This is a genomic window from Pseudoalteromonas sp. NEC-BIFX-2020_015, from assembly GCF_012952265.1.
Classification (GTDB): domain Bacteria; phylum Pseudomonadota; class Gammaproteobacteria; order Enterobacterales; family Alteromonadaceae; genus Pseudoalteromonas; species Pseudoalteromonas neustonica.
This window is the reverse complement of the sequence record NZ_JABCJL010000001.1, coordinates 288358-346028: the sequence shown is the minus strand read 5'-3', so window position 1 is coordinate 346028 and position 57671 is coordinate 288358. Positions and strand designations below refer to the sequence as shown.

Genomic DNA, 57671 nt, shown 5'->3' with positions numbered 1-57671 from the left:
CATGCTTGTTTTACCCGTATGAGCGATTTTAGCTTCTACCTCAACTATTTGACCAACAAGAATAGGGCGGCGAAATTTAACACCGGCCACTGACACCGTAACGCAGTAGTGGCCACTCCAACCAGCGGCACATGCATACCCAGCTTGGTCAATCCATTTCATGACAACACCACCGTGGACTTTTCCTCCAAAGTTAACATCGGTGGGCTCAGCTAAAAAACGAAACACTACATTAGACGACGGCATACATATTACTCTTTACTATTAGACGGTTATTATTGAGCATAGCGCAAAAAAGGGGCCGAAGCCCCCTGCAATTTAGGATTAGTTCAAAATTTAAAATAATTTACATATTGGGGTAGTTTGGCCCACCAGCACCTTCAGGGGTTACCCATGTAATATTTTGGCTTGGATCTTTAATATCGCAGGTTTTACAATGCACACAATTTTGTGAATTGATCACAAATTCATCTTTACCGTTAACCTGTTGTACTTCATAAACCCCCGCAGGACAATAGCGCTGTGCTGGTTCGTCAAATTTTACAAGGTTTACGTCAATAGGGATGGCGCTGTTTTTTAGTTGTAAATGACACGGCTGAGATTCTTCATGGTTAGTGTTTGATAAAAACACAGATGACAACTTATCAAAGCTAAGTACAGCATCAGGTTTTGGGTAGTCAATTTTATCTGCTTGGTTTTTATCAACTAATGTGCAGTGATCTGGTGTGTTATCTTTAAAAGTAAACGGTAAGCCGCCACCAAACATATTTTGATCAAGGGTGTTATAAGCTCCTCCTATAAACTTACCGAGTTTATGCATTGCAGGACCAAAGTTGCGAGATTGGTGCAACTCTTTATAGGCCCAGCTTTGCTTAAAGGCTTGTGCATACTCAGTAAGATCAGAGTGCGCCTGTGCGTTACACAAGGCTTTAAAAATAACCTCAGCTGCAATCATGCCTGATTTCATTGCAGTATGATTACCTTTGATTTTTGCAAAGTTTAAGGTGCCAGCATCACAGCCAACAAGTAAACCACCAGGGAAATGCATTTTAGGTAAAGAATGCAGGCCACCTTTTGCAATTGCGCGAGCACCATAAGAAATTCGCTCACCACCTTGGAGAATATCTTTAAAAACAGGATGATGTTTCATACGTTGAAATTCATCAAACGGGCTTAAATGTGGATTTGAATAATTTAAATCAACAATCAGCCCCACTACAACTTGGTTGTTTTCACTGTGGTACATAAATGCACCGCCATTCGTATCCCCAGCGAGCGGCCAACCAGTTCCGTGAACAACGTTACCTTGCTTGTGTTTGGCAGGATCTATTTGCCAAATTTCTTTAAAGCCCAAACCATAATGTTGTGGTGATGCATCGGCATCAAGGGCAAATTGATTGATTAATTGTTTGCCTAAATGGCCACGGCAGCCCTCGGCAAATACAGTGTACTTTGCACGAAGCTCCATACCCGGCATAAAACCATCTTTTTCGTTGCCGTCTTTATCAAGGCCCATATCGCCAGTAACAATACCTTTTACAGTATCGTCTTCTATTATTAATGAATGAGCGCTAAACCCTGGAAAAACCTCAACTCCTAAGTTCTCAGCTTGTTCAGCGAGCCAACGACACACATTGCCCATAGAGACAATATAGTTACCCGTGTTATGAAAACTTTTTGGGGTCGCAAAATGAGGGATGGCAGTTGCTTTATTGTCATTATTAAACCAATAAATCTCATCATTGGTTACTTTAGTTGTAACGGGAGCGTCAAGGTCTTGCCAATTAGGCAGCAACTCATCTAATGCAGTGGTCTCAAATATTGCACCAGATAAAATATGGGCACCCACTTCTGAGCCTTTTTCAACTACGCAAATCGTACACTCTTGTTGTTTTTCTTGTGCTTGTTGCGCTAATCGGATTGCGGTAGCTAAGCCAGCAGGCCCAGCGCCGACAATAACGACATCAAATTCCATGGTTTCGCGTTCGACCATATTAACCTCTTTTGTGTGACGGACCTGTGCCTTTACGATGGCAATTTCATACTTGCAAATGAAACGTTACAGGTTAGGAATAGTTTAAGGTTATTTTAGGTTGACGTTTACGTCAACAGGAAGTAGTCTGAATTCATAAAATAAATAGGTTGACGTACACGTTACCTTGTAGGTTTAAATTAAAATGGAGTTCCTATGAAAGTTCTCGTACCAATAAAAAGAGTGATTGACTACAACGTGAAAGCACGTGTCAAAGCAGATAATAGCGACGTTGATCTTACTAATGTAAAAATGGCGATGAACCCATTTTGTGAAATAGCAATTGAAGAAGCAATTCGTTTAAAAGAAGCGGGTATAGCAACCGAGGTTGTTGCAGTTACAATTGGTGCTAAAGCATCGCAAGAGCAATTACGTACAGCGCTTGCTTTAGGAGCTGATAAAGCGATTCATATTGAAACGGATGAAAAATTAGAATCTCTGCATGTGGCTAAATTATTAGCTAGAATTGTTGAGCAAGAAGCGCCAGAGCTGGTTATTTTAGGTAAACAGTCTATTGATTCAGATAACAATCAAACAGGACAAATGCTTGCTGCGTTAACAGGGCGCGGGCAGGGTACTTTTGCATCTAAAGTAGATGTAGCCAATGGCACAGTAAATGTAACCCGTGAGGTCGATGGTGGTTTGCAAACTGTCGCACTTAAATTACCCACTGTAGTGACGACTGATTTACGCCTTAATGAACCTCGTTATGCTTCATTACCGAATATTATGAAAGCAAAACGTAAGCCGCTAGATGTCATTGCAGCTGATAGCTTAGGTGTAGATTTAACACCGCGTATTAGCGTTGTTGAAGTACATGAACCAGCAAAGCGAAGTGGTGGCATCATTGTTGACGACGTTGCTCAGTTAGTTGATTTATTAAAAACACAAGCGAAGGTGATTTAAATGAAAACATTAGTTATTGCGGATCATGACAATGGTGTTTTAAAGCCTGAAACGTCAAAAACGATTAATGCGGCCTTAAAGCTTGGTTTTGCTGTTGATGTACTCATCGCGGGTGAAAATTTAGCACCGATGAGTGAAGAGGTTGCCAGCATTGCGGGTGTAAACGGCGTATTAGTTGCCGATAACAGTGAATATGCTCATCAATTAGCAGAAAATATCGCTGATTTAGTGCTATCACTTGCACCGGAGTATTCACACCTTGTAGCGAGTGCAACAACAACGGGTAAAAACTTTATGCCACGTGTTGCTGCCTTATTAGATGTAGCGCAAATTTCAGAAATCATTGACGTAGTTGATGGCGACACATTTAAACGCCCAATTTATGCAGGTAATGCAATTGCGACAGTTAAATCATTAGATAGTAAAAAAGTGATTACGGTTCGTGCGAGCAGCTTTGATTTACAAGGCGAGCAAACAGCTGCCGATATTACGGCTATTGACGCGGTATTTAGCAGTCAATCGAGCTCTTTTGTTAGTGTTGAACAAACCGAATCTGAACGTCCAGAGTTAACGGCTGCGCAAGTGGTTATATCAGGTGGGCGTGGCATGCAAAACGGTGAGAACTTCTCATTACTACATGGTATTGCTGATAAGCTTGGTGCTGCCATTGGCGCATCGCGTGCTGCGGTTGACGCGGGCTTTGTACCCAATGATATGCAAGTAGGTCAAACGGGTAAAATTGTTGCGCCTAACTTATATATTGCAGTGGGTATCAGCGGCGCAATTCAGCACTTAGCAGGCATGAAAGATTCAAAAGTGATTGTTGCAATCAATAAAGATCCAGATGCACCGATTTTCCAAGTGGCAGATTACGGCCTAGTTGCTGACTTATTTGATGTGCTACCAGAGCTAGAAAGCGCGCTATAATAACTCTGATTGTTAAAAGCTGTTGTGACTATTTTCATGCTCGCACAGCTTTTTTATTTTGCTTACCTGAATTCACCTCAAAACACATTTTAAAATATCTTTTCATTGCTTTTCAGCTCAAAAACCATAGATCACACTTCATTTTTTTATTGATTAATTTTACTTATCCTAACGCTAAAAATAACTCGTTGGTCAGAAAGTTAAAAAACCTTTATAAATCACTCGTAGCTTAGGCTAAAGCACCCATCCTGTTAAGTTAGCGTGTTATTTATAACCCTCACTTAGCAGTATGGGTGTTTCTATTTAAGCGTATACCTAAACCAACCCTGTGCAACGCTTTGTCTGCCTCTAGAGGTGGCTTGGGTATATACGCATTTACTTTATTTTGACTTATTTTTAGGAAAAGTCGTGTTTAAAACCTTAATCGTGGTTGATAACAACGAGCAAACCCTTGCTCACTCATTTGAAAACGTAATTACCTTCAATACCTATTTACGTGACTACCCAAAGCTTAATGAGCCAAAAACACGCATTATTAACTTGTGTGACTCGAGCCAATACTTGAGCAAAGGCTATTATTGTTCATTACTTGCAGAGGCCCGTAAACATCAAGTATTACCGAGTGTGAAAACCATCAATGCCTTACGAAGTGGCCAAGCTTTAATGCTTAATTTAGGCCAAATTGACGGTACGTTCTATTTTGGTAATGCTGTAAATGAACTGCAAAGTAAAGCGGCAAAAGCGGTATTTAAACAATACCCAGCACCGATCTTATTTGTTGATCACGCAGGGTTATTACAACAAGGTTCTTTAGCGTCACTTAATAGTGAGCAGCACCAAGAGTTTGTCGCCAAGCTAAACGAATTTACACAAACGCAGTGGCGTATTAGTGATACGCAGAAACGCCACCGTTGGGGAATGGCAATTTTGGTTGATCACAACGAAAAAGTGCCGCCAAGTGATAAAGACGCCATTGCGCGCTTTATAAAAGCAGCCGCTAAGCATGGTATTCATGCTCAAGCGCTAAGCTTTGAAGAGATTGATAACATTGCACAGTTTGATGCGCTATTTATTCGTCAAACGACCGCGATTGATCACCCAACTTACCGTCTTGCAAGTAAAGCGCAAAGTTTAGGGCTCGTAGTGATTGATGATGCAGATTCGATTTTGCGTTGTTGTAATAAGGTATATTTACATGATGCGTTTAACTATCAAAAAGTACCAAGTTTAAAAACCATGGTAGTGGCTGATCAAACAGACGAAACAATTACACAATTAGAAGCGACATTTACTTACCCGTTAGTACTGAAAATGCCAGAAGGGTCATTTTCGAAAGGTGTTTATAAAGTTGCTGATCAAACTGAGCTGAAAGTTAAGCTAACGGAACTTTTTGAATTTAGCGCATTAGTGCTTGCACAAGAGTATATGTACACAGAATACGATTGGCGAGTGGGCGTATTAAACGGACGCGCTATTTATGCCTGTCGCTATTTAATGGCGCGTAATCATTGGCAAATTTATAACCATGATGCAAAACGGTTTTTCTCGGGTGGGTTTGAAACACTGCCAACTTTTGAGTTACCAAAAGCAGTATTAGACGCCGCTTTAAAAGCGTGTAAAACGGTTGGTAAAGGCTTATATGGCGTAGATGTAAAAGAGCATCAAGGCCGTGCTTATGTGCTTGAAGTAAACGACAACCCAAGTATTGATCATAAAGTAGAAGATGCCTATTTAGGGGATGAACTTTATATGATCATCATGGATGAATTTAAACAGCGACTTGAAGCAAGAGGCCGCGGTTAATGACTCAATATGATGTGGCAGTTCGTGCTGCCACTGACTTAGATTTAAACGCGTTACTTGAAATAGAACAACAAAGCTTTAGCCAAGATAGGTTAAGTGCACGGAGTTTAAAGCGTTGGATATCGGCTAAACACGGCATCTTACTCGTTGCACAGTGTCAGCAGCAATTACTCGGTTATGGTTTAGTGTGGTGTCATAAGGGAACGCGGCTGGCGCGGTTATATTCGCTTGCAGTTACGCCACACGCACAAGGTAAAGGCATTGCACAGCAATTATTAAAGGCACTTGAGCAGGCAACAGCACAGCGTGGACGACTGTATATGCGCTTAGAAGTTGCAGTAAATAATACCCAAGCAATTGGCCTTTATGAAAAGCTAGGTTATCGAGTATTTGGCCAATACAGTGATTATTACGATGATCATAGTGATGCGCTACGGATGCAAAAAAACATTCGTCAAACTGACGAATTACAGTTTGCACGTTTAACGCCTTGGTATCAGCAAACGACAGAGTTTACATGTGGGCCATCCGCCTTGTTAATGGCTATGGGCAGTGTGAATCAAAAGCAAGTGCTTGATCAAGGCGCTGAGTTAGCTATTTGGCGAGAAGCAACCACTATATTTATGACCTCAGGACATGGTGGGTGTCATCCGTTAGGCTTAGCTTTAGCTGCCGATAAACGCGGTTACGATGTGGAAATAATGCTTAACACTGAGGATGCCTTATTTGTTGATGGTGTACGCAGTGAGACTAAAAAAACAGTGCTACGTGTTGTCCATCAGCAGTTTGTTGAGCAAATTTCGCAGCATGAGTTAAGTATTAACTACAGTGATGTAGATTTAAGTCATATAGAGCAGTGGGTAGAACGTGGTTTCAGTGTCTTAGTGTTGATCAGTACTTATCGTTTTGATGGTAAAAAATCACCGCATTGGGTGTGTATCACTCATCTTGATGATCACTGCTTATATGTTCATGATCCATTTTGTGAAAACGATAAACAACGCGCACTAGATTGCCAGCATGTGCCTGTATCGCGTGCTGATTTTTCGAGTATGGCCGCCTTTGGAACAAGTCGATTACGTACTGCTGTTGCAGTTAATTTATCAGCCCGAATTAAGGGTAAATAATTTATAAGGAAAGCGAGTGACATTATACGAGCTTGTTGATGTGGCGCCTTATTCATGGTCTGCTATTGGGACAGCCGCATTTTGCGGCGCAATTATAGGTGCCGAGCGTCAACTAAGAGGAAAACCTGTGGGTATTCGTACCTCTGCGTTAATTACCTTGGGTACTTACTTGTTTTTAGCGACTGCCTTTAATTTACAGGGCGATGTAATAGATCATTCACGGGTGGTTGGGCAAATAATTACTGGCATTGGGTTTTTAGGTGCTGGCGTTATGCTAGCAAAAGACGGGGCTGTTGTTGGCGTAACATCAGCAGCGACTATCTGGGTTTTGGCCTCAATAGGCGTGATGATAGCAACGCATAGTCTGGCACCTGCGATTAAGCTCTCAGTGCTGGTAGTGGGCATTTTATATGGTGTTGATGTGCTTGAAGCGCAATTTAAAAGCTTGAGTAAAGGCGTACACCGACATGTTAAAATTTATTCCAAGCGCTATTACAGGCGTAATAAAGAGGAAGAAAAAAGCCACGATTAAGTGGCTTATAAGTAATTAAAAGCGCTATTCGTTAAGTTCAAAAGCCTTACCATATTCAATGCTTTTTAAAATTGTTGTAGCAATTAATAGGGGGTCATCAATCATTGGTACATGGCCAATGTCTTTTAAAATCAGAGAGCGAGCGTCGGGGAGGCGCTCTTTAGCTATCACAGCGTTTATATTCGGTGGAAATAAGAGATCACATTCAGGCCATACCAAAGTACAAGGACAAGGCAGTGGCTTGGTAAAATTAAGCGACTGTTTTGTATTAAAAAGTGATCTTTTAACTTCGCAGTACAGCATATCTTCTACCATGGCAGTAAATTCACATCCACTGAGCTTGTTTCCATATTTTGCAACGTCTTTTAATGCCAACATTCTTATTAAAGATGACTTCGCTAGTAAAGGTAACAGTGGTTGTGTGATTTTAGCAATAAATGCCAGGCGCTTTAATTTTTTAAGCGCAAGATGTTGTCCATGTTGTGGCGTGTTCCAAAAACCTGCTGGAGATATGGCACACACACTTGCGGCTCGTCCTCTTTTAGCGAGCTCGATAGCGGCCCACCCGCCCATAGAGTTGCCGGTGATATGGGGTTTATCGATGTTGTACTTATCTAACAATCGCTCAAAGTCATCTATTATGTCGCTAATTTCTATACTGCTAGTGGCTTTATTACCGCCTCGATGGCCAAGTGCAGTGAATGCGAAGACTTCATTTGAAGGGCTTAATAAGGGCACAACGTGTTTCCATGTATTGCAAGATGATGTCGCGCCATGCAGTAATACGATGGTTTCCCCTGTTCCTTGATGGATCATGACTGTCCTTTATGACGGTAATACGCACAATATTATAATGCATTTAACTAGGGCGTGTTGACCTTTGTGGATTGAAATTTGTTCAATCTAGGGGCGATTTAATCGCGGCGCGAGGTTTGTAACCTAGCGGGCTAAGTAAAAACCGAGCAAAGCTTCCGCGTCCTGCTCACGCCCCTTACCTACATCCGTGTAGGTAACAAAGAGTCAATCGCCCCTAGGAAGAACCTTTTGGGCAGCGCATGTTTGGCATTTATACTCCGTTATCGCCTATTTATGGGGAACAACCAAACACCATAGGTTCTGCTTAGCCTAAATACCAAACAACCTGCTGCAAAATCAATCACGAAAGGTCAACACGCCCTAATAGATTAGCCAAATAGTTTTCTTCTAACGACTTTTCGATACTCACTTGGTGTTTGCGAGAGTACTTTTTTAAACACGCGGGTTAAATGCCCTTGATCATTATATCCCACCTCAAGAGCCACTTCTTGAATTGATAAGTTAGAGCAAGCAAGCAACTCTTTAGCCGTTTGAACTCGCAATTGCTGCCAATACTCTATTGGACTTTGATTGGTCGCACTTCGAAAACGACGTGTAAAAGTACGGTAACTTAAACCAAATAGTTGTGCAACATCGTTTAAACTTTGCTCAGTGGACACGTTGTTTTTTAACCAAAATTGAATTTGTGCAATTAATTCATCTGGATGTCTATCAACGGCACCCTCTAAATATCTTTGCTCTTCATATGGCTTACGTATTTCATGAGAAAAATTGCGCTCAACATGTTGTGCGGCTGCTTGCCCATAATACTGGCTTATAACATGTACGATTACATCCGCGAGTGCATTTAAGCTCGCAACACAATATAAACGCTCCGACTGAGTGATAAAAAAATCAGGTTTAAGCAATACTAATGGATAATCTCGCTTAAATTGTTCAGCATAATGCCAATGTGTTGTTGCAGGGTGACCATTTAATAGTTCAGCTTCGGCGATAAGACAATTGCCCGTGCCCACTCCAATAATCGAACTGCCATTTTGCCAACTCGCCCCAAGCCATTTAACTAGCTGGTTATTTGCGCGGACTACAGGGCGGGGGTTTCGCCAAATTCCTGGCACAATTATTAAGTCACTGTGAGGCGCAGTAAGGTGCGTATCATCTGGTAAAATAGCTAACCCGCTGCGATTTTTGATTGGCTGTGTATTCTCAGCAATTAAATTAATGGTTAATGGTCGAAAAGGGATTGATTGAAGATGGCTTTTTGCAAAGGCTTCGCCTGCTCTTAGCATCTCTATTGGTAAGGTTAAACTAGTGATCAATAAATGCTGGTAAACCAAAATACTGATCTGTAATGACGATTGTTTTTTGTTTGTGTCCATTTAATTGCTCCGACCAGTTATCGCTGGCCTGTTAGGCTGGTTATTTGGCTATTTAAGCACAATCTGGAATGTTAAATCCATCTAAACTGTATACATACCCGATAACACGTTTTCTCAAGGCAAATTATGACAGCATTATCCGTTATTGTCGGCATGGGCGGAATTAACGCCGCAGGCCGTACTTCATTTCATCAAGGCTATCGTCGTATCGTGTTAGACAGCTTGAGTGCAAATGCTCGCCAAGAAACATTTTTAGGCTTAGCAACTTTAATGAATCTTGTTTCAATGCAAGAAGGTGAATTAAAAGATGAGTCTGGTAAGGTTGTTAGCCAAAATGATATTGAGTCGTTATTTGGCGAGCAAGTGATTGCAGGCACCTTGATCCGTAAGATTGAAAAGAATCACTTTGATGTTGATGCCACACCGTGGCAGCAAAAAATGACCTTCACAGCCAGTGATGAACAAAACATTGTATTTGAAACGCGCCGTCGCGATTTACCGCAGCCTATACCTGCTAGCTGGCTTATTGAAGATTTAGAAGATAAAAAAGTAAAAATAACGATCAGTGCAGAAGTTGCGATTAAACATGACAGCACCCGTGATAATCCAATAAAAGCAGCGGGTCAGTTACCTACCGGTTTTGATCCATCTACTATGTACAATAGTCGTTACCAACCGCGCGGGCTGCAAGCGACAATTTTTGCTGCAACCGATGCAATTAAGTCAACGGGTTTAGATTGGCAATCTATTATGAACAGTGTTGAACCCGATCAAATCGGCACATATTCAGCGTCAATTGCTGGGCAAGTTAATGATGAAGGTTTTGGTGGTTTAATTCGTTCTCGCCAGCAGGGCGAGAGAGTAAGCACTAAGCAGCTTGCACTTGGTTTAAATACTATGTCTACGGACTTTATTAATGCTTATGTAACTGGAAATGTAGGCACTACATTTACTACATCAGGTGCATGCGCTACATTTTTGTACAATTTACGTGCGGCAGTAAATGATATTCAAGCGGGGCGTACTCGTGTTGCAGTCGTTGCCAGCGTTGAGTGTGCAATTACACCTGAGATGATCGAAGGCTTTGGTAATATGGGGGCGCTCGCTAACGAAGAGGGCTTAAAACGTTTAGATGGAACTGATACGGTGGATCATCGTCGTACAAGTCGGCCTTTTGGCGAAAACTGTGGTTTTACAATTGGTGAAGGCGCGCAAGTTGTTATTTTGATGGATGATGCACTTGCATTAGAGCTCGGCGCTCAGATCATGGGATCTGTTGCCGATGTATTTGTTAATGCGGATGGTGTTAAAAAATCAATTACAGCCCCAGGTCCAGGTAATTATATTACGATGGCTAAATCGGTTGCATTGGCTGCTAATATTTTAGGTATTGACGCTGTTCAACAGCGAAGCTTTATTTTAGCGCATGGCTCAAGTACACCTCAAAACCGCGTAACAGAGTCACTTATTTATCACCGAGTGGCACAAACATTTGCAATAGATAATTGGAAAGTGTCAGCGCCTAAAGCGTTCGTTGGTCATACATTAGCCCCCGCGAGTGGCGATCAGTTAGCAATGGCGCTAGGTGTATTTACACACAATATTATGCCGGGTATTACCACGATAGATAAAGTAGCTGATGACGTTCATAGCCAACACTTAGATATCCGTACAGCGCATTATCAATGTGATGATATGGATATTGCCTTTATTAACTCAAAAGGTTTTGGCGGGAATAATGCAACTGCCACGGTACTTTCACCTAAAGTAACAATAAATATGCTTGCTAAGCGCCATGGCAGTGCAGTTATGAATAAATACGCACAAAATAATAAAGCAGTTAAAGCAGCTCAAGCTGATTACCAGCAACAAGCTGATTTAGGTCAGTATGCGCTTATTTATCGCTTTGGAGATGGCATGATTGAAGAAAATGACATTGTCATTTCTGATACGCAAATGAATATTCCAGGCTTTGAAAAAGCCATTAAATTTAGTAAGACGAATCCTTATCAAGATATGTTTTAAGCACATAACTCTTGAATGGCAAGGCGCTTTTATAGCGCCTTTTTTATTGTTTAAAATAGGAGCGTGTTAAAAGCTGTAATTGTCATTGGCTGTATTTTTTTGTTGAACTACCGCAGTTTACGCGACCTGCTCTGTATCCTTGTTATAATTTCAAGCACTTAAAAGGCTAAAGTTAGAGAGACCTATGATTGCCAGTTTATTATTATTAAGTGCCAGTATTACATTAGATAGCCATTTGCCACCGTTACTACCATGGCAAGGGCAAAGTTTGGCACTACTGCAACAAAAAGGTCCTTTAACAACCGACTTTGAGCTGAGCGAAGGTTTAGAATCACCAAATTATCAGTTAACGATGGAATTTGTAGATCGTCTTGTCGCAGCTAATCCAACTCAATTTGAAGTGCAAACCATTGCTCACAGTGCAAGTGGCCGCGCTATCAAAATGATCATAGCAAGTGAAACCGGCGAGTTTTCTGCCTCGCAATTATCGCATACCAATAAACCGACCATCTTTATTCAAGCTGGTATTCATGCGGGTGAAATTGACGGTAAAGACGCAACATTTATGTTATTACGCGATATAGCGACTGGTAAACGTCGTGATATTTTAAGCCAAGTGAATATACTCTTTATTCCGATTTTAAATGTGGATGGCCACGAGCGCAGTAGCCAGTTTAATCGTATTAATCAACGTGGGCCTGTAAAAATGGGCTTTAGAACCAATGCAAACAACCTTAATTTAAATCGAGATTATACAAAACTAGATACCCCGGAAGTAAGAGGGGTTATGAATATGATTAATCAATTTTCTCCTGACTTATACATTGACGTTCATGTCACTGATGGGGCGGATTACCAGTACGATGTAACGTACGGTTACAATCCTGTTTTTGCAAGTGAGTCCCCGAGCGTTTCAGATGCACTTAACCAATACTTCAAGCCTGTAATTGATACTAAATTACAAGAGTCGGGTCATATACCGGGACCACTTGTATTTGTAATGGATAAACGCGAGTTTAAAAAAGGGTTAGCAGGATGGGTAGCAACACCACGCTATTCAAATGGGTGGGGAGATTTAAGATCGTTACCGACGATACTTGTTGAAAATCATTCGCTGAAACCTTACAAACAACGCGTACTTGGTACATATGTGTTTTTAGATGGTGCAATATCTGCGTTAGCACAGCATCATCAGCAATTAGCAGCTGCTGTGCAAAAAGAGCACGAATTTGTTCCTAGTCAGCTTATAGTGCAACGCGGGTATGCAAAAAAGGCCAATTCGATTGAATTCAAAGGCATAAAATACGCTCGCAGCAAAAGTACCCTCAGTGGTCAAATGGAAGTTAAATATTTAGGTGAAAAGCAAGCATACACAGATTTACCTATCTATTGGCAAAAAGAAGTTACTAAGACAATTACAGTGCCTGCTGCATTTTATATACCTGCGGCATACCCAAATATAATTGAAAAATTGAAATTGCAGGGTGTTTTAGTTGAAAAAATAACGACAGCTTCACAAGGTGTAGATGACTTAAAGGTTGCAGTAGTCACTGAACATGAATTTGATAAAGCACCATTTGAAGGACGCTTTAGAGTCAATGCGAAGTTTGACATTCAAACAGCTGCTCCCCAAAACTTAACGGGTTGGTTTAAGGTTGTTACGGCGCAACCCCTAGGTGAATTAGTTGCACATTTGCTTCACCCAGCAGCACCAGACTCATTTTTCGCATGGGGGGAGTTTAATACGATTTTTCAACGTACTGAATACATGGAAAATTACGCATTAGCCCCCTATGCACGCCAAATGTTAAAAGACAAACCTGCGTTGGCACTTGAATTCGATAAAAAAATTAGGGAAGATTCAAATTTTGCAAACAATGCTCAAGCTCGATTGAATTGGTTATATGAAAAAACCCCATTTTATGATCAAGCATATTTGAAATACCCAATCTTAATGGCATTTAATGCTCAACCAGAAGTAAAGAATTAAGTCATGGAAATTATTACGTTACCAGTAACAGCGTTTGCACAAAATTGCCGTATTGTTATTTGCAAAAAAACACGTAAAGCAACGGTTGTAGACCCTGGTGGAGATGCAGATAAAATCATTACTGAGCTTGCTAAATATGATTTAACCCCAGATTGTATTTTGTTAACTCATGGTCATCTTGATCATGTTGGCGCAGCAAAAATACTGGCCGATCATTTTAGTATTGATATTGTAGGGCCGCACAAGGATGAGTTATTTTGGTTTGACGCATTACCAATGCAAGCTCAGATGTTTGGCTTTAAACCGTTAACACCATTTACGCCAACACATTGGTTATCAGGTGGTGATATATTTTCTGTCGGTGAGCTGCGTTTTGAAATACGCCACTGCCCAGGTCATACTCCTGGACATATAGTGTTTTACGAACCGACGCATGGCGTTGTATTTGTGGGGGATGTTATTTTTAAAGGCTCAGTAGGGCGCACTGACTTTCCTAAAGGGGATGCGCAGCAACTACTCGAGTCGATTAAAAAACATATTTTAACCTTGCCAGAAGAAACACGTATTTTATCTGGGCATGGACCGGACACTAAAGTAGTGACGGAGCGCATATCAAATCCATTTATAAGCGGTAAATTTGGTTAATAACGCATAAAGAATGCATAAAAATACAAGACGGATTAAATAAAGCAATGTATAATTTAACCAATTAGTAATATAAAAAAGAATTATTATGTCTTTAAATCATGTTGATCGCCAAATTTTGGCACTATTACAGCAAGATGCTAGTCTTTCTACAGCTGACATTGCTGATAAAGTAGGTTTGTCTCAATCGCCTTGTTGGCGCCGTATTGCTAAACTTGAGCAAGATGGTTATATCAAAGGAAAAGTTGCCTTACTCGACGAGAAAAAACTTGGCTTTGACATGCTAGTTTACGCTCATGTACGCTTATCAAATCATGGCCGTACAAATTTAGCTGAATTTGAAAGATTAATTTTGAGCTATGATGAAGTAACTGAGTGTTACAGTATGGCAGGTACAATGGACTTTATGTTGCGCATTATTTCAAAAGGAATTGAAGGGTATGAGCAGTTTGTACGTGATAATTTATTAAATCTAGAATTTGTTCAAGAAGTTCACTCTAATGTGACTATGACATGCGTTAAACGCAGCACGTCACTGCCTCTTTAATACCATTTTTAACAGGTTAAATAGATTATCATTACTCTTTTTTAACCTGTTTCTACAATTTATACTAAAGCAGCATACCGATTCAAACTTTAGCTGTATCATCGTTGTTTATTATCTTTAAATTACTTTGCATTAATGCTATTCCCTTTTAAAAAAGGAACAATGTGCAGTGTAAGCCTCTATTAAACCCATAACAGAAACGCGCAGCGGATGTTGTTTGGGTATACATTGTTAACCTGTACTTAATTTGTTAGAATTCAGCGCTTTTTTTGATCCCACACACCCAAGAGGAATTCAATGTTTAACTTACTCAGCAAGGCGCCAAGCTCTGCTAAAAACGACATACTGTCAGGTGTCACGGTTGCGCTTGCACTCGTCCCTGAAGCTGTTGCGTTTGCTTTTGTTGCAAATGTAGAACCTTTAGTTGGTTTGTACGCAGCATTTATAGTTGGTTTGATAACTGCTATTTTTGGTGGACGTCCGGGAATGATCTCAGGTGCAACCGGTGCACTTGCCGTAGTAATGGTAAGTTTAGTGATGGATCATGGTGTTGAATATCTCTTTGCCACTGTTCTGCTCATGGGGATACTGCAAATATTAGCCGGGGTCTTTAAGCTTGGTAAGTTTATTCGTATGGTACCGCACCCTGTTATGCTCGGCTTTGTGAACGGACTTGCAATTGTAATTTTCCTCGCTCAACTTGGTCAGTTTAAAGTGCCAGATGGTCAAGGAGGTATGCAATGGATGACAGGCTCGCCGATGATGATCATGTTAGGGTTAGTCGCTTTAACAATGGCTATTATTCACTTTCTACCAAAGTTAACGACGGCAGTACCGTCTACGCTTGTGGCAATTGTGACGGTAACAGCATTGGTAATGGGCTTAGATTTAGAAGCACGCACTGTACTTGATTTCCTCAAAGATATGACGGGTGATAGCGCAGCAACAATTGCTGGTGGCTTACCTGAGTTTCATATTCCAATGGTTCCATTTACGTTTGAAACCCTTAAAATCATTTTACCTTATGCATTAATTTTAGCTGCAATTGGTTTGATTGAATCATTACTAACGCTTAGCCTAATTGATGAAATTACAGAAACGCGCGGGCACAGTAATAAAGAGTGTATTGGTCAAGGCGCTGCAAATGTAACGTGTGGTTTCTTTGGTGCAATGGGCGGGTGTGCAATGATTGGCCAATCAATGATCAATATTAATTCAGGTGGCCGTTCGCGTTTATCAGGTATTACCGCTGCATTAATGTTGCTAGGTTTCATTATTTTTGCTGCAGGCTTAATTGAGATGGTCCCACTCGCTGCTCTTGTGGGTGTAATGTTTATGGTTGTATTAGGCACGTTTGAATGGGCGAGTTTCAAAATGATGAAACGCGTACCAAAGTCAGATGCCTTTGTGATTGTTTTAGTATCGGGTGTGACAGTTATTACAGATTTAGCGATTGCAGTATGCGTAGGTGTGATTGTATCGGCCTTAGTATTTGCATGGCAACATGCTAAACATATCTTTACTACAAACTATATAGATGAAGAGGGTGCTAAAGTATATGAATTACACGGACCTTTATTCTTCGGATCAGTGAAACAGTTTTCTGAATTATTCGATATTAAAAACGATCCTAAAGACGTTATTATAGAGTTTAAGTACAGCCGTGTTGCTGATCATAGTGCGATAGAAGCAATAGATGCTTTAGCTGATAAATACACTAAAGCAGGTAAGCAACTTCACTTACGTCATTTAAGCCCTGACTGTACACAGTTGCTTCATAAAGCACGTGATTTAGTTGAGGTTAATGTGATAGAAGATCCAACTTACAAAGTTGTGTCGGATAAACTTGCATAAGCACGTTTCTCATATGGATTAAAAAAGCGAAAGCATAAATGCTTTCGCTTTTTACTATCCACATAAATAATATCAATCAACCATTATATAATGATGGCTAGTTAGTAATTCTCTGATATCTTTTGTCTTTAGAAAGTCAGATATTAATTTACCTTTTTTAACTGACTCAGCAGACTGCGTATTTACAATTAAAACTAATGGTCTTACAAAGTTATAATGGCTAGTTTTAACGGTCTCTTGCGTTGGGCTGACATCATTAATACTTAGTATTCTAATCTTATCGATTAGCTTTGAGCTTTTAAGTTGTGATACTGCACCAAAGGAATCAAACGCGATTGCATTTGGTATGCGTTGTACAATTCCTAACGCCTGATTAAATTCATTGTATAAAGCCACGTCTTGTTTGGAAAAGAGCCCTCTATTTCCTGATGATTTAAATTTAATGGCGTCCGGTTGTGCTGATTTCATGTAATCAAGGTTTAAAAATTCCAAAAACACATCAAATGTACCGTGTTGAATACCTTTGCTGAATAAGTGTATTTGGTTATCTTGCTCTGACTTTGCAGTGTTTTTACCGCTCACTTGGCTCCAAAGGGTATATTTACCGCGATAAATATCACTGAGTTGTTCAGTGGATAGGTTTTTTATTGGATTTTCAATATTGGTAAAAAAAACTAAAGCGTCTTGGGCCAAAACAGTTTGCTTTAAATTAGGCCAACGTTCTTGCTCTGCTTTGGTCATATAGCGAGAAGATGCGCCTATATCTACTAAGTTCTCACCAATGGCTTGTATACCTTTATCACTGCCCATCCCTCGTAACTGCATTACACTCTGTTCAGTATTGTTAAAGTCAGCTTGAACAAGCTCTAACATTTGTACTACAGAGGTTGAACCTGCAACTAAAATTGTTTGAGGCTGTTGGGTATCAAGTTTTTGAGTATCAAGGTTTGAAAGTTGTGTTGATGAGGCGGCAACACAAAAGAATAAATTAGTGACAAGCAATAGGTGTTTAATCATATATATATCAGGTTATTGTTTTTTATAACTATAGTTGAAATTTAAAAAAGTATTTTAAATTTACAAAAAAACCAACACAAAGGTTGGTTTTTATTAGTTACTTAGTTACTTAGTTTAGTAAGTTGCACTGCCTTTTGTACGAGGGAAGGCGATTACATCACGTACGTTGCCCATACCTGTTACATAAGCCACTAAACGTTCGAAACCTAGACCAAAACCAGAGTGTGGCACTGAACCATATTTACGTAGGTCACGATACCAGCTGTAGTCTTCTTTGTTTAAGCCCATTTCTTCTAAGCGCGCATCGAGTACATCAAGGCGTTCTTCACGTTGTGAGCCACCAATGATTTCGCCAATACCTGGTGCAACTACGTCCATAGCTGCTACTGTTTTGCCGTCTTCATTTTGACGCATGTAGAACGCTTTAATATCACGTGGGTAGTTTTTGATTACCACTGGCGCTTTAAAGTGCTCTTCAGCTAAGTAACGCTCATGCTCAGATTGTAAATCTACACCCCATTCAACAGCGTATTCAAATTTCTTGCCACAGTTTTTAAGAATTTCGACTGCGTCGGTGTAATCAACTTGGGCAAAATCTTTTTCTACAAACTCTTCTAAACGAGATATAGCTGTTTTTTCAACACGTTGAGCAAAAAACTCCATGTCATCACGACGTTCATCAAGTACCGCTTTAAATACATATTTAAGCATGTTTTCAGCAAGTTTTGCGATATCTTCAAGATCAGCAAAGGCAACTTCAGGCTCTACCATCCAAAACTCAGCTAGGTGGCGTGAAGTATTTGAGTTCTCCGCACGGAACGTTGGGCCAAAAGTATAGATTTTTGACATAGCCGATGCGTAAGTCTCACCATTTAACTGACCTGATACAGTAAGAAATGCTTCTTTACCGAAGAAGTCTTCACTGTAATCAACATCGCCTTTATCAGTACGCGGTAAGTTTTGCATATCAAGCGTTGATACACGGAACATTTCGCCAGCGCCTTCACAGTCACTTGCTGTTATAATAGGAGTACTGATCCAATAAAAGCCTTGTTCATGGTAGAAGCGGTGAATAGCTTGTGCTAAACAGTTACGAACACGTGTTACTGCACCAATCATGTTAGTTCGTGGGCGAAGGTGAGCGTGCTCACGTAAGTATTCAATACTGTGGCGTTTTGCTGACATTGGGTATGAATCTGGGTTTTCTACCCAACCTAATACTTGTACGCTATTTGCTTGAATTTCAAATGATTGACCTTGGCCAGCCGATTGTACTAAAACACCTGTAACTGATACAGAGCAACCCGCTGTTAGGTTGGTAACTTCATCATAATTATTAAGTGAATTAGGTACTACCGCCTGAATAGGATCAAAACATGAACCGTCATGAACGGCTAAAAATGAAATTCCTGCTTTTGAATCGCGGCGTGTACGGATCCAGCCTTTAATTGTTACTTGGCTGTCTACCGCAACCTTGCCTTTTAATAGCTCTGAAATCGCTAAGTGGCTCATCTTCACTCCAATGATATAAGTTGCCTACATTATATGTGCTGCATCGCACTTGAACGGTGTATCTTACCTTTGAATGTAAAATAAAAAAACATGTGTGAGCAACTCTTTGCTTATTCTTTTCATTTTTTTATCGTTTTTTTATGCTTTATAGCCAAATGTGTGATTTTTAGTCATAAAAAGCAAACGTAATAGCAATAAAAAACAGAATTACACTGCGATCAATACGTCTTTTATGGCATTATATCCACTCAAGGTGTTTAAATTAACTTGCCAAATATTATAGGTATTATGAAACAAGTCTTTATTTTACGTGGATTACCAGGGTGTGGTAAGTCTTATTATGCTCAAAACCTCGCGGACGAATTAGTTGCTGGTGACCAAAGTCAGTACTTAATTTGTTCAACAGATGATTACTTTTATAATGAGCGAGGAGAGTACCAATTTGATAAATTCAAACAGTCGCAATTTCATAATTTAAATTTAGCGCGATTTATTAATGCATTAGCTCAGTCAATTCCGCTTGTGATCGTGGATAACACAAATATTAAGAAGTGGGAATTTATTGCATATAATCAAGCTGCAATCGCGTTAGGGTATCAAGTAAAAGAAGTGATTGTTGGTGAAGTGAAAGATAAGTCATTGCAGCATCTATATGCAAAACGTAATGGCCATAATGTACCTTTAAAAATGATCAGTAAAATGGCATATATGTTTGAATGGTAGGAACAGTCGGTCCTAATGTAAAGGAAGCTGACGTAATGTGAGCTTCCTTTACATGTAATTTCGCGTTTATGTTAGTTTAGTAATGGCCGTCGTTAATCGCGTTGTAAATGGCAGTTATTAATGTGCTAATATCATCATCGCTTGTTATATATGGCGGCATTAGGTAGATAAGCTTACCAAATGGTCTTATCCAAACACCTTGTTTAATAAAATACGCTTGTATTTTTGCTACATCAACACTTCTGCCTAACTCCACAACACCGATAGCGCCTAACGTTCTAACATTAACGACACCTTCAAGAGTAAGGCAGCACTTTAGTTGGCTCAGCGCGTTGTTTAATTGTGTTATGCGTTTTTTCCAATCTTGATTCATTAGCAGATCAATGCTGGCACATGCGACAGAACACGCAAGTGGGTTACCCATGAATGTAGGGCCGTGCATTAGTACGCCAGCTTCACCATTGCTAATGCCAATGGCAATTTTATCTGTAGTTAACGTTGCCGAGAGAGTCATCATCCCGCCTGTTAGCGCTTTGCCAATACACATAATATCGGGTTCAATATCCGCATGTTCTACAGCAAAGAGTTTGCCCGTACGGCCAAATCCAGTGGCTATTTCATCGCAAATCAGCAATACATCGTATTGATTACATAGCTGGCGCACCGTTTTTAAATAGTGTGGATGATAGAAATTCATGCCGCCGGCATTTTGTACAATAGGTTCAATAATAAAAGCGGCTACTTGGTGATGATGATTTTTAAAATACTCAGTAAGTAGTGTGGCTTCAGATTCATCAAAAGGCTGGTCAAATTTACTTTGCGGAGCAGGCACAAATATATGCTCAGGTAAAAAGCCACTGTATAGGGAATGCATTGAGTTCACCGGGTCACACACACTCATTGCTGCAAAAGTATCTCCATGGTAACCCTTATAAGGCGTCATGAGTTTTTGCTTTGTTGTAATGCCTTGACTTAACCAGTACTGAAGCGCCATTTTTATTGCTACTTCAACACACACAGAACCGCTGTCTGCTAAAAATACTTTTTGTAAATTAGAAGGGGTGATCGCAACGAGTTTTTTACATAACTCAACGGCTGGCTGGTGTGTAATACCGCCAAACATGACATGACTCATAGTGTTCACTTGATTTACGACTGCCTTGGTGAGGTTGGGATGCCCATAACCATGGATAGCACTCCACCATGAAGCCATCCCATCAATAAGAGCTTCACCTGTTTGTAGGTGAATTTTATTCCCGAGTGTATGACTAACAGGGTAAACGGGGAGTGGGTTAACCATGGATGTATAAGGATGCCATATATGCTGGCGATCAAAATCGAGATCGATTGGTTGTTTATTGCTCATTTGTAAACTTCTACTTGCTGGGGTTCGTTGACAATGTTACGTCAAGAAGTAGACTAAGCCAATATCACCGTCATGAAAAATAAAAAGAGAGAGTTATGGAGCTTGCACCAGTTCGTCACGATTGGACACATAAAGAAGTAAAAGCCTTATTCGAAATGCCGTTTAATGATTTATTATTTAAAGCCGCATCAGTTCATCGTGCAAATTTTAATCCAAATGAAGTGCAAATTTCGACTTTGTTATCTATTAAAACGGGTGCGTGTCCAGAAGATTGTAAGTACTGTCCTCAATCAGGTCATTATAAAACAGACTTAGAACGAGAACGCCTTATTGAAGTTGAAAAGGTAGTAGAGCAAGCTCGCTTAGCAAAAGAAAAAGGCGCAACGCGCTTTTGCATGGGGGCTGCATGGTCAGATCCAAAAGACAGAGACATGCCATATATCTCTCAAATGGTAAAAGAAGTAAAAGAGTTGGGTCTTGAGACCTGTATGACATTAGGTATGCTTGATAATGATAAAGCCCATGCGTTGCGTGACGCAGGACTTGATTATTATAACCATAACTTAGACACCTCTCCTGAATATTATGAGCAAATCATTACTACACGTACATTCCAAGACCGCCTAGATACCATAGGTAATGTGCGAGATGCGGGTATGAAAGTATGTTCTGGTGGTATCGTTGGTATGGGTGAGCAAGCTGCTGATCGATTTGGTTTACTTATGCAACTAGCCAATCTACCGCAACAACCAGAAAGTGTCCCTATTAATATGCTTGTTAAAGTAAAAGGCACACCGCTTGAAAATGTGGACGATTTAGATCATTTCGAATTTATTCGTACTATCGCAACGGCGCGTATCATGATGCCACTGAGTTATGTACGTTTATCTGCTGGGCGAAACGCAATGAATGAGCAAATGCAATCAATGTGTTTCTTTGCTGGCGCAAATTCAATTTTTTATGGCGATAAATTACTTACCACAGAAAACCCTGAGGCGGATGCCGATATGAACTTAATTAGAAAATTAGGTATGAATCCTGAAAAGCGCCATGACTATTCAGATGAAGCGTATGAAGCATCGTTGTCATCGGCTGTTGCTGATAAAGCAACCTCTGAGATGTTTTACGAAGCCTAATGCCTTTTTCATACATAAAAACGCATCTTCAGCAACGCGCTGACGATGCGCTATTGCGCCAGCGCCAATTAATAAGCCATTCCACAGGCAGAGAAATCACTGTTAATACACAGCAATACTTAAACTTTGCCAGTAATGACTACCTAGGGTTTGCCGCTGATGTTATCCAGCATGACACAGGTATTGCCTTAGGGAGTAATAGTTCTCCGCTTGTTACAGGTTACGGTATTGAGCAGCACCAACTTGAAACGTATTTGTGTGAGCTAATGGGTTTTGAAGCGGCTATGTTATTCAATAGTGGCTTTAGCGCAAACAATAGTGTGTTAAAAGCGTTATTTCACGATAAGAAAACAGCACAAGAAAGTGCGACCTTCCACGATAAACTCAATCATGCCAGTTTAATTGATGGCGGATTACATAGCCAAGCGGCGATGATCCGTTTTAATCATAATGACATGCAGCACCTGCAATCGCGATTAGAAAAATCATCAGCTAAGCATAAGCTCATTATTAGTGAAGGTGTGTTCTCTATGGATGGCGATCAGGCGCCATTAGCTAAATTAAAGGAATTAGCTAAGCAACATAATGCATGGCTTATGATTGATGATGCGCATGGTTTTGGTGTATTTGGTAATCAAGGATTAGGGACCTGTGAAACAATAAAACCTGACTTGCTCGTTATTACATTTGGCAAAGCACTGGCCAGCAGTGGGGCGTGTGTTTTAGCAAGTAAAGAGCTTGTTGATTATATGCAGCAGTTTAATCGCGATTACATTTACTCTACGGGACTATCGCCATTAATTACTAATTTAACACGCCAACGTATTAAGCAGATTGTAGGTGACGTTGGTGCTCTAAGACGCAATCGACTAGCTGATAATATAGACCATTTTAAGAAACAAGCATTGGCACATAAAATAGCCGTTATGCCATCAATGTCTGCGATTCAACCGATAGTGCTAGGGTGTGCAGAGCAAACCTTAGAAGCTGCCAATAAATTAAAAGAAAAGGGCATTTGGCTGACTGCAATTCGCCCACCAACCGTTCCTTTTAACACTGCGCGTTTGCGAATAACTTTAAGTGCTGCACATACTCATGATGATATTAACCGATTAGTGAGTGAACTTAAGGCTATTTTATGATGGCTGTAGAGCAATTATGTAACACAGAGACTGATAATACTTTTAGCGCTCGGCACGCAAAGCAGATAACTGCGACTAAATTCTCCCGTGCTGTGGCAGGCTATGCTGAGCACGCCAATGTGCAAAAACGCAGTGCAGATGATTTATTTGCTAAGGTTAAATCACACGCTACAGGGATATGTTTAGACTTAGGTGCAGGACCCGGTGTGAATACTGCGCGTTTACAGGTTCTATTTGGCACTACAATCGCGTTTGATTTAAGCTTTGATATGTTAAAACATAGTCAGGCTAGGATGGCTATTTGTGCCGATATGGATGCACTTCCTTTATTAAATAAAAGTGTTGACTGTATATTTAGTAATTTTGCCGTGCAATGGTCGCAAAATTTACCACATTTATTAAAAGAGTTGTATCGGGTTTTAAAGCCAGGTGGGGTAATATACCTAAGTTGTGTTGTCGATGGATCACTGGCAGAGATAAAAACAGCTTTTAATGAAGTTGACTCGCAAAGTCATGTAAATAAATTTCACACGCTTGTACAATTACAGCAGTATATTAGCGCTGCTAAGCTAGATGTCAGCAGTTTAAACCAAACCTGTTACCAAGATAGTTATGAATCTCCCATGGCAGCACTGCGCTCTTTAAAAGCTATTGGGGCAACTAACCAACTTAGCCAACAAAAACGTAAAGGTTTGATGACTAAGCACCGCTTACAGCAAGTGTGTGCCGCTTTCCCATTAGTAAATGAGCGCGCAATTGTTAGTTATCAAGTAGCGATTATGGAACTTAAAAAAATATGAAACAATTTTTTATCACAGGTACCGATACAGATGCCGGTAAAACGCATGTTAGTTGTTTATTATTAAAGTTATTAGCTCAACATAAAAAGCGTGCATTGGGTTTTAAGCCGCTAGCAGCTGGTGCTGAAATAGCCTTTGATGAATTGGTTAATGATGACGCGCTTGCCTTAATGGAAAGTGCCACTGTCAGTGCCAAGTATGATCTAATAAACCCTTTTACTTTTGCACCGCCCATAGCGCCACATATTGCCGCTGCTAAAGTGGATGCAACTATTACTATTGAGGGTATTAGCCAAGCTTATGCAAAGTTAAGTGAGTTAGAATGTGATTATATTCTAACCGAAGGCGCTGGTGGCTGGGCATTACCAATAAATGATACTGATTATTTATATGATTGGGTTTGCAAAGAGCAGTTGCCGGTGATTCTTGTTGTGGGGATGAAATTAGGTTGCTTAAATCATGCATTATTAACAGCGGCACATTTTAAAATGCTGGGTATAAATTGTGTGGGTTGGATAGCTAATCAGATTGATCCTGCTATGAATGAATACCAAGCTAATATAGATTCGTTGAAACTACGTTTGCCATTTCCACTACTTGCTATAAGCCCTTATGCTGACAACCCGCCTAAATTACAAATTTATAAATCTCTCCTTGAAGTTTTATCAATTAAACCATAGGTATACCAAGTCACATAAAACTGTGGTTTTCAGCTGGAGTTAACAGCGATTTAGGCAAGGGGTTGATTACAGACAATAGTTATTCCCTTATTAAAATCAGTCTTTTATAAAAGTAACTTAGTTTAAATCGCTTTCCGACCAACCAGCAGGGCGTTTCACAGGCACTTACTCTATACGTTATTATTCCTAAAAGGGACTGCCATTATCGCGAAGTATAGCCTTGATCTTAAGCTCCTATGAAACGTTGAATCCTGTACCTTGATATGACTTGAGTAAATCACTTGCTTTTATGACATAGTTTGTCACACAATAGCGACCATATCCTATAGTGTCCTTACGATAGTCTGTTCAGTGATATGTAATTTTATTAAGTAGCGGTTTCAAATTTATCTCTAAAAGAGATACAACCGTTACTTAATACAATTGTTGTTACACTGAGGATATTATGAAACGTGTTTTTTTGTTTTTACTAACTAATTTAGCAATCATGCTGGTTTTAGGCATTGTATTGTCTATTTTAATGAGTGTGTTTGGCATTAGTAACCGAAGTTTAGGCGGTATACTAATGATTGCTGCGGTGTTTGGTTTTGGTGGATCGTTTATTTCATTGCTTATGTCCAAATGGATGGCGAAAAGATCGACCGGCGCGTATGTTATTGAACAACCGCGTAATGAAACTGAGCATTGGCTAATGCAAACAGTTGCTGAACAAGCACACAAAGCAGGTATTAAAATGCCTGAGGTAGCGATCTACGACAGTCCTGAAATGAATGCATTTGCAACGGGCCCGAGTAAAAATAATTCATTGGTTGCTGTGAGTTCTGGTTTATTGCAGCACATGAGCCAAGATCAAGCCGAAGCTGTACTAGCCCATGAGGTATCACACATAGCAAATGGTGATATGGTTACGTTGACGCTGATACAAGGCGTGGTAAATACCTTTGTCATTTTTATTGCTAAAGTACTCGCAGGTATTGTTGATAACTTTATAAATAGCGATAAAGAAGAGGGCGGCAGTAGCTGGACTTACTTCTTATTCGACATAATTTTCCAAATGATATTTGGTGTGCTGGCGAGTATTGTTGTGGCTTATTACAGTCGTAGGCGTGAGTTTGCTGCAGACACGGGAGCTGCTAAGTTAGTCGGTGCCGATAAAATGCGCTCTGCGCTTGAGCGCTTAAAACAGAATCACCCATCACAATTAGAAGGATCAATGATGGCGTTCGGTATTGCCAGTGGTAAAGGTGTTGCAGAATTATTCTCATCACATCCACCATTGGATGAGCGAATAGATGCTTTACGTAAATAACTAAATGTTATTAAAAACAAATAAGCCAGCAATGCTGGCTTTTTTGTGGGGTAATTTATTACTTTAAGCGAAGGCTTTAAGTGTTTAATTACACCCTTTTTGAATTGGCTGTGTAGTAACGTTGACGACAAAGTCGTTAAAGTCATTATCGTTTTGGTCTTCCCAGTACTGCTTAGTGCCATGCGTTTTATAAGCTGTTTTTAGTTTACTTGCATTACCATTGACTGCAAGTACATACGTAATTGAGGCGCTTGCTGCAACATCGTAGTAACCAGCTGCACCACGTTCGTCAAGTAGTTTTATGTACTGATTATTAACTTTTATACCCCAATCATTATCGTATCCTGCACTTTCAGACACAAAACTATAATTGATGCGAGTAAAGTTTTCAGGAACACATTGTTCATCATTATTCAATATTGAAGCTGTTACTGAGCTAGAGCCGGTCGCATTTTGTTCTGCTACGGCATTAACGGTAAATGTTTTTGTCTCACTAAAATCATCGTTCTCAGATGTAGGAATACTGATAGTGACACGCGTTTCACCAGCTGGAACCGTAATTAATTGATCAGGATAATTATAATCTGATGATGTGGCTGTATCAGGCGTGGTAGAGATATAAATTTCTATATCTTCTTCATAACTGTTACTTAGCTCTAATTGATAAGATAACGTGTTACCTTCATCAACAGTGTCTGCTATTGCGACTAATGTAAAAGTTGGAATATCTGAAACAGTACAAATAGGCGCTTCATAACACGCAACCGACTCATTAAGGTTCGTTGCTAAATCATTAATACGAACAGGGAAATCTGCAACATGGCAAGTGTTACCAGTATTCTCATTAACTTTATATATTTGTGATTTATTAGAGTGGCCTAAGTCCGTTAACAACGTACGACTTAAAAGGATATCACCTTGCTGATTTAAACTAGCACCGGTTACAGTTGTTAGCTTGTGATCTGACAATTTAGTTGCTGAAAGTGACTCAACATCAACTTTATATAGGCTACTACTAGTAACTAGAATTAACTCGCCATTTTTGTAAACCATATCACCACGCCAAATGCCTTTCGCATTTTCAAGGCCTGAGATTTCACCTAGCTCAGTGGTCTCGGCTGTATCAGGAGAGATCGCATAAAGTTTATTTTTATATGAACCAATTAGTAGGTTATTTTGTTGATCATACGTTAAACGATACATGTTGTTAGTTTTACCCACTTCAACATGTTCATTGGTATTTAAATCAACATAAGCAAGTTTTACATATTTAAACTTGCTACCACTGATAGGTAAAGACTTTAATTCTGTTGAGTTAAAGTCAAGATGGTCTACATCAACTTTATAGCCTGTAGGGCGAGGTGCTGAAATATAGTACAAACGATTAGAATCTGTGACATGTGCTAAAGCTGAAGAGCTATACTTTGCACGAGAGTGGGCTTGAGCTTGCTGTGTAAACTCATCTAGTTTAAATACAATTGCCGTGTCACCACGACCTGCATTAATCCCATAAAGTTGACCTGAACATTGATTTGCATGCGCAACTTGCAAAGAAGATAAAATAGCAATTGATAAAGAAGCAATTTTTAACGATGATTTCATAATAATAGACCTTAAACTTTATTCCATAAACACAGCTACAGTAAATTTGAGGTAATTACAATTTGGTTTATAGCTGTCTTTCCCTAATACCAAATGTGTATTGCTTGTTTCCTATAAGCCTAGCGCATCCATTATTAACCTCAAAAACTAACTTTAGTATCCTAGTCAATGACTACTAAATCAACAAAAATGAGCTTTTAGAAATAATTTATACACAAAATGCTGGTAAGTAGGGATAAATAAATTAGAATAAAGTATTGTTTTTGGTTCTATTAATGGTCCTTGGTTGGTAATTGTTAAGATTCTCTAGCTTGTTGGTTAGGTAACAAACTCTCAATTATTTCACGGGCGGGGAGTGTGTGTCTAACACCATTAAACATCACAGATGTGAATTCTTCAATACTCGTGATCCCCGTTAACGTCCAGCCTTCGCCTCTCGTTGGGCAGTAAACGGTAGTAGTCGGTTGGATCACTTCAAAATCTTTACTCATAATATGTTATACCTTTAAACTTGTTAGCTAAGTATCTTAAGGTAATAATAGGCAGCTATAAAGCCATAAGTAACACTTTTAATTATGTTTAGTACATTACAACTGCCTAGAGTTTCATTGAGATTACTAAATCACAAAGATGGTCATTCGCTTTGGTCAATATTATCAGATAGACGGGTTGGAGAATTCAACGACTATGATTTGCCATTAAGCCGAAGTGACGTAAAACAAATGATCCAAGATGACATCAGCGGCTTTTACGAACAAAAAGTAGTAAGGCTTGCCATTATTGAAAGTACAACAAATGCATTTATAGGCAGTGTGGGTATTTATGATATTAATGGTGACTCTGCGTGGCTGGGTTTTGAATTAGCCCCGCACTATTGGCAGTGTGGCTATATGTTTGAAATACTTGAACTGCTGATTAATAAAAGAATGTTGGAAACGGGCTTCCCAGATTTTACTCATCAAATACAGACCTTTCAAGCTAATGTATCACCGCACAATATAGCGTGTATAAAACTACTCTCCAAGCTTGGTTTTGAACTTAAAGAAAATACTGTGTGGATGCGCACCATTATTTAATGCTCCATTTGATTAACAGTACCGTTGAATCAGTTAATATACATGGCACTGTTTTTATATACAGTGTTCGTTTTTATTGTAAGCGGATAGCTTGGTTAGCTTGAGAACACATCATACAGCTGGTGGCTCAATAAAAATGCTTGCTGTCAGAATAGGGCACTTTAGTTGGGCATGCTGACATGGCTATAATTTTGTGACGCATTTATCTAACTTATTAAATTATATATATAAAAAATTAAAACTGAGCTTCTCAAGAGTAATAAGGTCCGCTTTGTATAAGGCTTTCTAATATATAAAGTAAATAGGCCTTCAAAACTTTGGTTAAGTATTAAACATGCTTGTCTTTACGATTTATTTGATTATGCATAACCAACTTTAAGCGGTATGTAAAGGCACTGAATTAAAACGACTTCGACAGCATGTAGAGGATATGATTTTTCGAATAATGTTGGCAATTGTGCATGATGAAGATGTAGTTGAATGAGCCCATTGTGGTAGTTACGAATTCACAAAATACGGAACAACAGCGCGAGGTCTAAAGCGATACAAATACAAAGCCTGCACTCGGACGTTTAATTCACTTTCAGGTACGCCACTATTTAGCATGAAGAACAAGATAAAAGGCATTTGGTTTACAGTCAAGAATGGCATCAATATTCAGTCAAAGAAGCAGCAAATGAACTAGGGCGTGTTGATCTTTCGTGATTGATTTTTCAGCAGGTTGTTTGGTATTTAGGCAAGGCAGCGCCTATGGTGTGTGGTTGTTCCCCATAAATAGGCGATAACGCAGTATAAATGCCAAACATGCGCTGCCCAAAGGGTTCTTCCTAGGGGCGATTGACTCTTTGTTACCTACAGGGATGTAGGTAAGGGGCGTGAGCAGGACGCGGAAGCTTTGCTCGGTTTTTACTTAGCCCGCTAGGTTACAAACCTCGCGCCGCGATTAAATCGCCCCTAGATTGAACAAATTTCAATCCACAAAGGTCAACACGCCCTAGGTATTAATGTAAAAACTGCTTGGCGTTGGCGGCATCAGTTATTATCTAAACCAAGGCAAGCCTTCAGAGTTTCATGGGATTATTGAAGCCGATGAAACCTTTATAAATGAGTCGGTCAAGGGTAAACGCCAATTGGATAGACCAGCTCGCAAACGTGGGGTTTATAAGCCATGACATAACCAAAGTGCCCGTTTTGCTTGCATTAGATCGCAACGGTGCAGTAGCGCAGGCATTAACACTTGAGAGTGCATTGAGTACAGATGGCAACCTGCCTTTCGCGCTTGACCATTAACGACTTATAGCGGTATAGATGGTATATACCATATTCAAACACTAAACAACTGGATGGTGCGCTGTGTTTTAGCACTGTAAATATGAGAGATTGATATGGATTATTTAGTTAAACAACTGCTCATTGGTTTGTTATTTTTAATGACTACAATTATGAGTAGTTTTCATTCTTCGGCAACTGCCATTTGGAAAACTGAAGGATATGGATATGTGTTTGATTTAACGAATCATGTGAAACCACTTGTCTACGATATCAGTGATAATTATTGTCTTTTGAATCATTTTTTAACTGATGAAGCTCAAAGAGATGGTGTAACCATTGATGAAAAAACTAAACAATTAGACTTTGATAAGTTATTCCCTCTATCTGTCACAAAGCTCGATGTATTACCAAAAACTTGTACTTCTAATGAGCTAAATGGCTTTCAAAGCAATAGCAATGTATTCAATAGTCGTCAGGTATTAAGAGTTGTATTAGACAGCTTTTCTTATCATTACGCATTTACTGAAGAAAAAGAGCTAAACTGGAAGGCATTGAAGTCACGGTGGCTCCAACGCGCAGATAACAATACAACCCCTGATGAACTACAACAAATCATTGACGAATTTCTTGAATATATCAGAGATGGTCATGCGATATTGATTGATGGCTCTTTAAATAGGCTAAGCCATTACTCACCGAGAAAGTCTGCTTCAGAAATAAGACTGAAAGAATATCTAGTTGAAAACTCTGAGTTTTCGGATATTTCACAAGTTTACAGGTATATCTATCGGCAATGGATAAAAAATGTAGAATCCTATTTTTCTACCAACAAACCTGCACAATATCTAGCGGATAATTTCCTTATTGCAAAACTCAAAGGTGGTGGTTCGTACTTTAGAGTCGAAAGTTTCGATGCACATGAAACACAGGAAGTAATGCAAAAGATAACGCCACACTTTAATCGCTCTAAAGGAGTGATTATAGACCTTAGGGATAGTTCTGGCGGAAGTGATTTAGTCGCTTTACAAATAATGTCCTACCTTATAGATAAACCACTTCGAATTGGCACTAAAAGCTTCAAAGTTCCAACTGGCATGAGTGAAAAGAAAGGCATACTTGTTTCCCCCGCAAACATTAAACCTTTCGTTGGTAAAATTGTTGTGATTACCAGTCACCTCACGCCAAGTGCTGCAGAGGTGTTTTTAATAGCATTAAAGGCGAGGAATAATGTGATATTCATCGGTGAAAATAGTTATGGAGCCTTAAGTGATGCGTTGATAAAAGCACTACCAAATGGTTGGGGGATTACGTTATCTAATGAGTTTTATGCCGACAGTGAAGGGCAAAGCTATGAATTTGTCGGAGTTCCTGTGGAACATGCATTTGAGTTTCCTAACATCAAAGACCTTGAGGAGAGTAAAGACTCTGCGTTGGAATATGCAATAAAACTTTTAGATGAACAACCCGATAGAAATTAATTTAAGTTGAGCTGCACTTAACAATTGATAAATTGCGTAATATTCAATTACCAACATAGAAAAGGTTCAGCGCCATATAAAAGCTGTGGTTGGAAATGGTAGCCTAATAATATTAGGCTTTAATTACATATTGTGAATTAAGTAGCTTAAAACTACAGTTATAAGCTAGATAATTGCTATTTTATTCATTAACATGCGTAACATTTTTTTTGGATCGGGGGTTGTTTGATTCAAACCTGAAATAATTGTCATAAAATAACAATCCATCATTATAGACGCTTTAATGTCATCAAATTGAGGTTGTTCACTAAATAGTAGTGCTTTAAAGTCATTTATTTGCAGCTCAAAAAACTCAGTTTGCCAAATCATATCGCTAATTAGTATTTTACTAAATTCAATATTACTACAATAAAATTCAAATAACGGTTGGGCGTAATGATGTAATTTCAATCGAGGTGAATGTTGAACATCGGTCTCTTTTGACTGCATGATTATTGTGCCTATCTGCTGATGCATACCAGCTTTAAGTAGGTCAATTTTGTTTTCAAAATGACTAAATACCGTGCCGGCTGCAACACCTGCATTATTAGCTATTTGCCGTGTAGATGTTTGCTCATAGCCTTGATTTAAAAATAAGAGCCAAGCAGAATCTAAAATTTTATGCCGTGTTATATTTTTTTTATTCATTTATTTCATTACTTTATTTGTTTTTTAGAGTGACTTAAATTACATAGCTTGATTTATTGAGCGCGCTCAATTATATTTGTGAGCGCGCTCAATAAAAAGGAAGTAAAATGAATTTTTTCAAACGTGTTATCGGTTATGTTTTATTTTTACCATTCATCGGTTTTTATTCTTACATGTTAGGCCCGTTACTTAAAGGTATATTGATCCCTGGTGGCTTGATCATGCTGTGGCTTATTTTAGGCCCAAAAGAGGGGTATCTTGCCTTAAAAAAAGCGTTTATAACAAAATGATTATTTAGCCCTTCATCTTGTTCGCCTGGTTTAAGTGTAGTCACTGTGCTTACCTATAATAGAGATGTGACTTGTTATCTATTTTTTGATACGTTTTGTGAACTCTAAAATCTCATTACAAAGAACGAATGAAAATAAATAAAAGTCATATAATTACTTTTTGTTTAGTCATTGCATTGGTGGGAGTGATTACACTTACTGCGCGTTATAATGATCATTATGTATCCTCCTTTATGGATATTACAATAGAATCTAATGTATTGAATGAGTCAAGAAAGGTATTTATTCGATTACCTGAGAACTTTGATTCAAATAAAGCTTACCCGTTAATTATCAGGACTGATGGTAATTTTAACTTAACAAAATGGGATGCTGTGCTTAACGAACACACTAAAAATGGAGTTATATTAGTGTCAATTCCAAATCAATTTTGGGAATTCACACGTAATAGAGATTTAGTGCCGCCATATGCTCGACAAGATGTAAATACTGATGCTAGACCTGAGCCGAATTTTGAAGCGCGAGGTGAGGCTGATAAATTTTTACAATTTATTGAAATTGAATTACTCCCTTACCTGTCTTCAAATTATAAGCTAACAGATGATCGTATCTTAAGTGGTTTTTCAGCAGGCGGTAGTTTTGTACTTTACACATTGCATACAAAACCAGAGCTTTTTAATGGTTATTTCGCGTTTAGCCCTGCTGCGTGGTATGACGATATGACTGTTGTAAAACACTTTACTGATTTTTTACAAACATCGTTACACGAGTTACATCGGCCAACTTATTTGTACATTTCAGTTGGTGGGGCTGAGCATCCACTAATGCACATGCAGAGCATTCTGAGAACCCAGCATTAAGCGTCGAAAGTGCGCTAACTCGCTATAATAAATTTATAGAAAAATGACGCGTATATGCAAAGTATTGAACAGAAAAACTCCTTATTAGTATCCTACATGATAAAGAACACATCATACATTATTTTTTGATAATCGTAATCTCAACAAAGGTGCAAGGCTCATTAATAATTACCAAAGGAAAGTTTACTTCAGGAGTATGTTTACTTTCATTATTTCTATGGCTACAACGATTAAAAGAACTAAAGAAAAGAGTGTGGATCAGTAAAGTCAGAAATAAGCAGAACATGTAAGCTCTGCTTATTTAAATTTTATAAAGTATAGTTAAATCCAAATGCTATACCATCATCTTCAGATTGCTCCATTGAAGCTTGTTGCTGTTTATTGCTACTTGTAAAATCGCTAAAGTCTTTACGCGCTTCAATATATACAATTGTGTCTTCATCGAAAAGGTAGTGCAAGCCAGCTACCGCAAACTGACGCTTAAATACATCGTTTGGGTTGGCATTGAAGTTTGGTTGAATTACGTAGTCAGCACCTGCATTAAATACGTTGTAGGCTACAAATGGTCTAAAGTCGTTATCAAACCTGTAAGAGACAAAAGTCTCAACACCAATAGCATCTTTGATTAACCGGCCTAAATTATCAGTGTCGTGATTTTTATTTTTATTTATATTTGCTGCAACATAAAGGCCGCGAGAACTGATTTTACCAAAGGTAATACCTGCACCATATATTAAGTCAACGACAGACTTATTTTGACCATCTCCGTAGGCAATATTAAATTCACCACGGTTGACACCTGCGGTAAGTTTTATCTTATTTGTCATTGAGTAGGTCAGCGCAGCGCCGTAAGTTGAATTAAATTCTACCTTTTGGGCCGCTGTATTACCTGAATTCCACAGATCTTCACATGCTGATTGTGATATTGCGTCAATATCACAGGTATAAAAGTTATCATTTTTCAATTGTACTTGTGTGGCAATGCTAAAATCACCAAATGTGTTTCGGTATTGCAGTAGCTTATCACCTCGACCGGTGCCATTTACAGCGCCATCGTCTTTATTATATGTATATACACCGGCGGCATTTCCGTCCCAAACAAGGCTGTAGTTGGTACTATAAACAACGTCATACCAAGCTCCCCACTGTTTACCAAGAGTCAGCTGGCCATATTTTTCATGTGCTAAGCCCACATAACCCAATCGGTTATATAAAAACTCATCTTGAATTGATTCAAAGCGGTTATTATAAATAATGTCGCTACTGCCAACAGGGTTTACTCCCCATTCAAGTAAGGCTAACGCCGTCCATTCATCGTTTAGTTTTCTACTGAAATCAAAATTAATTCGTGATGCACCATTTACAATTTCTGTTTGCCCTTGCGTATTAATAACGCGCGCATCGATAAACCCACCTATGGTAACGGTATTTTTATCATCCTTATAAATTTCGATAGCATAGAGATTTGGCGTAATTAAAATACTCGTGAGAGTAGCGGCAACTAATATTTTCTTCATGCGGTACTGCCTTGTTTAAATTATTTCATATTGTGTGTTTAACGGCGAAGACTAACAAAGCTCTATTTGGGTCTAAAGTGAAAAAAAATCATTTAAAAAGCATGGAGGAAATTTAACTGTAAATTAATCGTAAACAGGGTTTTAAGTTCGCTAAAATTCAATAAAATAGCAGTTCTTTTGGGTTGGTTTTATTTAATAATAATGCTATTCAGGCTTTTGCTATTACACTAATAATTCATAGAAAAATTGCGTTATTTAGTTTAAACTCTAGCCAATTTTATTCCTTTGTTTTCCCCTTGGAGGGTAGCGCTATCATTAGTACAGCTAACATCACCATGCAATTTGGTGCTAAACCATTATTTGATAATATTTCAGCTAAATTTGGCGAAGGAAACCGTTATGGTTTAATTGGCGCTAATGGTTGTGGTAAATCAACATTTATGAAAATTTTAAGTGGTGAGCTTGAACCATCAGCTGGCAATGTAAGCACTGATCCAAACGAACGTGTCGCTAAACTTAATCAAGACCAGTTTGCTTATGAAGAATACTCAGTAATCGATACTGTGATCATGGGCCATAAGGAATTGTGGGAAATAAAACAAGAGCGTGACCGCATTTACGGCTTGCCAGAAATGAGCGAAGCCGATGGTATGAAAGTTGCCGATCTTGAAACAGAATTTGCTGAAATGGATGGTTATTCTGCTGAATCAAAAGCGGGTGAATTACTTTTAGGTGTTGGTATTGCGACTGAGCAACACTACGGTCCTATGTCTGAAATTGCGCCGGGCTTTAAACTACGCGTGCTATTGGCTCAGGTATTATTTTCAGATCCAGATATTATGCTACTTGATGAGCCTACCAATAACTTGGATATTTACACTATCAAGTGGCTTGAAGACGTTTTAAACCAACGTGACTGTACAATGATCATCATCTCGCATGACCGTCATTTCTTAAACTCAGTGTGTACACACATGGCCGATATTGACTACGGTGAATTACGCATTTACCCAGGCAACTATGATGAGTACATGTTTGCAGCAACACAAGCCCGAGAACGTTTACTAAGTGAAAACGCTAAAAAGAAAAATCAAATTGCAGAACTTCAACAGTTCGTTTCTCGTTTCTCTGCGAATGCATCTAAAGCTAAGCAAGCAACTTCGCGTGCTAAGCGCATTGATAAAATTCAGTTAGATGAAGTTAAAGCATCATCGCGCCAAACCCCATTTATTCGTTTTGAGCAAGAAAAACAACTATTCCGTAATGCATTAGAAATGACAAATCTTGGCCAAGGTTTTGACGATATGCTTTTCACCGGCCTTGAAGGCTTAGTTGAAGTTGGCGAACGAATTGCGATTATTGGTGAAAACGGTGTGGGTAAAACAACACTTTTAAATACGCTGGCAGGGCGCTTAGCACCTAAACAAGGTGAGTTTAAGTGGTCTGAAAATCACAATATAGGGTATTACGCGCAAGATCATGCTGATGAGTTTGATACAGATCTCAATTTGTTTCAATGGATGGAGCAATGGCAACAAGAAGGTGACGATGAGCAAGTTGTTCGTAGTTTCTTAGGCCGTATGTTATTTTCACAAAATGACATAACTAAATCTGTTAAAGTTATCTCTGGTGGTGAGCAAGGTCGAATGCTGTTTGGCAAGATTATGATGCATAAGCCAAACATCCTATTAATGGATGAACCAACTAACCACATGGATATGGAATCAATTGAAGCGCTCAACCTTGCGCTTGAAGCATATGAAGGTACGTTACTATTCGTATCCCACGACCGTCAATTTGTATCATCTGTTGCTACACGTATCTGGGAAGTTAAAGACGGTAAAATAATTGATTTCAGAGGCACTTATTCTGAATACTTAGCGAGTAAAGAAAGCTAAATTTTAATTCGTTCAAAAAAAGCCATGCCTGTCATGGCTTTTTTGTTTTTTGATACTTGCAATTTAGCCATTAATACACAGGCCTGCAGAAAGATTACATTCCACGTTTCCCCATAGCTTAATAGTCAGCGTGACTTCGCAATAATGGCGATCCCTTTTAAGGAGTAATAACGCAGAAAGTAAGTGCCCGTCAAACGCTCTCAAATTGGTTTAAAAGCTGTTTGTATTACGTTACCGATTTTAACAAGATCACAGTCATTATTTGCTTCAATGCCTTGCTTAAATCGCTTTTAATGCTAACGACACTCGCATCTTGATGTGGCTTGGGTATATAATACGTGCCATAAATGCGGACATAAGTCCGCTATTAGTACAAAACTATTACTGAGGAGTATTTATGAGTGTTGTTGGCATTATTATGGGTTCCAAATCAGATTGGCCAACTATGGAACACGCAGCGATTATGCTAGATAAGTTTGGCATTGCATACGAGACTAAAGTTGTTTCTGCGCATCGCACTCCTCAACTGCTTGCTGATTATGCAAGTTCTGCGGCAGAGCGCGGAATTAAAGTTATTATCGCTGGTGCTGGCGGTGCTGCGCATTTACCTGGTATGGCTGCGGCCTTTACCTCGTTACCAGTATTAGGTGTTCCTGTGAAATCAAAAACACTCAATGGGGTAGACTCATTATTATCTATTTGTCAGATGCCAAAAGGCGTTGCAGTGGGTACTTTAGCCATAGGTGATGCCGGTGCTGCAAATGCAGGTTTATTAGCCGCACAAATTTTAGGGTGTCATCAACCTGAGATGTTTGCAAAAATCGAAGCGTTTCGTAAAGAACAAACTGAAACAATTTTAGCTAATCCAAACCCTGCAGAGTAATATGACTATTTTAATTTTAGGTGCAGGTCAGTTAGCACGCATGATGTGTTTAGCGGGTGCACCACTTAATTTAAATGTGGTTGCTTACGATGTTGGTAGCCAAAAAGTTGTCCATCCATTAACGGGTGAAGTTTATACCACAACATTAACTCAAGCAATTGATCAAGCAGATGCAATTACTGCTGAGTTTGAACATATCCCTGATGACGTACTTACATTATGCTGTGCAAGCAATAAGTTTTACCCAGGTAAAGCCGCCATTAAAACAGGGGGCGATCGTGCTCTTGAAAAAGCATTGCTTAGTAAAACATCTGTAAAATGTGCGCCTTATCAGTTAATAACAGAAAAAGCTCATCTAGAACAAGCCGTTATTGCTTTAGGCAAACCGTTAGTGATTAAAACGTGTCAAGCTGGCTATGATGGGAAAGGTCAATGGCGATTAAAGTCAGATGAGCAAATCGAACAAATTTGGTCTGAAATGGCTGACTTTATAGCATCAGGGACCGATATAGCGCCGCATTCTATTATCGCTGAGCAAATGATCCCTTTTGATCGCGAAGTATCGATTATTGGTGCGCGAGACAAAAGCGGTAATACCGTTATTTATCCGTTAACTGAAAATCAGCACACCAATGGTGTACTAACATTATCAATTGCTGGGAAAGAGAAGACGACTATCCAACAGCAAGCTGAAGATGCCTTTAACAAATTAGCGACTGAGCTTGATTATGTTGGTGTATTAGCGATTGAGTTCTTTGATGTTGATGGGCAATTACTTGTGAATGAAATTGCCCCACGTGTTCATAATTCTGGTCATTGGACACAACAAGGTACACACAGCAGTCAATTTGAAAATCATATGCGTGCCGTTGCAGGATTACCACTTGGTAATACGCAATTACAACGAGTCACTGCAATGATAAACGTATTAGGTCAAGCCGCTATACCTACGCAGGTACTCAGCGTACCCGATGTAACAAGCCACTGGTATGGAAAAACTGCGAAACCAGGTAGAAAAATGGGTCATATAAATGTCTCAGCAGCAACCCTCCATGAGCTAGGGGAGCGCTTAGCGGAGCTCTCAGAGCATCTTCCTGAGGAAGATTATCCCGGAGTGCTTACCACCAGCACCGCGCTGATTTTAAATTAGTTATAAGCCGAGTTTATCTCGGCTTTTTTAATAGTACCTAAAAAAGGATGTTGCCAATGATAAGCGCTAGGTATCGAGCCATTGTATTTGCTTTTTTTATGGCATTGTTTATGTCTGGTTTTATGTCGTTAGTTATTTCAATTTTTAATGTTGGCATAATTGATACTATTATATCTGTGTGGCTAAAAGCGTGGATCTTTGCATTTTGTATCGCGTTTCCAACTGTTACATTTGTAGCCCCAATGGTTGATAAGCTTACCGCTAAGTTAGTACGTCCATAGGATTGAAATGTCTTTATCAAACACGATAACACAACCTTTGTACCTTATTTTACTTGCTCTGTGTATTACACCTTGGGTTGGTGCTGGCAGTGCTCTGATTATTGGCGCGGCTTTCGCCATATTTTTAGGAAACCCTTTCGCCGACTTATCTCAAAAAGCCAGTAAGTGGATGTTAAAAGCGGCGGTTGTTGGCCTGGGTTTTGCCGTTGATTTTAACCAAGTAATAGAAGTGGGGCGAAGCTCACTTGTATTAACAATAGTCAGTATCACCGCGATTATTGGATTAGGTGAAATTTTAACACAAGTTTTTAAACTTAATCGTAATACCGGCGTGCTAATATCCTTTGGCACGGCAATTTGCGGCGGTAGCGCCATTGCCGCTATGGCGCCAGTTATAAAAGCAAAAGATCATGAAGTTGCCGTTGCCCTTGGGGTGGTATTTTTGCTTAATGGCGTTGGGCTATTGTTATTTCCCAGTATCGGCCATTATTTTAACCTAAGCCAAGAACAATTTGGATTGTGGGCTGCTTTAGCTATTCATGATACCAGTAGCGTAGTGGGTGCATCGGCTACGTATGGTGCAGTTGCACTGAGCATTGCCACTACAGTCAAGCTTACTCGTGCAATGTGGATCATTCCGTATACCACATTAGCAGGGGTATTTTGGCGCTCAGAAGAAAAAGCCAGCATTCCTTTATTTATCATCGGCTTTTTAGCCGCTGCATTGATCAACACCTATTTACCGCAATTTTCAGAGGCCTGGCAACTTATCAATAGTGCGGCAAAACAAGTATTAGTGATGACTTTATTTTTAATTGGCAGTGGGTTATCGCTTGCAGTATTAAAGCAAGCAGGACTTAAGCCCTTTATAATGGCGACATTTTTGTGGATAGTGGTAAGCAGTGTCATTTTATTATTAATTTTAGATGGATTCATATAATGAATAGTAAGGTTTTTATGGCTGCGATTAGTAGTGTGTTACTACTTGCAGGTACTTCTGGCGCAGCGTTTGCTGCAGACACATTACGCGTTGCAACTTTTAATGTGAGTATGGATGCGACAAATTATACCAAACAAGGTGAACAAGTTAACCCAAATGCATTAATTGAAGCGCTGCAAAATAACCACCCACAAATTAAAAATATTGCCGAAATTATCCAACGTGTTCGCCCTGATATTTTACTCCTCAATGAGTTTGATTATGTGGCTAAAGAGCAAGGCATTGAATACTTTAAGGCGCATTATTTAACTAAAAGCCAAAACAAACAACCTGCTATTAATTACCCTTATACCTACATAGCATCGGTTAACACCGGGTTAAAAACGCCGTTCGACCTTGATAATGATGGGCAGGTTACAGGTGTAAAAGGCGATGCGTATGGCTTTGGTTTGTTTGAAGGCCATTATGGTATGGCTGTGCTGTCACGTTATCCAATCGATTTTGATAACATTCGTACTCTTCAAAATTTCAAGAATAAAGATATGCCTGGTGCTCAAATGCCTGTAGATCCAGTAACAGGTGAGAATTGGTATAACAATGAAGAATGGCAAGCGCTACGTGTAAGCTCAAAGTCATTTTGGGATATTCCCGTTAAAATAAAAGGCAACACACTTCATGTTATTGCTTCACACCCAACACCACCGGTGTTTGATGGCGCTGAAGATCGAAACGGTAAACGCAATCACGATGAAATACGCTTAATAAAAGACTATGTTGCCAACGCAAACTATTTATACGATGACAAAGGCGTAAAAGGGGGATTAGCTGCGCAATCGCGCTTTGTTATTGTTGGTGACTTAAATGCCGCACCTGAGGGCGATAAAAAACGCCCAGATACGACAAATCAGTTACTAAAAAACCCGTTGATCAATAGCCAATTTGTACCTCACAGTAAAGGGGCTAAAACCAGTTACCCACAAAAGTACGGTGCTGCGTACACAGCTTATTGGCAAGCGCGGGTTGATTATGTATTACCATCTACCTATGGATTAGATGTAGTGGATGGCGGTGTCTTTTGGCCTGTAAAAAACAGCGAATTGTATCGGCTTATCAAAGACCGCAATGCATCATCAGATCATCGTATGGTCTGGCTAGATATTTCAATGAAGTAATTGAACAGCAAAGTTGTGTTGTTTATCTAAAAAAATTGCTATTACATAGGTGCTTCTGATTAAATTAGGTTAATTATAATAACCTTACAGAAGCACTATGACTTTTAAATCTTCTACTCAAAAAACCTTAGTTGCACTTGCCGTAGCATCTAGCTTTATGCTTTCAGGTTGTCAATCAACAGCATCACAAGCACCTATTACAAAAACAGTAGCCCCAAGTGTTGTCGTAACCCCACAAGATACTGGCTCAACAGCTATTACACTAGAGCAAGCAATGGCTCATCCTGATTGGTTAGGGCGTCAAGCTGAGCGTGCATATTGGTCTGCAGATTCAAGCACTATTTTTTATGCGCGTAAGCAACAAGGTAATGAATTACGAGATGTATTTAGTCAAAGTGTGACATCGCAAACAGCAGAGCAAGTTGCCTTAAGTGCACATCATACACTTGGCACTAAAAATGCGGTTTATTCAAATGATAAGAAATTGCAAGCGTACACATTTGAAGGCAATGTATTTGTAAAAAATGTTCAAACGGGTGCTATAAAACAGGTTACTCACAGTAGTGCCAGAGAGTCTAATTTACAATTTTTGAATGACGGCGCACTTGTTTATCGACAAGGCACCACTTTTAATAAAGTTGATTTAGCTACAGGTATTACAAGTGAACTTGCGAATATTAAGCTAAGTGATAAACCCAAAGGTGTAGAAGCGCCTGCTACATATATAGCAAAAGAGCAGCATAAACTAATTGATTATGTCTCTTTGATGCATAAAAACAAGCAAGACAAGCAAACTCGTAAAGAGCAGTTAACAAAACAAAACACCTCTATTGCCAATGCCCAATTTTATTTAGGTAAAGGCAAAACGCTGGTAAATGCGCAGTTATCACCAAATGGTCAAGCCATCCTTGCGGTTATTAAAGATCAAAAATCATGGCGCGATGACGCTGATATAATGCCTAACTACATTGGTGACGATGGCACAATTAAAGCTGAGAAAGTACGCAGACGTGTAGCAGATGAAAAATCAGCAGGCTCTGAACTTATTTATATTGATTTAACCGACAATAGCCAAAAAACAATTTCAATGACGAGCCTTCCTGGGTTTGATGAAGACGTGCTAGCCTCTGTAAAAACAGAAAACTATGCCCGTGATGGTAAAACGTATAAATCAGAAAAAGCACCGCGTGATATAAACCTAATGATGGATTGGGGCTGGGATCAAGGCGCAATAGTATGGAATGACACAGGCGATCAAGTCGCTGTTATGCTTGAAGCATGGGATAACAAAGACCGTTGGCTAGCGACCGTTAATGTGGACGAAGCCAAACTTGTATCACAGCATCGTCTTCATGATGATGCGTGGGTTAATTACACGTATAATGATTTTGGTTGGTTAAATAACTCAGACACCTTGTATTATTTATCTGAAGAGTCAGGCTATAGCCATATTTATAAAAAGCCGCTTACAGGTAAGGCTACTGAGCTTACAAAGGGTAACTTTGTTGTTTCAAATCTAACACTCACTGATGACAATAGCGCTATATATTATAAAGCGAATGTTGAACACCCAGGGTTATACGAGATTTACAAAGTAAATGTTGAATCAGGCCAATCAGAGCAAGTTACTAATCTTGATGGGATGACCGATTATCAATTAAGTCCAGATCAAACTAAACTGTTGCTAACACATTCAAAAATTATGCAACCGGCCGAGCTTTATGTAGCACCGGCAAAAGCTAACACTCAAGCTACACGTTTAACTAATACTGTATCTGAAGAGTTTTTAGCTAAAAAACTCATTGCACCTAAAATCATTGCAGTTCCCTCTAGTCATACTGAACAACCTATTTATGCAAAAGTATATTACCCAGCGGATTACGTAGAGGGCGAAAGCGGCCAAAACCGTAAAGCAGTCATCTTCAACCATGGTGCTGGCTATTTACAAAATTCACACATGGGTTGGTCAGGCTACTTTCGTGAATTTATGTTCCACTCGCTACTCGCCTCTGAAGGGTATGTGGTAATGGACATGGATTACAGGGCGTCAAAAGGTTATGGCCGTGATTGGCGTACCGCTATTTATCGTCAGATGGGCACACCAGAAATTCAAGATTTAGCCGATGGTGTAAGCTGGATGGCTGACAATGCGAATGTTGATACAGCCGCTGTAGGTACTTATGGTGGGTCATATGGTGGTTTTATGACCTTTATGGCATTATTTACTCAGCCTGATTTATTTCAAGCGGGTGCAGCGCTTCGCCCTGTAACTGATTGGGCACATTATAACGGACCTTATACGTCAAATATCTTAAACCACCCAGATGTAGATCCAATCGCATATGAGCGCAGTTCACCAATTTATTTTGCTGAGGGCCTAAAAAACCGCTTATTGATCAATGCCCCAATGGTTGATGACAACGTGTTCTTTCAAGATGTGGTACGTGTTGTACAGCGTATGATAGAACTTGAAAAAGAAAACTTTGAAACAGCCATTTACCCAGTTGAGCCGCATGGTTTTAGACAACCATCAAGTTGGTTAGATGAGTATCGCCGTATTTACAAAATGTTTAAAGAGACTCTTTAATCACAGTCTGTAAATAAAAAATAACGCCAAGTTTATGCTTGGCGTTTTTTTATTAACTTAAAAATTAGCGGTATAGCTAATAACACGCCTCCAATTGCACCAATGAGATGTGCATCAATAGCCACATTAGAGGCAATAAGTTCACTTACTTGTGCACTAGGACCTTCAAGTTGTTCAAATAATATTTTTGCCCAAATACCAAAGAATAATAGCCATCCCGTCTTCATTCCAACGGTAATGTCTTTTATAGCACCCCACACAATAACCCCGTGCAGTAATGCACTTAACCCTGTATAGATTTCAATATCAGGGCAAAAATAGTAAATACAGATACCACACCATGTGGCGAGAACAATTGTATGTGCACCATATACAAGCGGTTTTGTGTGTTCAGCATGCAATGCCCAAATTAAAATGATACCGGCGCAATTTAATCCTAAATGTGCCCAATTAGTATGTACATATTGACTACTTATTAAACGCCACACTTGGCCTTGTTCAATTAATTGGCGATTAAACTCTAAGGAATCATTGAGGCTAAATAAAGCAAAAAGTGCACTCAGTACCATTAAACACAGAGGCGGTAATATATAGCGGGGTTGAATTGGCAAATTGACCATTTTATTCTTATTTTTTACATAATATTTTGCATATTGTGCCCGTTTAACTTTAAGATGCCAAATATCTCAATGCAATTAAGCTTTTTTATGTTTTCACACGCCCATACCAGTATCATTTTTAGTTTAACGTTATTAACACTGCCTGTTTTTGCAAGCCAATTACCCCCAGAAATACGTGAGCCAGAAGCTGCTACTGGACTTGAGCAAAAACAACACGTTGTTGGTGATGAATATATGATTGCAGCCGCAAATCCATATGCAACACAAGCGGGTCAAACAATATTAGCAAGCGGTGGCAGTGCGGTTGATGCCGCTATAGCAACACAATTGGTATTAACACTTGTTGAGCCACAATCGTCTGGTATTGGTGGTGGGGCATTTTTACTTCATTACGACAAACAAAATAATGCGTTAACAACATTTGATGGTAGAGAAACAGCACCAAGCAATGCAGACGAATCGCTGTTTTTAGATAAAGATGGTAAAGCTGCATCATGGATTGATGCAGTCGTTGGAGGGCGTTCAGTCGGTGTGCCAGGTGTATTACATGCATTGGCTCAAGCCCACAAAGAACACGGCAACCTTGAATGGGCTGCACTTTTTAAGCCTGCCATTGAACTTGCAGAACACGGTTTTATTGTATCATCGCGGTTGCATGCGTTATTAGTGAAACAGATAAACCCTGGTGTGACCAAGCTTCCTGCGATCCGAGATTACTTTTTCCCAGATGGTAAGCCTTTGGCAGTAGGTGTGCTAAAAACCAACCAACCCTTAGCTGATCTATATAAAGAGATAGCCAGTAAGGGGATCGATGCTTTTTACAAAGGCGATAACGCGATAAAAATGGTGGATGCGGTACAGCATTCAGTCGTAGCACCCGGTACGCTCGCATTAACTGATTTAGCTAATTATAAAAGTAAACAACGTGATGCGGTTTGTACGCCATATCACGAATACAACGTCTGCTCTATGGCACCACCAAGCAGTGGTGGTGTTGCTGTATTACAAATACTTGCATTACTTGAAGACAAAAATATGCGCCAATACCAGCCTAATTCGGCCAAAGCGATTCATTACTTTAGCCAAGCATCTCGATTAGCCTTTGCTGATCGTAATGTATATATGGGGGATCCTGACTTTGCAGACATTCCCACTCGTGAGCTACTCGCTCATAGTTACGTGAGTCAACGAGCAACACTAATTACAGAACATGATAAAAAAGCAGAAGCAGGTCAGCCCCGTCCATTACTAAGTTACGCACAAGATGATGCTTACGAGTTACCTTCAACCACTCATGTATCAATTGTGGATGCAAAAGGTAATGCCGTTTCAATGACCAGTTCGATAGAAATGGCATTTGGTTCAACGGTCATGGTTAACGGGTTTATATTAAATAATCAGCTTACTGACTTTGCATTGTCACCCTACAAAAATGGCATGCTATTAGCAAATAGAGTTGAGGCAGGTAAACGACCTCGAAGCTCAATGTCGCCAGTGATGGTTTTTAATAAAGACGGCAGTTTACGTTTAGTTGTAGGCTCACCGGGGGGAAGTCGTATCATAAATTATGTAGCGCATGTTGTAATTGGCGTACTTGATTGGCAATTAACCGCGCAACAAGCAATTGACTTACCACGTATCACTAATCGTAATAACTATACCAGTGTAGAAAAAGGCACCGCTATTGAAAGTATCATTCCCGATCTAAAAAAGCGTGGTCATACAGTAAGACAAGTTGATTTAAACTCTGGATTACATGCTGTTGAGCTGCTCAACGGTAAATTATATGGTGCAGCTGATCCACGCAGAGAGGGTATCGCATTAAGCGAACAGAATTTTGTTCTTAAAGAACATAAAAACGCTGTGAATAAGCCTTAATCACAGTACTAACTTAATGTACAATAACACGCTACGCACAAAATAAATGTGCGTATTTCTCGTATCGTCAATGGTCTGACAAGGTTGAATGTCATTGCTTTTTAATATTCAACAGTAATAATGGCAGATCAAAATTAAAGACTTCGTTAAGCTTGGAATTATGACTACAAATACCGATCCAAATTATCTTTATATTCATCACTCAGGCCCAGGCTTGATTGAAACTCCTCTATTAAATAAAGGCAGTGCATTTACTCAAAAAGAGCGCGAAAGTTTCAACCTTGCAGGATTACTGCCTCCTCGCTACGAAACAATCGAAGAACAAGTTGAACGTTGTTACCAACAGTATTCAAGCTTTAACGATAACCTTAATAAGCACATTTATTTGCGTGCGATTCAAGATAACAACGAAACACTTTATTATCGTTTAGTGCGTGACCATCTTGAAGAAATGCTGCCTATCATATACACCCCAACAGTGGGCGATGCCTGCGAAAAATTCTCTGATATTTATCGCAGTGCTCGTGGTTTATTTATATCTTATGAAGATCGCTTCCAAATCGACGATATACTGCGTAATGCGACCAAAGGTAAAGTAAAAGTCATCGTTGTAACCGACGGTGAGCGCATTCTTGGTTTAGGCGACCAAGGGATCGGTGGTATGGGTATTCCAATCGGTAAGTTGTCTCTTTATACCGCCTGTGGTGGTATAAGCCCTGCGTACACATTACCAGTTATGCTTGATGTAGGAACTAATAACGAAAAACTATTAAACGACCCAATGTACATGGGGGCACGCCATAAACGTATTGCACAAGATGAATACGATGAATTTTTAGATCTCTTCATCAAAGCAGTTAAGCGTCGCTGGCCAAACGTGCTGTTGCAATTTGAAGATTTTGCACAGCCAAACGCTATGCCGTTATTAAAGCGCTACCGTGATGAGATCTGTAGTTTTAATGATGATATACAGGGCACTGCGGCTGTCACTGTTGGTTCATTGCTTGCTGCATGTCGTGTAAAAAACTCAAAGTTATCTGAGCAGAAAGTTGTGTTTGTTGGAGCAGGTTCTGCAGGCTGTGGTATTGCAGAACAAATCATCACACAAATGATATCGGAAGGTATTACAGACGAACAAGCGCGCAGCCAAGTGTTTATGGTTGATCGTTTTGGCTTAGTGACAGCTGGTATGCAAGGTTTACGTGACTTCCAACAATCACTTGCACAACCGACAGAAAAGTTAGCAGATTGGACATACAGTGGCGAATTTGCTTCGTTATTAGATGTGATGCATTGTGCCGCGCCTGATATTTTAATTGGCGTATCTGGTCAACCGGGTTTATTCACTGAGCAGGTCATCCGTGCTATGCACAGTGGCTGCGCGCAACCAGTTATCTTCCCGCTAAGTAACCCATCAAAGCAAGTCGAAGCACTTCCTGAAGATGTAATCAACTGGACCGAAGGTAACGCGATTGTTGCAACCGGCAGTCCATTTGCACCTGTTGTATTCAATGGTGAAACATTTACTATACCGCAGTGCAATAATAGCTATATTTTCCCTGGTATTGGTTTAGGTGTTATCGCGGCTAAAGCAACACGTATTACCGATGCAATGTTGATGGTCTCAAGTGAAATACTAGCTGAATCATCGCCACGAGCTAACACCGGGAAAGGCAGTTTGCTTCCTGCACTAACAGAGATCGAAACCTTAAGTAAACGTATTGCATTTGGCGTTGCTAAAAAAGCAATTGAAGAAGGCGTTGCACTTGAGATCAGTGATGATATGTTATGGGCAGCCATTGATAGAAACTATTGGTTACCAAAATATCGCAATTATAAACGTTGTAGTATTTAACCGTTAAAAAATAAAAACAGACTTCGGTCTGTTTTTTTATACTTGTTCATTTTCAATTAACCACTTAGGGTATCTAATAGCTACACTAAAACTATTAAGGATCTTTATGCGTTATTTATCATTGTTAGCTGCAGCTTTAAGTTTCAATACATTTGCAAGTACAACTCCTGATGCCCCACATATATATATTCAAGGCCAAGCACAAGTTACAACTGTAGCTGATAATGTCAAGCTGAGTGTAGGTATTGTTGAAATACATAAAGATTTAATGCTAGCAAAACAAAAAGCTGACACAACAATGGCAAAAGCCATTAAGCTAGCTAAACAAGCTGGTGTATTAGATAAAGACATTAATGCTGGCCAAATTAGTATCCACCGAGAAAACCAATATAACCGTGAGACAAACAAGCAAGAGTTTGTTGGCTTTAGGGTTTCACGTAGCTTGTCAGTAACGTTAAAAGAAGTTGATAAATACCCATTATTATTGCAAAACCTTGTAAGTGGCGGAATTAACGAAATTAATAATACGCAATTTATATCAAGCAGGTATGTCGAATTACAGCAAAAAGCGCAAAAAATGGCGATACAAGATGCTAAAAGTGCCGCAAAAGAATTCGCATCCGATTACGACGTAGAAATTAAAGGTCTTTATAGCGCGTCTTTAAAGCCAATAGAAACAAGCTCTCAACCTTATATGAGAGCTAAAATGGCCAGCATGGCCGAAGCCGAATCAGGTAGTTTTGTACCAGATGCTTACCATGCTGGTGAATTAGTTATTAGCGCTTCTAGCTATGCTATTTATTTAATTGATAATAAATAAAACGTACAATCATTTTGCTGGCGCGTTAAAACGTGCCAGTAATTGCTCTCCTTGATCAGGGCTAATTCGAGAGATTGCATTTAGCATGTTGGTTACTTCCTTTCGATCATATTCATTATTTATCTGCTGATTAATATCATCAATTATCGCAGTTAAATAATTAAATAAACTACATGTTGCATCTTCATTGTCGTTGGCAACAAATAAAATATTTTTAAAAGCCTCCAAAACATTGGTCATTACATATGCATCACTTTTCGCGTAATTACGAATTGGTGTGAAATTATCGTGCAATAGTTCATCAAATGATGTTTCATGTAAGTACAGCAAAGGAGAACTGTCACTGTGCTTAAATGAATAGTTTGTGTCAGCTATTTTCAATCGTTCGATCAGTAATATGCTCAACATATCAATTGCTTTAACGGCTGTCCCAGGATCATTTATACCCGGGCTCATTGCTTTGACTGCAATCTCAGAAATCTGCGTTAAGCCGTAACGGTAATGATCGCTAATATACTCTTCAATATAGAAAATAAAACAGTTCAATAACTTTTCTACTAATTCAGGCTCTTCACTCAAATCTCGGCTGGACTTTAAAAACGGGTAACCCTTGACTGTAAAAAAACCTTGGTTCACCACAATATAAAGCTGTAAATTGTGTTCAGCTAATACAGCACATAATTTGTCACTGTGCACGCCTTTGAAATAACCTTCAGTACTACTTTCTATAGAGTACCATTGATTAAAATCTGGAAAACAATCTACTTTATGCTCATCTTGACGAGCAATGATATGCTTAATAACGTTTTTGGTATGTTTAAATAAATCATTTAGTACATTATCAACTTGAATTGCCTTGGATATCGAGTGAATGAAATACACAAAAAGGGCGAGTGATATTAGCCCAAATATCAACGAAAAAAGCACACCAAGAGCAGGGATCGCAACTGTATTGTCATCGATTTTTTTTATATTTATTAACATTATAATAGAATAAATAATACTACCGAGATAAAACCCTAATACCATTTGATGTGATTTTCGGGTTATTAACCCCGGGATTACTCTTGGCGACAAGCTAGCACTTGCTGTATTAAGTACAATCATAACCATTGAAAAACTAAAAACAGTTAAAGATATTATACTTCCAGCTAGCGTACTTAAAATAGTTCGCGCATTTTCTTCACTATCAACTAATACGACTGATAGATATTTTTTAAGCGCTTTAACAAATTCTGCATACTCGATCGACATTGTAAAGACAGCAAATAATAAAAATACAACGGCTAACATTGATGGGTAAAAACCAATACTATTGATCAGCTCTCTATAATTATCAGCTATTTTTCTAGGTGCGAACATAACTTTCCTTTTTTCAGTATATATTTAGCACGTTAGCATATAAATCAGTGTAACTGCTGGCTATTTGTTGATTAATCTTGTGTTACTATATAAAAAAATAAAAGGGATTATTATTATGGTTATATCTTTCTATGCAGCGGTGCTGGCCTTTATCTATATCTATTTAAGTATGAATGTCGTTAAAGTAAGAAAAGCGAACAAAATATCATTAGGAACTGATAATAACCCACAATTATTAAGAGCAACGCGAGCTCATGGAAATTTTATCGAGTATGTACCTTTTGCCTTAATCTTGATTTTTTTAGCTGAATATCAAGGATTAAGCAGCCACTATTGCCATGCTTTAGGGACATTACTCGTATTTGGGAGAATTTGTCATTTTGTAGCCATTAACGACGATACACTAAAACTTCGTGTAATAGGTATGCTGTCAACATTTGCAACACTTGCATTAAGCGCATCTATCTTGTTGATGGGTCGGCTTTTCTAGTTATGGCAATTAGTAAGTTTACACTATTAAGTATATTATTTTTATATACATTGAATGTTCACGCTAACAATAAGCAAAACAGTGAACCATTACATGTTATTTATCCAAAGCCTGAACGCGAAAATGAACAGGATAATTGGTATCCACTTGTATTACTTAAACTTGCTTTAGAGCATAGTGAACAACCTCATACTCTCCAATCATCAGTAAAAATGGTGCAAAGTCGTTCTTTAAAAGAGCTAGAGCAGGGGGAGCTGATCAATGTTGGTTGGTCAATGACAAGTAAAGAGCGGGAGCGAATTTTTACTCCGATACGTATTCCCATTTATAAAGGTTTATATGGGTGGCGCTTATTGTTTACCACTAAAGATAAGCTTCCGTTATTTAAAGATATAAAAGATGAATTTCATTTTCATAATATTGATTTTATCCAAGGACATGACTGGCCTGATACCGATATCTTGAGAGATAACGGGCTACAGGTCTCAACATCGACAAGTTATGCCGCATTATTTAATATGCTTATTAGAAACCGAGGCGATGCTTTTCCACGCTCAATTTTAGAAATTGAATGGGAAAAAAAGCAGTTATCGGTCAAGGAAAATATTGTAACGGTGCCCAATATAGCTTTGTCCTATCCCGCAGCTATATATTATTTTGTTAACTCTAAGCGCCCAGATATACATCAAGCTATAAAAATCGGCCTTGAAAGAATGCAACAAAATGGGGAGTTCGATAGGTTATTTAATCAATATTTTGCCACTAGTATTGCAAATGCAAAGCTGCACGAAAAAATAATCATTAAATTAGATAACAAACATCTCTCTAAATTAACACCGCTTAACGACAGCGAACTATGGTTTACTCCAAAAAACCTACAATTAGATAAGTAAGTTATGAATGCACCTACCAAAATTTTTATAATCGGTTTACCAAGAACTGGCACAACGAGTGTGTGTAATGCTTTTTTACAGCTGGACTTTAGCTGCGCACATACGGCTTATACTAAACGTTGTATGATTGATGCAAAAGTTATTGCGGATACGCCTATTTTTAATGATTACCAAAATTTAGATACTCTTTACCCAGATTCAAAATTTATTTATTTAGAGCGAGAGCTCGTTAAATGGATCCCATCCATTCGTCAGCTTTTAGCGCGTATGTACAAAAATTTAATGAGAGAGGATGGGGGATTCAATCCACACATTAAACGTTGTTACCTCAATACATTTAAAGATTTGTCCCTTGATAAATTAGAATGTGACGCATATTTACAGCAATGTTATACAACACATTTAAATGGCGCAAAGCAATATTTTTCGAATCGTCCTGATGACTTTCTGTCGATTGATATTTCTGATATAAATAGTTTTAATAAGTTGTGTCAATTTTTAGATATAAAAAGCGAACTAACTAATTTTGAAAGAATGAACATTGGTGGCAAAGTTACAGCATGGAACGAAATAAAACACCCATTAAAGGTAGCTTCAACTGCTCATGGGAAAATTGACAAGTTGCTATATCCTAATGGAAATTTATAACTTTTTTATGCGTTAATGTAATTGTAAATTTATATCTAACAACAAGATTTTATAATCCATTTACGTTAAAATCTGACTATTAGATCTTAAGTAAAAATATTATGTTTGAATTAAAATATCACACCCCATTTTCATGGACCGAAGCAGTTATGGCTGACTTTGATACCTTTTTACAAGATCATGCTGCAGCAGAAAAAAAAGCGTCGGGCATGGCAATGTCTATGTTATCGCATTACCCAGATCGTCGTAAGCTTGTAAAAGCAATGACCGATCTCGCACTTGAAGAAATGATTCATTTCAAACAAGTTTTAAAGCTGTTGATTGACCGAGATGTAAATTTAGGAAATGATCAAAAAGATCCTTATGTAAAAAAAATTCGTGCTGTATTTAGAAATGGCCGTGACGAGTTTTTTATGGATCGTTTGTTAGTTGGAGCTGTTATAGAGGCGAGGGGGCATGAGCGTTTTTCTCTAGTAGCGCAAGCACTACCTGATGGTAAAGAAAAAGAGTTTTATGCTGCGATCGCAAAATCTGAAGAAAAACATAAAAACTTATTTGTTGAACTCGCTTATGAATATTTTGATAAAAATGAAGTAGATATACGATTAGAAGAAATACTAATCGCAGAAGCTGAAATTTGTAAGAACATTCCATTTACAGCTGCGCTTCATTAATCATTATTGGCACTGTTACCCAGTGCCAGTAATTTAAAATTGAGCATACAATCTGACAATTCAAAGAAAAGGTGGCAGGGAATTCGACGCTGCCTCATTTTAGAAATAAAAACTCTAATCTTCTTTAGTAAAATCGTAAATCCTCTACACCTTATTTGTATTTAGTGCTTATATATTATCTCTTCTAATTAATATCTTTAAATAATTTTACAAAGAAGTAACTCTATAATGATTGACCGAAAAAATATCGGACTTTTGAGAGTCGGTTAAAAATAGTTAGATAATAAAACACCGCGCGAGCAGCAAAAAATAGATCACAAAAAACATTTGAAATCGCAGCCAATATATTAATTATATTTAATAACAGACATTCGTCGCGTTAGATCCAATCACAATAAGTGGGATTAGATTTTTACTGAATTGATTATCCGTAAAATACTTATAAGTGTTAGCAATTAATAAAGGTGAAAATTGCACGCATGGGTTTATCAGTTAGCAAACCTGAAAAAGTTAATAAATTTATGGAGTCATTCAAAGTTGTAGATTCATCAACAGGTGAAGAACTTAATAAATTGCCAGGTATAGATTTAGGCTGGGATTATAATCCGGGCAAAGCATGGTTAGGTGCAGATATAGCAGCAGGAAAATCAGTTATAAATTTATCAACGGACTTACAAAAATTAGCAATCCCACAATTTAACGAAGCCGTTTTGAAATCTCAGCAGTACTATATAAAGCAGGTAAATTTACACGCAGCAAAGTTAGCGCTTAAAAAATCCAGAGCTGATCTGATGGCCAACAATTTACGCTAGGGCACTTGCCTGCAAATTTATTAAATGAATTGTCACGTAAAAACGCACCTATATATAGTAGCGCCGTTACAGTTGGCAGCACTCAAATTGAAAAATTTTTAGCGGGTCAACTTAGTCTTGAACAAATACATGATCTAATGAACGCAGTTCAAAAACCAAATACGTTTGCTTATATAGGCAACCAAATAAAATTATCGTATCAAGGCTACATGGTCACAATTGAACTAGGACCACAGTTTAATGCGATTATATTTGTCGAAAAGGTTTAAATAACCACGTTTTGAAGATTTAAAGAGCGTTTAAATGGTGTTTAAACTCCGTTTTAAGCACGTTAACAATCAAAAAACATCTAGTTTTAAACGTAAAATGAGCAGGAATAAGCGGGTTTTGGGTCATTTTGAACGGGTTTGTCTAAAAACAAGCGTAATTCAAAGTTAAGGATTTACACGCTAAAATCAGTACAAACCCAGCAACGGCGCGGGTTTCCGCAAGGCAAGGGCGAAAATATCCATATCTTTATTATTCCACAAACGAACAACCCCTTACAATTAGTCTACAAACGAACAAGCCCTAACACTTACTGCAATGGGTCATCATCAGTAATATCCTGTAAATTTCTTTATTTAACATAATATAAATTATAGGATATTAATGATTTGGTGATTACTTCCTGTAAACTACTGCATTATCTAGTGATATGTCCAATACTAGACGGTATCGGACATTTGATGTATTTTAAATAACATCAACTCAATAGTTATAATATTAGTTGAACTAAAAATTATTTATTAGTTACTGTTATTATTCTAGACCATAAGTTCACACTTCTGTTTACTATAATCACTTAAATAGGACTGATTTATAATTAGTCCTATTTCATTAAAGTTACTTTATTAGCGTATCTTTCTTGAGGTTATCTATCGCTTAGCATAGTATTGAAAATACAATTTGAGCTGTACGTAATAAGAAGTAAACAATATGGAATTTGTGCGCCCGCTAGAACCAATCCTAATCATTGACGATGTTCAGGATATTCGTAACTACTTAAATCAAATTTTAACTGAACTAGGATTTGAAGATATCCTTGAAAGTAGAGATTTTGAATCAGCAAAATCAGTCATTGATGAAAAGTCCCCTAATGTTATTTTCCTCGACATTGAGCTTCCAGATACAGATGGTACACAAATACTTGAGTACCTAAATGATCATTATCCGCACACTCATGTTGTTATGTGCTCTGGCCACAATAGTCTCGAAAATGTACAAAATACGTGGGAACTTGGCGCAAAAGGTTTTATTGCAAAACCCTTCAACGCTAAAAAAGTAGATACGGTAATGAAACGTTTGGAACTAATTTAAGGTTATTATGCAAAGCTCTGTAAACGAAATTATTGAAGATTTATCACAGGTTATTTTTGGAAAACAACGACAAATTAAATTGGCATTAACGTGTCTTTTTAGCCAAGGACATTTGTTGATAGAAGACTTACCCGGTATGGGAAAAACAACGTTATCACACGCGCTTGCTACGGTACTTGGTCTATCGTATCAGCGAGTCCAATTCACGAGTGATTTACTACCCTCAGATATACTCGGTGCAAGTATATTTAATGCCAACGAACACGTTTTTACTTTTCATAAAGGACCTATATTTAGCCAGGTAGTTTTAGCCGATGAAATCAACCGTGCTGGACCAAAAACACAAAGTGCTTTATTAGAAGCAATGGAAGAAAACCAAGTTACTATTGATGGTGAGAAATATGCCCTACCCATACCATTTTTTGTTATAGCAACTCAAAACCCTTCTTATCAATCAGGTACTTATCCGTTGCCTGAATCTCAATTAGATCGCTTTTTTATGCGAATAAGCTTAGGTTTCCCACCAAAGGAAGCTGAACGTAAATTAATTCTCGGTACTAACAATCGAGATTATGATGGTTTACCTGTACGTATTGATCCACAACAGTTAATAGAGATACAAAAACAAGTAACAGCTGTGACGATAAGTGCGCCTGTAGTTGATTATATTTTAGCATTGGTAACTTATACACGAACAGATAATAAATTTGCAAACGCACTTTCTCCTAGAGCCAGCATTGCACTTGGAAAAGCATCGCAAGCATGGGCTTTTATTGATGGCCGAGATTTTGTTACACCAGATGATGTTCAAGCTATTTTTGCAAGTGTTGCGCAGCATCGCTTAGGCCTGCAACATGATATGAGTGATCAACAAATTAGCCAATTATTAAATGCTGTTAATGTGCCACTTTAATTTATGAAGAATAAAAAAAATCAACGTATTTCAATTTGGTATAAACTAAAAACGATTGTATTTAAAGCATTGCTAAAGAAAAAACACAACACCGAGCGTTTAATACTAAAACATAATACTATTTATATTTTGCCCTCTAAAATGGGGGCTGGTTTTTTATTAGTAACGTTACTAAACTTTGTGCTTGGTATTAATTATCAAAATAACCTAATACTAGCAATGGCTTATCTTATGCTCGTTGTTATGGTACTTTCATTATTAATGGCTTACAGTAATGCAAAAGGGTTAACCATTGAATATATAAAAAATATTTCTAGTTATGCTCCCTCCTCTGCTTTACTCCTTTTACAAATCCATACTGAAAAAAATTGCCAAGCGCTACAGATTTTTTACGAAGGTAAACTGCTTTCTACAATTGATGAAGTTACCTCTGAAAAATGCATAACTCACTTAGACTTAGGCCTTAATACACGAGGCGAATACTCACTTAATCGTTTGAAGTTTTTAAGTCGCTACCCTTTTGGCTTAGTATCAGTGTGGAGTTATATGCAGATTTCGTTAAATGTTTTTGTTTATCCCAAACAGCAAAAGCCAGAGCAAGACGTTGCAATAACAAATAATCAAACCCCCAATGATGGGAATAATAAACATCCAAATGGTGCGGATGAATTTGATAGTTTAATCACTCATCAAGTTGGCATGGGGATGCAACGAATTTCTTGGAAGCATTATGCAAAAACTCAACAGCTTATGATGAAGGAGTTTGTTAGCTTTTCATCCGACAGCCAAATTTTTGATTTTAACCAACTTAAAGGAAGTACCGAATTTCGGCTACAACAATTAAGTTTTTTAATTAGCAACGCGCATGATTCAGGTGTGCCCTTTGGATTACAATTAGCCTCAACGCACTATTCCATTAGCCAAGGTAAAGAGCATATGCAAAATTGCTTACAAGCCCTTAGTCGTTTTTCAAACTTGACGAAGGCTGAAAATGAACATAATTCCTAATCACAAAGCGATCAATTTATCGCTTTGTGTCATCTACAGCCTGGTTTTATGTTTTATTTTTCCGGAGTTGCCACCGGTATTCAATTCATTATTAGTGGCTTTATGTATCTGGAATGGGGTAACCATTCTATCCAATAGAAATAAACCTAACGCTGTTATTGCGAATATACTTGCAGCGTTGAGCTTATTTGTACTTTTTTATGATGTGGGTTTTAGCGATACCGTTACGCTTTTTGTCGCAATGCTCATTTTATCTAGCTTGTTTAAACTGTTGCAAGCCACAACTAAAAAGCATTATCAAACAATCACATTGCTAAGCTTTTTTAGTTTATCTACCGTTTATTTATTCTCACAAAGTATTTTAGCTACCTTGATAAT

Annotated in this window: 53 protein-coding genes and 1 pseudogene (2 of these 54 only partly in view); 41 read left to right on the top strand and 13 right to left on the bottom strand. The window is 38.7% G+C overall.

Annotated elements, in window-relative coordinates; all coding sequences use genetic code 11:
• Positions 1-246, bottom strand: partial view of an acyl-CoA thioesterase gene (locus HH219_RS01515; protein ID WP_054204637.1) — the 5' portion only. The gene continues 228 nt to the left of window position 1, outside the view; the window shows 246 of its 474 coding nt (coding positions 1-246); its start codon is at positions 244-246; its stop codon lies beyond the left edge, outside the window.
• 100 nt (positions 247-346) lie between these two features.
• On the bottom strand, positions 347-1993 hold the full coding sequence (locus tag HH219_RS01510; RefSeq protein WP_054204636.1) for an electron transfer flavoprotein-ubiquinone oxidoreductase: 1647 nt from the start codon (positions 1991-1993) through the stop codon (positions 347-349).
• Between the two features lie 195 nt (positions 1994-2188).
• Between HH219_RS01510 and HH219_RS01505 the strand changes: the two genes are divergently transcribed.
• From HH219_RS01505 to HH219_RS01485, 5 genes are all read left to right on the top strand, one after another.
• Positions 2189-2938 (top strand): electron transfer flavoprotein subunit beta/FixA family protein, encoded by a 750-nt coding sequence (locus tag HH219_RS01505; RefSeq protein WP_169326425.1) that lies wholly within the window; start codon positions 2189-2191, stop codon positions 2936-2938.
• Positions 2939-3865, top strand: a complete 927-nt coding sequence (locus tag HH219_RS01500; protein ID WP_169326424.1) for an FAD-binding protein — start codon at positions 2939-2941, stop codon at positions 3863-3865.
• Between the two features lie 408 nt (positions 3866-4273).
• A complete protein-coding gene (locus HH219_RS01495; protein WP_169326423.1) occupies positions 4274-5668 on the top strand; it encodes a RimK family protein in 1395 nt (464 codons plus the stop codon).
• Positions 5668-6795, top strand: coding sequence for a GNAT family N-acetyltransferase/peptidase C39 family protein (locus HH219_RS01490; RefSeq protein WP_169326422.1), 1128 nt, complete (start codon positions 5668-5670; stop codon positions 6793-6795). Before HH219_RS01495 ends, HH219_RS01490 begins: the two co-directional genes overlap by 1 nt.
• A 16-nt stretch (positions 6796-6811) precedes the next feature.
• Positions 6812-7327 (top strand): MgtC/SapB family protein, encoded by a 516-nt coding sequence (locus tag HH219_RS01485; protein ID WP_054204631.1) that lies wholly within the window; start codon positions 6812-6814, stop codon positions 7325-7327.
• Between the two features lie 24 nt (positions 7328-7351).
• Here HH219_RS01485 and HH219_RS01480 read toward each other — a convergent pair whose 3' ends face one another.
• Both HH219_RS01480 and HH219_RS01475 read right to left on the bottom strand, forming a co-directional pair.
• Positions 7352-8143 carry an alpha/beta hydrolase gene (locus HH219_RS01480; protein ID WP_169326421.1) on the bottom strand — a complete coding sequence of 264 codons (792 nt, stop codon included), beginning with the start codon at positions 8141-8143 and terminating at the stop codon, positions 7352-7354.
• A 368-nt stretch (positions 8144-8511) separates the two neighbouring features.
• On the bottom strand, positions 8512-9522 hold the full coding sequence (locus HH219_RS01475) for a helix-turn-helix domain-containing protein (RefSeq protein ID WP_169326420.1): 1011 nt from the start codon (positions 9520-9522) through the stop codon (positions 8512-8514).
• Between the two features lie 126 nt (positions 9523-9648).
• Between HH219_RS01475 and HH219_RS01470 the strand changes: the two genes are divergently transcribed.
• From HH219_RS01470 to HH219_RS01450, 5 genes are all read left to right on the top strand, one after another.
• Positions 9649-11547: a beta-ketoacyl synthase gene (locus HH219_RS01470; RefSeq protein ID WP_169326419.1), complete on the top strand. Its 1899-nt coding sequence runs from the start codon at positions 9649-9651 to the stop codon at positions 11545-11547.
• A 184-nt stretch (positions 11548-11731) separates the two neighbouring features.
• Positions 11732-13537 (top strand): M14 family metallopeptidase, encoded by a 1806-nt coding sequence (locus HH219_RS01465; protein WP_169326418.1) that lies wholly within the window; start codon positions 11732-11734, stop codon positions 13535-13537.
• 3 nt (positions 13538-13540) lie between these two features.
• Complete coding sequence (locus HH219_RS01460; RefSeq protein ID WP_169326417.1) at positions 13541-14182, top strand: MBL fold metallo-hydrolase; 642 nt, start codon at positions 13541-13543, stop codon at positions 14180-14182.
• Between the two features lie 88 nt (positions 14183-14270).
• A complete protein-coding gene (locus HH219_RS01455) occupies positions 14271-14729 on the top strand; it encodes an Lrp/AsnC family transcriptional regulator (protein WP_016707271.1) in 459 nt (152 codons plus the stop codon).
• Between the two features lie 297 nt (positions 14730-15026).
• Positions 15027-16583 (top strand): SulP family inorganic anion transporter, encoded by a 1557-nt coding sequence (locus tag HH219_RS01450; RefSeq protein ID WP_169326416.1) that lies wholly within the window; start codon positions 15027-15029, stop codon positions 16581-16583.
• A gap of 72 nt (positions 16584-16655) precedes the next feature.
• Here HH219_RS01450 and HH219_RS01445 read toward each other — a convergent pair whose 3' ends face one another.
• Complete coding sequence (locus HH219_RS01445; protein WP_169326415.1) at positions 16656-17600, bottom strand: substrate-binding domain-containing protein; 945 nt, start codon at positions 17598-17600, stop codon at positions 16656-16658.
• Positions 17601-17714: 114 nt separating this feature from the next.
• Entirely contained in the window at positions 17715-19112 is a 1398-nt protein-coding gene (asnS, locus tag HH219_RS01440; RefSeq protein WP_054453000.1) for an asparagine--tRNA ligase, read from the bottom strand.
• 288 nt (positions 19113-19400) lie between these two features.
• On the opposite strand from asnS, the gene HH219_RS01435 reads away from it, so the two are divergent.
• A complete protein-coding gene (locus HH219_RS01435; protein WP_054204622.1) occupies positions 19401-19835 on the top strand; it encodes an AAA family ATPase in 435 nt (144 codons plus the stop codon).
• 76 nt (positions 19836-19911) lie between these two features.
• Here the strand turns inward: HH219_RS01435 and bioA are convergent, their stop codons facing one another.
• The gene (gene bioA, locus HH219_RS01430; protein ID WP_169326414.1) at positions 19912-21201 is read right to left on the bottom strand and encodes an adenosylmethionine--8-amino-7-oxononanoate transaminase; all 1290 of its coding nucleotides are present in this window, start codon (positions 21199-21201) and stop codon (positions 19912-19914) included.
• A 95-nt stretch (positions 21202-21296) separates the two neighbouring features.
• On the opposite strand from bioA, the gene bioB reads away from it, so the two are divergent.
• The 5 genes from bioB to htpX all read left to right on the top strand — a co-directional run bounded on the left by bioB (position 21297) and on the right by htpX (position 26268).
• The gene (gene bioB / locus HH219_RS01425; protein ID WP_054204620.1) at positions 21297-22337 is read left to right on the top strand and encodes a biotin synthase BioB; all 1041 of its coding nucleotides are present in this window, start codon (positions 21297-21299) and stop codon (positions 22335-22337) included.
• Positions 22337-23479: an 8-amino-7-oxononanoate synthase gene (locus tag HH219_RS01420; RefSeq protein ID WP_169326413.1), complete on the top strand. Its 1143-nt coding sequence runs from the start codon at positions 22337-22339 to the stop codon at positions 23477-23479. Before bioB ends, HH219_RS01420 begins: the two co-directional genes overlap by 1 nt.
• Entirely contained in the window at positions 23476-24279 is an 804-nt protein-coding gene (locus HH219_RS01415) for a methyltransferase domain-containing protein (RefSeq protein ID WP_249118417.1), read from the top strand. Before HH219_RS01420 ends, HH219_RS01415 begins: the two co-directional genes overlap by 4 nt.
• Positions 24276-24959 carry a dethiobiotin synthase gene (gene bioD, locus HH219_RS01410; protein WP_169326412.1) on the top strand — a complete coding sequence of 228 codons (684 nt, stop codon included), beginning with the start codon at positions 24276-24278 and terminating at the stop codon, positions 24957-24959. The genes HH219_RS01415 and bioD overlap by 4 nt, the downstream gene beginning before the upstream one ends.
• Before the next feature lie 445 nt (positions 24960-25404).
• Positions 25405-26268, top strand: a complete 864-nt coding sequence (gene htpX / locus HH219_RS01405) for a protease HtpX (protein ID WP_169326411.1) — start codon at positions 25405-25407, stop codon at positions 26266-26268.
• An 84-nt stretch (positions 26269-26352) separates the two neighbouring features.
• On the opposite strand, the gene HH219_RS01400 is transcribed toward htpX, so the two are convergent.
• Positions 26353-27870: a hemolysin gene (locus HH219_RS01400; protein WP_169326410.1), complete on the bottom strand. Its 1518-nt coding sequence runs from the start codon at positions 27868-27870 to the stop codon at positions 26353-26355.
• 296 nt (positions 27871-28166) lie between these two features.
• Positions 28167-28361 (bottom strand): hypothetical protein, encoded by a 195-nt coding sequence (locus tag HH219_RS01395; protein ID WP_054204615.1) that lies wholly within the window; start codon positions 28359-28361, stop codon positions 28167-28169.
• 117 nt (positions 28362-28478) lie between these two features.
• Here HH219_RS01395 and HH219_RS01390 point away from each other — a divergent pair, with 117 nt between their 5' ends.
• From HH219_RS01390 to HH219_RS01380, 3 genes are all read left to right on the top strand, one after another.
• The gene (locus HH219_RS01390) at positions 28479-28946 is read left to right on the top strand and encodes a GNAT family N-acetyltransferase (RefSeq protein ID WP_249118416.1); all 468 of its coding nucleotides are present in this window, start codon (positions 28479-28481) and stop codon (positions 28944-28946) included.
• Between the two features lie 1104 nt (positions 28947-30050).
• Positions 30051-30236 (top strand): hypothetical protein, encoded by a 186-nt coding sequence (locus HH219_RS01385; protein ID WP_169326408.1) that lies wholly within the window; start codon positions 30051-30053, stop codon positions 30234-30236.
• 95 nt (positions 30237-30331) lie between these two features.
• Positions 30332-31696, top strand: a complete 1365-nt coding sequence (locus HH219_RS01380) for a S41 family peptidase (protein WP_169326407.1) — start codon at positions 30332-30334, stop codon at positions 31694-31696.
• A gap of 165 nt (positions 31697-31861) precedes the next feature.
• Here the strand turns inward: HH219_RS01380 and HH219_RS01375 are convergent, their stop codons facing one another.
• Positions 31862-32383 carry a TetR/AcrR family transcriptional regulator gene (locus HH219_RS01375; RefSeq protein ID WP_169326406.1) on the bottom strand — a complete coding sequence of 174 codons (522 nt, stop codon included), beginning with the start codon at positions 32381-32383 and terminating at the stop codon, positions 31862-31864.
• 107 nt (positions 32384-32490) lie between these two features.
• On the opposite strand from HH219_RS01375, the gene HH219_RS01370 reads away from it, so the two are divergent.
• A complete protein-coding gene (locus HH219_RS01370) occupies positions 32491-32673 on the top strand; it encodes a hypothetical protein (RefSeq protein ID WP_054204610.1) in 183 nt (60 codons plus the stop codon).
• A 128-nt stretch (positions 32674-32801) separates the two neighbouring features.
• Positions 32802-33580, top strand: a pseudogene (locus HH219_RS01365) (alpha/beta hydrolase-fold protein).
• A 261-nt stretch (positions 33581-33841) separates the two neighbouring features.
• On the opposite strand, the gene HH219_RS01360 reads toward HH219_RS01365, so the two are convergent.
• The gene (locus HH219_RS01360; RefSeq protein ID WP_169326405.1) at positions 33842-35050 is read right to left on the bottom strand and encodes a porin; all 1209 of its coding nucleotides are present in this window, start codon (positions 35048-35050) and stop codon (positions 33842-33844) included.
• Between the two features lie 311 nt (positions 35051-35361).
• Here HH219_RS01360 and HH219_RS01355 point away from each other — a divergent pair, with 311 nt between their 5' ends.
• The 7 genes from HH219_RS01355 (at position 35362) to HH219_RS01325 (ending at position 43961) form a co-directional block, all read left to right on the top strand.
• Entirely contained in the window at positions 35362-36948 is a 1587-nt protein-coding gene (locus HH219_RS01355; protein WP_169326439.1) for an ABC-F family ATPase, read from the top strand.
• A 397-nt stretch (positions 36949-37345) separates the two neighbouring features.
• Positions 37346-37831 carry a 5-(carboxyamino)imidazole ribonucleotide mutase gene (gene purE / locus HH219_RS01350; RefSeq protein WP_054204607.1) on the top strand — a complete coding sequence of 162 codons (486 nt, stop codon included), beginning with the start codon at positions 37346-37348 and terminating at the stop codon, positions 37829-37831.
• Between the two features lies 1 nt (position 37832).
• The gene (locus HH219_RS01345; protein ID WP_169326404.1) at positions 37833-38981 is read left to right on the top strand and encodes a 5-(carboxyamino)imidazole ribonucleotide synthase; all 1149 of its coding nucleotides are present in this window, start codon (positions 37833-37835) and stop codon (positions 38979-38981) included.
• A 56-nt stretch (positions 38982-39037) separates the two neighbouring features.
• Positions 39038-39262, top strand: coding sequence for a DUF2798 domain-containing protein (locus HH219_RS01340; protein WP_054452976.1), 225 nt, complete (start codon positions 39038-39040; stop codon positions 39260-39262).
• A 7-nt stretch (positions 39263-39269) separates the two neighbouring features.
• Entirely contained in the window at positions 39270-40202 is a 933-nt protein-coding gene (locus tag HH219_RS01335; protein ID WP_099458965.1) for a putative sulfate exporter family transporter, read from the top strand.
• Positions 40203-40219: 17 nt separating this feature from the next.
• Complete coding sequence (locus tag HH219_RS01330; protein ID WP_249118425.1) at positions 40220-41374, top strand: endonuclease/exonuclease/phosphatase family protein; 1155 nt, start codon at positions 40220-40222, stop codon at positions 41372-41374.
• A 97-nt stretch (positions 41375-41471) separates the two neighbouring features.
• Entirely contained in the window at positions 41472-43961 is a 2490-nt protein-coding gene (locus HH219_RS01325; RefSeq protein ID WP_169326402.1) for a prolyl oligopeptidase family serine peptidase, read from the top strand.
• Between the two features lie 32 nt (positions 43962-43993).
• Here the strand turns inward: HH219_RS01325 and rrtA are convergent, their stop codons facing one another.
• Positions 43994-44581 (bottom strand): rhombosortase, encoded by a 588-nt coding sequence (gene rrtA / locus HH219_RS01320; RefSeq protein WP_054204603.1) that lies wholly within the window; start codon positions 44579-44581, stop codon positions 43994-43996.
• Between the two features lie 54 nt (positions 44582-44635).
• On the opposite strand from rrtA, the gene ggt reads away from it, so the two are divergent.
• From ggt to HH219_RS01305, 3 genes are all read left to right on the top strand, one after another.
• Positions 44636-46459, top strand: coding sequence for a gamma-glutamyltransferase (gene ggt, locus HH219_RS01315; protein ID WP_169326401.1), 1824 nt, complete (start codon positions 44636-44638; stop codon positions 46457-46459).
• A 160-nt stretch (positions 46460-46619) separates the two neighbouring features.
• Positions 46620-48314, top strand: a complete 1695-nt coding sequence (locus tag HH219_RS01310; protein ID WP_054204602.1) for an NAD-dependent malic enzyme — start codon at positions 46620-46622, stop codon at positions 48312-48314.
• A 106-nt stretch (positions 48315-48420) separates the two neighbouring features.
• Positions 48421-49134: an SIMPL domain-containing protein gene (locus HH219_RS01305; protein WP_169326400.1), complete on the top strand. Its 714-nt coding sequence runs from the start codon at positions 48421-48423 to the stop codon at positions 49132-49134.
• A gap of 9 nt (positions 49135-49143) precedes the next feature.
• Here the strand turns inward: HH219_RS01305 and HH219_RS01300 are convergent, their stop codons facing one another.
• Positions 49144-50496, bottom strand: a complete 1353-nt coding sequence (locus HH219_RS01300) for a DUF2254 domain-containing protein (RefSeq protein WP_054204600.1) — start codon at positions 50494-50496, stop codon at positions 49144-49146.
• A 115-nt stretch (positions 50497-50611) separates the two neighbouring features.
• Between HH219_RS01300 and HH219_RS01295 the strand changes: the two genes are divergently transcribed.
• From HH219_RS01295 to HH219_RS01255, 10 genes are all read left to right on the top strand, one after another.
• A complete protein-coding gene (locus HH219_RS01295) occupies positions 50612-50986 on the top strand; it encodes an MAPEG family protein (RefSeq protein ID WP_054204599.1) in 375 nt (124 codons plus the stop codon).
• Between the two features lie 2 nt (positions 50987-50988).
• On the top strand, positions 50989-51879 hold the full coding sequence (locus tag HH219_RS01290) for a hypothetical protein (protein ID WP_169326399.1): 891 nt from the start codon (positions 50989-50991) through the stop codon (positions 51877-51879).
• Positions 51880-51882: 3 nt separating this feature from the next.
• Positions 51883-52527: a sulfotransferase gene (locus tag HH219_RS01285; RefSeq protein WP_169326398.1), complete on the top strand. Its 645-nt coding sequence runs from the start codon at positions 51883-51885 to the stop codon at positions 52525-52527.
• 101 nt (positions 52528-52628) lie between these two features.
• Entirely contained in the window at positions 52629-53201 is a 573-nt protein-coding gene (locus HH219_RS01280) for a tRNA-(ms[2]io[6]A)-hydroxylase (RefSeq protein ID WP_054204596.1), read from the top strand.
• 464 nt (positions 53202-53665) lie between these two features.
• Entirely contained in the window at positions 53666-54013 is a 348-nt protein-coding gene (locus HH219_RS21890; RefSeq protein ID WP_249118415.1) for a hypothetical protein, read from the top strand.
• 5 nt (positions 54014-54018) lie between these two features.
• Positions 54019-54282 (top strand): hypothetical protein, encoded by a 264-nt coding sequence (locus HH219_RS21885; protein ID WP_249118414.1) that lies wholly within the window; start codon positions 54019-54021, stop codon positions 54280-54282.
• 709 nt (positions 54283-54991) lie between these two features.
• Positions 54992-55372, top strand: a complete 381-nt coding sequence (locus HH219_RS01270; protein ID WP_054204595.1) for a response regulator — start codon at positions 54992-54994, stop codon at positions 55370-55372.
• 7 nt (positions 55373-55379) lie between these two features.
• On the top strand, positions 55380-56285 hold the full coding sequence (locus HH219_RS01265) for a MoxR family ATPase (RefSeq protein ID WP_169326397.1): 906 nt from the start codon (positions 55380-55382) through the stop codon (positions 56283-56285).
• Positions 56286-56288: 3 nt separating this feature from the next.
• On the top strand, positions 56289-57293 hold the full coding sequence (locus tag HH219_RS01260; protein WP_169326396.1) for a DUF58 domain-containing protein: 1005 nt from the start codon (positions 56289-56291) through the stop codon (positions 57291-57293).
• Positions 57277-57671 carry the 5' portion of a DUF3488 and transglutaminase-like domain-containing protein gene (locus HH219_RS01255; protein WP_169326395.1) on the top strand. Its footprint extends 1600 nt past the window's final position, so only the first 395 of its 1995 coding nucleotides appear in the window; the start codon lies at positions 57277-57279; its stop codon lies beyond the right edge, outside the window. The genes HH219_RS01260 and HH219_RS01255 overlap by 17 nt, the downstream gene beginning before the upstream one ends.

Excerpts from the sequence above, each read along its gene's own strand:
- HH219_RS01510 (WP_054204636.1), bottom strand. The coding sequence starts at position 1,993 with ATGGTCGAACGCGAAACCATGGAATTTGATGTCGTTATTGTCGGCGCT.
- HH219_RS01505 (WP_169326425.1), top strand. The coding sequence starts at position 2,189 with ATGAAAGTTCTCGTACCAATAAAAAGAGTGATTGACTACAACGTGAAA.
- HH219_RS01500 (WP_169326424.1), top strand. The coding sequence starts at position 2,939 with ATGAAAACATTAGTTATTGCGGATCATGACAATGGTGTTTTAAAGCCT.
- HH219_RS01490 (WP_169326422.1), top strand. The coding sequence starts at position 5,668 with ATGACTCAATATGATGTGGCAGTTCGTGCTGCCACTGACTTAGATTTA.
- HH219_RS01480 (WP_169326421.1), bottom strand. The coding sequence starts at position 8,143 with ATGATCCATCAAGGAACAGGGGAAACCATCGTATTACTGCATGGCGCG.
- HH219_RS01475 (WP_169326420.1), bottom strand. The coding sequence starts at position 9,522 with ATGGACACAAACAAAAAACAATCGTCATTACAGATCAGTATTTTGGTT.
- HH219_RS01470 (WP_169326419.1), top strand. The coding sequence starts at position 9,649 with ATGACAGCATTATCCGTTATTGTCGGCATGGGCGGAATTAACGCCGCA.
- HH219_RS01465 (WP_169326418.1), top strand. The coding sequence starts at position 11,732 with ATGATTGCCAGTTTATTATTATTAAGTGCCAGTATTACATTAGATAGC.
- HH219_RS01460 (WP_169326417.1), top strand. The coding sequence starts at position 13,541 with ATGGAAATTATTACGTTACCAGTAACAGCGTTTGCACAAAATTGCCGT.
- HH219_RS01455 (WP_016707271.1), top strand. The coding sequence starts at position 14,271 with ATGTCTTTAAATCATGTTGATCGCCAAATTTTGGCACTATTACAGCAA.
- HH219_RS01450 (WP_169326416.1), top strand. The coding sequence starts at position 15,027 with ATGTTTAACTTACTCAGCAAGGCGCCAAGCTCTGCTAAAAACGACATA.
- HH219_RS01445 (WP_169326415.1), bottom strand. The coding sequence starts at position 17,600 with ATGATTAAACACCTATTGCTTGTCACTAATTTATTCTTTTGTGTTGCC.
- asnS (WP_054453000.1), bottom strand. The coding sequence starts at position 19,112 with ATGAGCCACTTAGCGATTTCAGAGCTATTAAAAGGCAAGGTTGCGGTA.
- HH219_RS01435 (WP_054204622.1), top strand. The coding sequence starts at position 19,401 with ATGAAACAAGTCTTTATTTTACGTGGATTACCAGGGTGTGGTAAGTCT.
- bioA (WP_169326414.1), bottom strand. The coding sequence starts at position 21,201 with ATGAGCAATAAACAACCAATCGATCTCGATTTTGATCGCCAGCATATA.
- bioB (WP_054204620.1), top strand. The coding sequence starts at position 21,297 with ATGGAGCTTGCACCAGTTCGTCACGATTGGACACATAAAGAAGTAAAA.
- HH219_RS01420 (WP_169326413.1), top strand. The coding sequence starts at position 22,337 with ATGCCTTTTTCATACATAAAAACGCATCTTCAGCAACGCGCTGACGAT.
- HH219_RS01415 (WP_249118417.1), top strand. The coding sequence starts at position 23,476 with ATGATGGCTGTAGAGCAATTATGTAACACAGAGACTGATAATACTTTT.
- bioD (WP_169326412.1), top strand. The coding sequence starts at position 24,276 with ATGAAACAATTTTTTATCACAGGTACCGATACAGATGCCGGTAAAACG.
- htpX (WP_169326411.1), top strand. The coding sequence starts at position 25,405 with ATGAAACGTGTTTTTTTGTTTTTACTAACTAATTTAGCAATCATGCTG.
- HH219_RS01400 (WP_169326410.1), bottom strand. The coding sequence starts at position 27,870 with ATGAAATCATCGTTAAAAATTGCTTCTTTATCAATTGCTATTTTATCT.
- HH219_RS01395 (WP_054204615.1), bottom strand. The coding sequence starts at position 28,361 with ATGAGTAAAGATTTTGAAGTGATCCAACCGACTACTACCGTTTACTGC.
- HH219_RS01385 (WP_169326408.1), top strand. The coding sequence starts at position 30,051 with ATGAGTCGGTCAAGGGTAAACGCCAATTGGATAGACCAGCTCGCAAAC.
- HH219_RS01380 (WP_169326407.1), top strand. The coding sequence starts at position 30,332 with ATGGATTATTTAGTTAAACAACTGCTCATTGGTTTGTTATTTTTAATG.
- HH219_RS01375 (WP_169326406.1), bottom strand. The coding sequence starts at position 32,383 with ATGAATAAAAAAAATATAACACGGCATAAAATTTTAGATTCTGCTTGG.
- HH219_RS01370 (WP_054204610.1), top strand. The coding sequence starts at position 32,491 with ATGAATTTTTTCAAACGTGTTATCGGTTATGTTTTATTTTTACCATTC.
- HH219_RS01360 (WP_169326405.1), bottom strand. The coding sequence starts at position 35,050 with ATGAAGAAAATATTAGTTGCCGCTACTCTCACGAGTATTTTAATTACG.
- purE (WP_054204607.1), top strand. The coding sequence starts at position 37,346 with ATGAGTGTTGTTGGCATTATTATGGGTTCCAAATCAGATTGGCCAACT.
- HH219_RS01345 (WP_169326404.1), top strand. The coding sequence starts at position 37,833 with ATGACTATTTTAATTTTAGGTGCAGGTCAGTTAGCACGCATGATGTGT.
- HH219_RS01340 (WP_054452976.1), top strand. The coding sequence starts at position 39,038 with ATGATAAGCGCTAGGTATCGAGCCATTGTATTTGCTTTTTTTATGGCA.
- HH219_RS01335 (WP_099458965.1), top strand. The coding sequence starts at position 39,270 with ATGTCTTTATCAAACACGATAACACAACCTTTGTACCTTATTTTACTT.
- HH219_RS01330 (WP_249118425.1), top strand. The coding sequence starts at position 40,220 with ATGGCTGCGATTAGTAGTGTGTTACTACTTGCAGGTACTTCTGGCGCA.
- HH219_RS01325 (WP_169326402.1), top strand. The coding sequence starts at position 41,472 with ATGACTTTTAAATCTTCTACTCAAAAAACCTTAGTTGCACTTGCCGTA.
- rrtA (WP_054204603.1), bottom strand. The coding sequence starts at position 44,581 with ATGGTCAATTTGCCAATTCAACCCCGCTATATATTACCGCCTCTGTGT.
- ggt (WP_169326401.1), top strand. The coding sequence starts at position 44,636 with ATGCCAAATATCTCAATGCAATTAAGCTTTTTTATGTTTTCACACGCC.
- HH219_RS01310 (WP_054204602.1), top strand. The coding sequence starts at position 46,620 with ATGACTACAAATACCGATCCAAATTATCTTTATATTCATCACTCAGGC.
- HH219_RS01305 (WP_169326400.1), top strand. The coding sequence starts at position 48,421 with ATGCGTTATTTATCATTGTTAGCTGCAGCTTTAAGTTTCAATACATTT.
- HH219_RS01300 (WP_054204600.1), bottom strand. The coding sequence starts at position 50,496 with ATGTTCGCACCTAGAAAAATAGCTGATAATTATAGAGAGCTGATCAAT.
- HH219_RS01295 (WP_054204599.1), top strand. The coding sequence starts at position 50,612 with ATGGTTATATCTTTCTATGCAGCGGTGCTGGCCTTTATCTATATCTAT.
- HH219_RS01290 (WP_169326399.1), top strand. The coding sequence starts at position 50,989 with ATGGCAATTAGTAAGTTTACACTATTAAGTATATTATTTTTATATACA.
- HH219_RS01285 (WP_169326398.1), top strand. The coding sequence starts at position 51,883 with ATGAATGCACCTACCAAAATTTTTATAATCGGTTTACCAAGAACTGGC.
- HH219_RS01280 (WP_054204596.1), top strand. The coding sequence starts at position 52,629 with ATGTTTGAATTAAAATATCACACCCCATTTTCATGGACCGAAGCAGTT.
- HH219_RS01270 (WP_054204595.1), top strand. The coding sequence starts at position 54,992 with ATGGAATTTGTGCGCCCGCTAGAACCAATCCTAATCATTGACGATGTT.
- HH219_RS01265 (WP_169326397.1), top strand. The coding sequence starts at position 55,380 with ATGCAAAGCTCTGTAAACGAAATTATTGAAGATTTATCACAGGTTATT.
- HH219_RS01260 (WP_169326396.1), top strand. The coding sequence starts at position 56,289 with ATGAAGAATAAAAAAAATCAACGTATTTCAATTTGGTATAAACTAAAA.